This is a genomic window from Bacteroides sp. 1_1_14 (genome assembly GCF_000162515.1).
Taxonomy (GTDB): Bacteria; Bacteroidota; Bacteroidia; order Bacteroidales; family Bacteroidaceae; genus Bacteroides; species Bacteroides thetaiotaomicron.
This window is the reverse complement of record NZ_GG774714.1, coordinates 1-57,671: the sequence shown is the minus strand read 5'-3', so window position 1 is coordinate 57,671 and position 57,671 is coordinate 1. Positions and strand designations below refer to the sequence as shown.

43 protein-coding genes, 1 tRNA gene and 2 pseudogenes (1 of these 46 running past the window's edge) are annotated in these 57,671 nt (G+C 44.3%); 13 read left to right on the top strand and 33 right to left on the bottom strand.

What is annotated here, in order from left to right; all coding sequences use genetic code 11:
- From HMPREF9007_RS01555 to HMPREF9007_RS0125475, 5 genes are all read left to right on the top strand, one after another.
- On the top strand, positions 1-276 hold the 3' end of the coding sequence (locus HMPREF9007_RS01555; protein WP_008763687.1) for a FimB/Mfa2 family fimbrial subunit. The gene continues 702 nt to the left of window position 1, outside the view; 276 of the gene's 978 nt are visible here — the last part of the coding sequence; the start codon falls outside the window, past its left edge; it ends in the stop codon at positions 274-276.
- Between the two features lie 693 nt (positions 277-969).
- Positions 970-1,041, top strand: a tRNA-Glu gene (locus tag HMPREF9007_RS01560).
- Between the two features lie 42 nt (positions 1,042-1,083).
- Entirely contained in the window at positions 1,084-1,338 is a 255-nt protein-coding gene (gene rpsT / locus HMPREF9007_RS01565; RefSeq protein WP_008763686.1) for a 30S ribosomal protein S20, read from the top strand.
- Between the two features lie 199 nt (positions 1,339-1,537).
- Positions 1,538-3,499 carry a DNA topoisomerase (ATP-hydrolyzing) subunit B gene (gene gyrB, locus HMPREF9007_RS01570; protein ID WP_008763685.1) on the top strand — a complete coding sequence of 654 codons (1,962 nt, stop codon included), beginning with the start codon at positions 1,538-1,540 and terminating at the stop codon, positions 3,497-3,499.
- Between the two features lie 169 nt (positions 3,500-3,668).
- Positions 3,669-3,869 carry a hypothetical protein gene (locus tag HMPREF9007_RS0125475; protein WP_032850788.1) on the top strand — a complete coding sequence of 67 codons (201 nt, stop codon included), beginning with the start codon at positions 3,669-3,671 and terminating at the stop codon, positions 3,867-3,869.
- A gap of 8 nt (positions 3,870-3,877) precedes the next feature.
- Here the strand turns inward: HMPREF9007_RS0125475 and HMPREF9007_RS01575 are convergent, their stop codons facing one another.
- A complete protein-coding gene (locus tag HMPREF9007_RS01575; RefSeq protein WP_008763683.1) occupies positions 3,878-4,459 on the bottom strand; it encodes a DUF3109 family protein in 582 nt (193 codons plus the stop codon).
- A 63-nt stretch (positions 4,460-4,522) separates the two neighbouring features.
- The gene (gene gpmI, locus HMPREF9007_RS01580; protein WP_008763682.1) at positions 4,523-6,037 is read right to left on the bottom strand and encodes a 2,3-bisphosphoglycerate-independent phosphoglycerate mutase; all 1,515 of its coding nucleotides are present in this window, start codon (positions 6,035-6,037) and stop codon (positions 4,523-4,525) included.
- Positions 6,038-6,211: 174 nt separating this feature from the next.
- Here gpmI and HMPREF9007_RS01585 point away from each other — a divergent pair, with 174 nt between their 5' ends.
- On the top strand, positions 6,212-8,683 hold the full coding sequence (locus HMPREF9007_RS01585) for a TlpA disulfide reductase family protein (RefSeq protein ID WP_032850786.1): 2,472 nt from the start codon (positions 6,212-6,214) through the stop codon (positions 8,681-8,683).
- An 848-nt stretch (positions 8,684-9,531) separates the two neighbouring features.
- Complete coding sequence (locus tag HMPREF9007_RS01590; protein WP_008763680.1) at positions 9,532-10,461, top strand: magnesium transporter CorA family protein; 930 nt, start codon at positions 9,532-9,534, stop codon at positions 10,459-10,461.
- Between the two features lie 175 nt (positions 10,462-10,636).
- Here the strand turns inward: HMPREF9007_RS01590 and HMPREF9007_RS01595 are convergent, their stop codons facing one another.
- The 4 genes from HMPREF9007_RS01595 to HMPREF9007_RS01610 form a co-directional block, all read right to left on the bottom strand.
- Positions 10,637-12,178 (bottom strand): DUF5723 family protein, encoded by a 1,542-nt coding sequence (locus tag HMPREF9007_RS01595; protein ID WP_008763679.1) that lies wholly within the window; start codon positions 12,176-12,178, stop codon positions 10,637-10,639.
- A 172-nt stretch (positions 12,179-12,350) separates the two neighbouring features.
- Entirely contained in the window at positions 12,351-12,953 is a 603-nt protein-coding gene (locus HMPREF9007_RS01600; RefSeq protein WP_008763678.1) for a ribonuclease HII, read from the bottom strand.
- Between the two features lie 465 nt (positions 12,954-13,418).
- Complete coding sequence (locus HMPREF9007_RS01605) at positions 13,419-15,623, bottom strand: sodium-translocating pyrophosphatase (RefSeq protein ID WP_008763676.1); 2,205 nt, start codon at positions 15,621-15,623, stop codon at positions 13,419-13,421.
- A 374-nt stretch (positions 15,624-15,997) separates the two neighbouring features.
- Positions 15,998-18,844, bottom strand: coding sequence for a two-component regulator propeller domain-containing protein (locus HMPREF9007_RS01610; protein ID WP_032850784.1), 2,847 nt, complete (start codon positions 18,842-18,844; stop codon positions 15,998-16,000).
- 243 nt (positions 18,845-19,087) lie between these two features.
- On the opposite strand from HMPREF9007_RS01610, the gene HMPREF9007_RS01615 reads away from it, so the two are divergent.
- A complete protein-coding gene (locus HMPREF9007_RS01615; protein ID WP_008763674.1) occupies positions 19,088-21,505 on the top strand; it encodes a TonB-dependent receptor in 2,418 nt (805 codons plus the stop codon).
- A gap of 89 nt (positions 21,506-21,594) precedes the next feature.
- The gene (locus HMPREF9007_RS01620) at positions 21,595-23,784 is read left to right on the top strand and encodes an alpha-galactosidase (protein WP_008763673.1); all 2,190 of its coding nucleotides are present in this window, start codon (positions 21,595-21,597) and stop codon (positions 23,782-23,784) included.
- A gap of 171 nt (positions 23,785-23,955) precedes the next feature.
- Here HMPREF9007_RS01620 and HMPREF9007_RS01625 read toward each other — a convergent pair whose 3' ends face one another.
- From HMPREF9007_RS01625 to HMPREF9007_RS01670, 10 genes are all read right to left on the bottom strand, one after another.
- Positions 23,956-24,279 carry a heavy metal-binding domain-containing protein gene (locus HMPREF9007_RS01625; protein ID WP_008763672.1) on the bottom strand — a complete coding sequence of 108 codons (324 nt, stop codon included), beginning with the start codon at positions 24,277-24,279 and terminating at the stop codon, positions 23,956-23,958.
- Between the two features lie 305 nt (positions 24,280-24,584).
- On the bottom strand, positions 24,585-25,796 hold the full coding sequence (locus tag HMPREF9007_RS01630) for a cysteine desulfurase (protein ID WP_008763671.1): 1,212 nt from the start codon (positions 25,794-25,796) through the stop codon (positions 24,585-24,587).
- Between the two features lie 12 nt (positions 25,797-25,808).
- Entirely contained in the window at positions 25,809-27,152 is a 1,344-nt protein-coding gene (gene sufD, locus HMPREF9007_RS01635; protein ID WP_008763670.1) for a Fe-S cluster assembly protein SufD, read from the bottom strand.
- A gap of 2 nt (positions 27,153-27,154) precedes the next feature.
- The gene (gene sufC, locus HMPREF9007_RS01640) at positions 27,155-27,907 is read right to left on the bottom strand and encodes a Fe-S cluster assembly ATPase SufC (RefSeq protein WP_008763669.1); all 753 of its coding nucleotides are present in this window, start codon (positions 27,905-27,907) and stop codon (positions 27,155-27,157) included.
- A 15-nt stretch (positions 27,908-27,922) separates the two neighbouring features.
- Positions 27,923-29,377, bottom strand: a complete 1,455-nt coding sequence (sufB, locus tag HMPREF9007_RS01645) for a Fe-S cluster assembly protein SufB (RefSeq protein WP_008763668.1) — start codon at positions 29,375-29,377, stop codon at positions 27,923-27,925.
- Entirely contained in the window at positions 29,355-29,885 is a 531-nt protein-coding gene (locus HMPREF9007_RS01650) for a CvpA family protein (RefSeq protein WP_008763667.1), read from the bottom strand. Before HMPREF9007_RS01650 ends, sufB begins: the two co-directional genes overlap by 23 nt.
- Before the next feature lie 79 nt (positions 29,886-29,964).
- Entirely contained in the window at positions 29,965-33,093 is a 3,129-nt protein-coding gene (infB, locus tag HMPREF9007_RS01655) for a translation initiation factor IF-2 (protein ID WP_032850782.1), read from the bottom strand.
- Positions 33,094-33,145: 52 nt separating this feature from the next.
- Positions 33,146-34,465 (bottom strand): transcription termination factor NusA, encoded by a 1,320-nt coding sequence (gene nusA / locus HMPREF9007_RS01660; RefSeq protein ID WP_008763665.1) that lies wholly within the window; start codon positions 34,463-34,465, stop codon positions 33,146-33,148.
- A 2-nt stretch (positions 34,466-34,467) separates the two neighbouring features.
- Positions 34,468-34,935, bottom strand: a complete 468-nt coding sequence (gene rimP, locus HMPREF9007_RS01665) for a ribosome assembly cofactor RimP (protein ID WP_008763664.1) — start codon at positions 34,933-34,935, stop codon at positions 34,468-34,470.
- A 154-nt stretch (positions 34,936-35,089) separates the two neighbouring features.
- Positions 35,090-36,331 (bottom strand): toll/interleukin-1 receptor domain-containing protein, encoded by a 1,242-nt coding sequence (locus tag HMPREF9007_RS01670; RefSeq protein WP_008767603.1) that lies wholly within the window; start codon positions 36,329-36,331, stop codon positions 35,090-35,092.
- A gap of 156 nt (positions 36,332-36,487) precedes the next feature.
- On the opposite strand from HMPREF9007_RS01670, the gene HMPREF9007_RS01675 reads away from it, so the two are divergent.
- Positions 36,488-36,883, top strand: a complete 396-nt coding sequence (locus tag HMPREF9007_RS01675; RefSeq protein ID WP_008763662.1) for a hypothetical protein — start codon at positions 36,488-36,490, stop codon at positions 36,881-36,883.
- A 39-nt stretch (positions 36,884-36,922) separates the two neighbouring features.
- Here the strand turns inward: HMPREF9007_RS01675 and HMPREF9007_RS01680 are convergent, their stop codons facing one another.
- Positions 36,923-37,621, bottom strand: a complete 699-nt coding sequence (locus HMPREF9007_RS01680; RefSeq protein WP_008763661.1) for a SprT family zinc-dependent metalloprotease — start codon at positions 37,619-37,621, stop codon at positions 36,923-36,925.
- Positions 37,622-37,755: 134 nt separating this feature from the next.
- On the opposite strand from HMPREF9007_RS01680, the gene HMPREF9007_RS01685 reads away from it, so the two are divergent.
- Positions 37,756-38,541, top strand: coding sequence for a head GIN domain-containing protein (locus HMPREF9007_RS01685; protein WP_008763660.1), 786 nt, complete (start codon positions 37,756-37,758; stop codon positions 38,539-38,541).
- 175 nt (positions 38,542-38,716) lie between these two features.
- Here the strand turns inward: HMPREF9007_RS01685 and HMPREF9007_RS01690 are convergent, their stop codons facing one another.
- The 6 genes and pseudogenes from HMPREF9007_RS01690 to HMPREF9007_RS01715 form a co-directional block, all read right to left on the bottom strand.
- The gene (locus HMPREF9007_RS01690; RefSeq protein WP_008763659.1) at positions 38,717-39,193 is read right to left on the bottom strand and encodes a hypothetical protein; all 477 of its coding nucleotides are present in this window, start codon (positions 39,191-39,193) and stop codon (positions 38,717-38,719) included.
- Positions 39,183-39,692, bottom strand: coding sequence for an RNA polymerase sigma factor (locus HMPREF9007_RS01695; RefSeq protein ID WP_008763658.1), 510 nt, complete (start codon positions 39,690-39,692; stop codon positions 39,183-39,185). Before HMPREF9007_RS01695 ends, HMPREF9007_RS01690 begins: the two co-directional genes overlap by 11 nt.
- A 61-nt stretch (positions 39,693-39,753) precedes the next feature.
- A complete protein-coding gene (gene argB / locus HMPREF9007_RS01700) occupies positions 39,754-40,527 on the bottom strand; it encodes an acetylglutamate kinase (protein WP_008763657.1) in 774 nt (257 codons plus the stop codon).
- A gap of 59 nt (positions 40,528-40,586) precedes the next feature.
- Positions 40,587-42,480: pseudogene (gene speA / locus HMPREF9007_RS01705) on the bottom strand (biosynthetic arginine decarboxylase).
- Between the two features lie 117 nt (positions 42,481-42,597).
- Positions 42,598-43,125 (bottom strand): shikimate kinase, encoded by a 528-nt coding sequence (locus tag HMPREF9007_RS01710; protein WP_008763656.1) that lies wholly within the window; start codon positions 43,123-43,125, stop codon positions 42,598-42,600.
- A 60-nt stretch (positions 43,126-43,185) separates the two neighbouring features.
- Entirely contained in the window at positions 43,186-43,788 is a 603-nt protein-coding gene (locus HMPREF9007_RS01715; protein ID WP_008763655.1) for a nitroreductase family protein, read from the bottom strand.
- Positions 43,789-43,926: 138 nt separating this feature from the next.
- On the opposite strand from HMPREF9007_RS01715, the gene HMPREF9007_RS01720 reads away from it, so the two are divergent.
- The gene (locus HMPREF9007_RS01720; protein ID WP_008763654.1) at positions 43,927-44,562 is read left to right on the top strand and encodes a ribonuclease H family protein; all 636 of its coding nucleotides are present in this window, start codon (positions 43,927-43,929) and stop codon (positions 44,560-44,562) included.
- Positions 44,563-44,574: 12 nt separating this feature from the next.
- Here HMPREF9007_RS01720 and HMPREF9007_RS01725 read toward each other — a convergent pair whose 3' ends face one another.
- The 7 genes from HMPREF9007_RS01725 to HMPREF9007_RS01750 form a co-directional block, all read right to left on the bottom strand.
- A complete protein-coding gene (locus HMPREF9007_RS01725) occupies positions 44,575-45,006 on the bottom strand; it encodes a GtrA family protein (RefSeq protein WP_008763653.1) in 432 nt (143 codons plus the stop codon).
- A 49-nt stretch (positions 45,007-45,055) separates the two neighbouring features.
- Positions 45,056-46,216, bottom strand: coding sequence for a glycosyltransferase family 87 protein (locus tag HMPREF9007_RS01730; protein WP_008763652.1), 1,161 nt, complete (start codon positions 46,214-46,216; stop codon positions 45,056-45,058).
- On the bottom strand, positions 46,201-46,617 hold the full coding sequence (locus HMPREF9007_RS27905) for a hypothetical protein (protein ID WP_277754721.1): 417 nt from the start codon (positions 46,615-46,617) through the stop codon (positions 46,201-46,203). Before HMPREF9007_RS27905 ends, HMPREF9007_RS01730 begins: the two co-directional genes overlap by 16 nt.
- Positions 46,601-48,103 carry a glycosyltransferase 87 family protein gene (locus HMPREF9007_RS01735; protein WP_277754720.1) on the bottom strand — a complete coding sequence of 501 codons (1,503 nt, stop codon included), beginning with the start codon at positions 48,101-48,103 and terminating at the stop codon, positions 46,601-46,603. The genes HMPREF9007_RS27905 and HMPREF9007_RS01735 overlap by 17 nt, the downstream gene beginning before the upstream one ends.
- Positions 48,100-48,888 carry a polysaccharide deacetylase family protein gene (locus HMPREF9007_RS01740; RefSeq protein ID WP_008763651.1) on the bottom strand — a complete coding sequence of 263 codons (789 nt, stop codon included), beginning with the start codon at positions 48,886-48,888 and terminating at the stop codon, positions 48,100-48,102. The genes HMPREF9007_RS01735 and HMPREF9007_RS01740 overlap by 4 nt, the downstream gene beginning before the upstream one ends.
- 60 nt (positions 48,889-48,948) lie before the next feature.
- Positions 48,949-50,784: an ABC transporter ATP-binding protein gene (locus tag HMPREF9007_RS01745; protein WP_008763650.1), complete on the bottom strand. Its 1,836-nt coding sequence runs from the start codon at positions 50,782-50,784 to the stop codon at positions 48,949-48,951.
- A 135-nt stretch (positions 50,785-50,919) separates the two neighbouring features.
- Positions 50,920-53,010, bottom strand: a complete 2,091-nt coding sequence (locus tag HMPREF9007_RS01750; protein WP_032850780.1) for a BT4734/BF3469 family protein — start codon at positions 53,008-53,010, stop codon at positions 50,920-50,922.
- 640 nt (positions 53,011-53,650) lie between these two features.
- On the opposite strand from HMPREF9007_RS01750, the gene HMPREF9007_RS01755 reads away from it, so the two are divergent.
- Positions 53,651-54,262, top strand: a complete 612-nt coding sequence (locus HMPREF9007_RS01755) for an HU family DNA-binding protein (protein ID WP_008763648.1) — start codon at positions 53,651-53,653, stop codon at positions 54,260-54,262.
- A 229-nt stretch (positions 54,263-54,491) separates the two neighbouring features.
- Here HMPREF9007_RS01755 and HMPREF9007_RS01760 read toward each other — a convergent pair whose 3' ends face one another.
- From HMPREF9007_RS01760 to HMPREF9007_RS01770, 3 genes and pseudogenes are all read right to left on the bottom strand, one after another.
- Entirely contained in the window at positions 54,492-56,684 is a 2,193-nt protein-coding gene (locus HMPREF9007_RS01760; protein ID WP_032850779.1) for a DUF5722 domain-containing protein, read from the bottom strand.
- Between the two features lie 31 nt (positions 56,685-56,715).
- A pseudogene (locus tag HMPREF9007_RS01765) lies at positions 56,716-57,270 on the bottom strand (DUF5722 domain-containing protein); the annotation flags it as partial.
- Between the two features lie 89 nt (positions 57,271-57,359).
- On the bottom strand, positions 57,360-57,671 hold a 312-nt coding region (locus tag HMPREF9007_RS01770; protein WP_032850778.1), incomplete at its 5' end, for a transposase.

Here is a 57,671-nt window from a genome sequence, read left to right as displayed (position 1 = left end):
CGCATCATGAAAGGAGATCAGACCACATTGACCATAAAGCATGTACCCAGCGGACAGGAAATTCTGCGTCTTCCGCTCACCCAGTATCTACTGTTATCCAAAATCCACAGTCATACCGGCGATGAGATGGGCGATCAGGAATATCTTGACAGGCAGGATTCATACACCCTTTTATTCTTCATACAGTCATCGGATATGGGGATTCCGAAGATATGCCCGAGAATAATGGTAAACGGATGGACCGTAAGGCTGAATGACTCAGAACTGGAGTTTTAGGAACACATGACTGATTGTATGCGTACGGAATTTAGGTGAGATGTTCTACAGAAAAGGCTACTGTGAAGTATCCGAGTGGTATTTTATACCCTTTATTCGCATGTTTAGTTTCCCACAACATGCTAAATTTCCTTATAAAACGGCACTTCATTGAAGGACTGTTTTATTAATTGTTTGTTTTGTTTGTGTTGGTGCACCCGTTCAAGCGAGGATGGGTGCGCTTTTACTCGTTCAATAAAAGACTATCACTGTCATTTGCATACATGACAAATGATACGTTTGTTTATATCCGTATATCTATAAACGCTCTACTGTTTCTGATAGTTCACAAGCATACTCCTTTAGTCGTTAAAACAATCATCCGATTACAAGAAAAGTCGCAAATACATCGTTTTTTCAAAATCAATGTAACAATAAGAATGGAAGTCCATAAATCCTTATATATAATAAGGTATAAATATAGCACATTATTCATAGTCTTATAGACGGAGATATTTTTTTCGAAAAATCGTAATCTCATATTTTACTGAAAATCAAGCACTATCACCCCACCCCACAGAAAAAAAGAGAAAAAACTACATATTTTTTTCATGAATTGTTTGTCAGTTTCAAAAAAGTTCCTACCTTTGCATCCGCAATCGAGAAACAAACACTGATTCGAGAGAGCAAAAAGCAGAAATGCAACAACAGGATGGCCCGTTCGTCTATCGGTTAGGACGCAAGATTTTCATTCTTGAAAGGGGGGTTCGATTCCCCCACGGGCTACAAGTAAAAAGAATAAAGAACTAAAAAAATAGATTAGTCGAAATGGCAAATCACAAATCATCACTGAAGAGAATCAGACAAGAAGAGACAAGAAGACTTCATAACAGATATTATGGTAAGACCATGAGAAATGCTGTTAGAAAACTTCGTGCAACTACTGACAAAACAGAAGCTGTTGCAATGTATCCTGGCATCACTAAGATGTTGGACAAGTTAGCTAAAACAAATGTTATTCACAAAAACAAAGCTAACAATCTGAAATCTAAGCTGGCTCTTTACATCAACAAGCTCGCTTAATAATAGAAAAACAACAATTCTATATAGCATTCAGGCTGAACTTTTAAGTTCGGCCTTTTGTGTTTATAAACCACTGAATATCAGAATACTTTCCCATTCACTAATTCCGCTTTTATTCTACATTTTTCACCTTCGAAACTTCGCCAACTCGACAATTTTCACTATATTTGCTCTGTTATTATAACTTAGAAAGGCAATTATGAGCGAAGAACAAATCACTCCCAATAACGGGTCTTATTCTGCGGATAGCATCCAGGTATTGGAAGGTCTTGAAGCAGTGAGAAAACGCCCTGCGATGTACATCGGTGACATCAGTATAAAGGGACTTCACCACTTGGTATACGAAATCGTTGATAACTCCATTGACGAGGCACTGGCCGGGTATTGCGACCACATCGAAGTGACAATCAACGAAGATAATTCAATCACCGTACAGGACAACGGACGTGGTATTCCGGTCGACTATCATGAAAAAGAAAAGAAGTCGGCACTGGAAGTAGCGATGACCGTTCTGCACGCCGGAGGTAAGTTCGACAAAGGGTCGTATAAAGTTTCCGGAGGTTTGCACGGTGTAGGTATGTCTTGCGTAAATGCACTGTCAACACACATGACTACACAGGTATTCCGCAATGGTAAAATCTATCAGCAGGAATATGAAATCGGTAAGCCGCTTTATTCTGTGAAAGAAGTGGGGGTATCGGATATTACAGGAACCCGCCAACAATTTTGGCCCGATGATACAATCTTTACCGAAACGGTGTATGATTATAAAATACTGGCTTCACGTCTGCGTGAGTTGGCATACCTGAATGCAGGTCTCCGCATTTCACTGACCGACCGTCGGGTAGTGAATGAAGAAGACGGCAGCTTCAAGAGTGAAGTATTCTATTCCGAAGAAGGGCTGAGAGAGTTTGTACGCTTCATCGAGTCTTCACGTGAACACTTGATCAACGACGTTATCTATCTGAACTCTGAGAAGCAGGGAATACCTATTGAAATAGCCATCATGTACAATACAGGATTCTCCGAAAATGTACATTCCTATGTCAATAATATCAATACAATCGAAGGAGGTACGCATCTTGCCGGTTTCCGCCGTGCACTGACCCGTACGCTGAAGAAGTACGCCGAAGACAGCAAGATGCTGGAAAAGGTGAAAGTTGAAATCTCGGGAGACGACTTCCGCGAAGGTCTGACTGCCGTTATTTCCGTTAAAGTAGCCGAACCACAGTTCGAAGGACAGACCAAAACGAAGTTGGGTAACAACGAAGTAATGGGTGCCGTAGACCAGGCTGTCGGTGAAGTACTGGCCTACTATCTGGAAGAACATCCAAAGGAGGCAAAAACAATTGTAGACAAGGTGATTCTGGCTGCCACAGCACGCCACGCAGCAAGAAAAGCCCGTGAAATGGTACAACGCAAATCTCCGATGTCCGGAGGCGGTCTGCCGGGTAAACTGGCCGACTGTTCGGATAAAGACCCCTCAAAATGCGAATTGTTCCTCGTCGAGGGAGACTCGGCAGGTGGTACTGCCAAGCAAGGACGTAACCGTATGTTCCAGGCCATCCTTCCGCTACGCGGTAAGATTCTGAACGTCGAAAAAGCGATGTATCACAAAGCACTGGAAAGCGATGAAATCCGCAATATATATACGGCACTGGGTGTCACTATCGGAACAGAAGACGACAGCAAAGAGGCTAACATCGAAAAGCTGCGCTATCACAAGATTATCATCATGACCGATGCCGACGTCGATGGTTCTCACATCGACACACTGATCATGACATTCTTCTTCCGTTATATGCCGCAGATTATTCAGAACGGTTATCTGTACATCGCTACTCCCCCGCTCTACCTCTGCAAAAAGGGTAAAGTAGAAGAGTATTGCTGGACAGACGCGCAACGCCAGAAGTTTATCGATACCTATGGCGGTGGTCTGGAAAATGCGGTTCATACACAGCGTTACAAAGGTTTGGGTGAAATGAACGCCCAGCAGTTGTGGGAAACAACTATGGATCCCGACAACCGTATGCTGAAGCAAGTAAACATCGATAATGCCGCTGAAGCCGATTACATCTTCTCCATGCTAATGGGTGAAGACGTAGGTCCGCGCCGCGAGTTTATCGAAGAGAATGCAACATATGCGAATATCGATACATAATTTTAATATTACGTTTTTATAAACCAACCTCACATCTTACAACGAAGAAGCGTCGGCAAGCGAAGGAAAATCCTCCGTGCCGGCGCTTTTCTATGTCTTAATAAAACCTAACAGTTAAATCTTTTTCCGGTCAAAATCACTATCTTGCCGAAAATGAAGGAGGACACTTATGAAAACGACTACCCCAAATCCTGTATTTGCCAAGATCAGACTCTATCTCAGAATTCTGGCATCCTGTGTAATTGTCACTTGCCTGTTCCTGATTATTATCCATCCGGAGGCATGGATTACTCCGGCTTGCATTATCGTAGCTATGATCTGCCTGTTATTTCTTCTGATACGATCCAAACGCAAAGAGTCGAGGAAATGAAAGAAATATCAGATCATATCATGCGCCTTTAATTCCTTCACTGCGACTTCCAGTTCCTGATACCACTTCTCGCCGAATTTACGGATCAGAGGTTCTTTCAAGAATTGGTAGACAGCCACGTTTTCTTTTTTCCCCAGCAACACAGCCGCTTTACACACATCCCAACGATGATAGTTCACCGCCTTATAAGGTCCGTAATCTCCAATCCGGATGGGATAGAGATGGCATGATACCGGTTTGTAAAAGTCCGTCTTGCCATCCCGATAAGCCTTTTCAATGGCACAGTAACAACATCCTTTCTCGTCATAACAAGTAAAGACGCAATCCTTATTATTAACAATAGAAGTCACCAGATCACCTTCCTGATCCGTATATACCACTCCTTGCTTCTCAATGACAGCACGTGCTTCCGGCGATAGCTCTTCCCATATTATCGGCAGAACCTCTTCCAGCTTTTCCACTTCATCCAATTCCACAGGCGCCCCTGCATCCCCTTCAATGCAACATTCGCCCTTGCAGGCGTCCAGATTGCAAAGGAACTTTTCCCGAAGGACATCGAAGCTCACTACTACATCTTCTATCTGAATCATAAAACTTATGTGAGACCAAAAGGGCGGAGTATACCCCCGCCCCTTTGGTTATAGCATTCTAAATTACTTAATCAAAATCTGACCGTTCATATCAGCCGGAGCTTCCAGCCCCATGATTTTCAGGATAGTCGGAGCCACATCAGCCAGGCGACCGTCTTCTACTTTCGCAGCTTTGTTTCCGGTTACGTACACACAAGGAACCGGGTTCAGAGAGTGAGCCGTATTCGGAGTGCCGTCTTCGTTCAAGGCATGATCAGCGTTACCGTGGTCGGCGATGATGATAGCTTCGTAACCTTGTGCTTTAGCAGCTTCGATCACGTCTTTCACGCAAGCGTCTACAGCCACAACAGCCTTCTCGATTGCTTCGTAGATACCGGTATGACCAACCATGTCACCGTTAGCGAAGTTCACCACGATGAAATCATATTTATTTTCGTTGATAGCGTCTACCAGTTTATCCTTCACTTCGTAAGCGCTCATTTCCGGTTTCAAGTCGTAAGTGGCTACTTTCGGAGATGGAACAAGGATACGGTCTTCGTTGTCGAACGGAGTTTCACGACCACCGTTGAAGAAGAAAGTAACGTGAGCATATTTCTCTGTTTCAGCGATATGGAGCTGGTTAAGTCCTTTGGAAGCGATGTATTCGCCCAGTGTGTTGGCAACGTTTTCCTTGTCGAACAGGATATGAACACCTTTGAAGGATGCATCATACGGAGTCATGCAGTAATATTGCAGTCCCGGAATCGTATGCATACCTGCTTCCGGCATATCTTGCTGAGTCAGTACGACAGTCAGTTCTTTAGCACGGTCGTTACGGTAGTTGAAGAAGATAACGACATCACCTTCTTTGATGGTTCCGTCGCAGCTGGCGTTTACAATCGGCTTGATGAATTCGTCCGTTACACCTTCATCGTAAGATTCCTGCATAGCCTGAACCATATCGGTAGCTTTCTTACCCTGGCCGTTTACCAGCAGGTCATAGGCTTCCTTCACACGTTCCCAACGTTTGTCACGGTCCATAGCATAATAACGTCCGATGATAGAAGCGATCTTGCCTGCCGATTTCTCGCAGTGTGCAGAAAGTTCTTCGATAAATCCCTTGCCACTCTTCGGGTCAGTGTCACGACCGTCCATGAAGCAGTGGATGAATGTATTGTCGATGCCGTATTCTTTGGAGATGTCGCAAAGTTTGAAAAGATGAACCATTGAGCTGTGTACGCCACCGTTGGAAGTCAGTCCCATGAAATGAACGCTCTTTCCGTTTTCTTTCGCGTAAGAGAAAGCAGAAACGATTTCGGGGTTCTGCAGGATGCTGTTGTCAGCACATGCGCGGTTGATTTTCACCAAATCCTGATAAACCACACGTCCGGCACCAATGTTGAGGTGACCTACTTCCGAGTTACCCATCTGTCCGTCGGGCAAACCTACGTTCTCACCACTTGCCTGAAGTTGGGAATGAGGATAATTGTTCATCAGATAATCCCAGTAAGGAGTGGGAGTGTTGAAGATTACGTCGTCTTTCTTTTGGTCGCCTAGTCCCCAACCATCGAGGATCATTAAAAGGGCTTTCTTACTCATAATATTTCAATATTTAAATTATCACTCTGATTTTCGGGTGCAAAGGTACAAAAAAGATGATTACGTAAACGTTTAATCTATGTTAAGTTAAAGGGGAAAAAGAGAGGGAGCGATGGATATTTTTCTTTCTTTGTATAGGGAACTACTAAACGCATTTATTCAAAATTTAATATTATGAAAACGATTCTACTCTGCATGATGCTCATGCTGTCGGGTATGCTCACAGCACAAACCATCGACAATCCGCCATTCAAAGCCCGTTCGGGAAGTATTGGTAACATCACCCGTATAGAACGCACGCCCGATGGCACGCGTGTTTATATTCACGCCATCTTCCGTCCGCACTGGTGGATAAAGGAAGAAGGAGACAGTTATCTGGAAGATGCAGCCACCGGCAAGAAATATCAGTTCAAGAGTGCGGAAGGCATTGAGCTCAATAAGGAAGTGTATATGCCCGATTCGGGCGAGATGGACTATGTGCTCGTTTTCGAAGCCCTGCCGGAAGAGACGCAGGTCATCCATCTCCTTAGTCCGAGCGATACGGAAGGAAATACGTATGACATATCTTTAGTACCGTCCTCCGACAAAAACGTTTCGCCGTTGACGGCAATCAAGGGAAACTGGTTCAAGGCAGACGACTTGAACGCCTGGGAATACGGCATCTACGATTCTGTCACGATTATGGACAACCGGATATTTACCAACGAAAACATCCGCAAGAAAGGGAAGCGGGTGGAAATCACCGTCAAGGACAAGCAGAATGGAAACATACGTACCCTGCTGGTGACTCCGCAGAAAGACGGAAGCTGCCAGATACAAGTGAACGGAGAAAAGAATCAGCTGTATACCCGGCAAAGGGAAGCTACCAAGACAATCGCTGCCGACACAGGCTTTCAGCAGTTCTTCCACACAGACACCACCTGTCTGCAAGGGTATATCGACGGCTATGACCGCCGGCTGGGATTTGACACCGGACTCATCTATCTATCCAACCATATTACCCGCCAGGACTACCCGACTGTGATTCAGATAGACGAAGACGGCAGCTTCCTGTGCAAGTTTGTCATCAAGCATCCTGTGGAACAGTCCGTTACGCTTGACAATAACTGGATTCCATTCTATATCGAGCCCGGACAGACGCTTACCATGTATATCGACTGGGAAGCATTGCTGGCACGCAGCCGTGCACGCGACTATTATTTCCCGATCAAGAATACAGCCTACATGGGTCCGTCGGCTTCCATCTCCTATCTGCTGAAGGAATTCAAGGCGCTGATCCCCTACCGTTACGATGATTTATCCAACGCGCGCAACAAACTGACTCCCAGCCAATATCAGGAGCACATGAAGCCGATTGTCGCCCGATGGGAGCATACAGCCGATTCACTTATTCAGATTTGCCACCCATCGGCAAAGGCTGCCCGTCTGATCAAGAATAAGGCAGACCTGCAGGCAGGAGGCTTATTCTTCGACTTTCTGATGAGCAGAGATTATTATGCGAAGCAGGATACAGCCAACCAAGCCTTGAAAGTGAAAGAAGAAGATTCTTATTACGACTTCTTGAAGAAGATGCCGCTGAATGATGAAACAGTGCTCGCCGATGCCAATGCCAGCTCTTTTATCAACCGGTTTGAATATATGGACGCCTTCAGAACAGCCTATAATTATTATGCACCGGAGCCAAAGGATACCATCTCTTACACGTATCCGGAAGAATCGCTTCTCGCTTTCCTTAAAGAGAAAGGAGTAAAACTGAATACAGAACAGGAGGCAATCAGACTGAAACAGGAGAAACTGGCAGGAACAACCGTCAGAATCCCCTTAAAAGAACTTCAAGAAGAGAATGACAAGGTGAAAGGCTTATACGGAAAAGAAGAAAAACTGGTCCTGGAGTACATCGACAAGCAGTATAAAAACAAGCAGTCAGAGCAAGACATGGACAGAAACTTTATCTCGATGGAACAAAAAACCAGTCATAAGAAAGACAGCATTCTTGCCCGGCTATATGATGTGCCCGATCCTTTGCTTTGGCAAATAGCCAAAGTCCGCAACCTGGGTTTCAGCCTGCAGAATATCAAGACACGTTCCATTGCCCGTGAGTATGTGGACAGTATCAAGCAAAAGCTCACTCACCCACAATTGGCAGAAGAGGCCGAATATCTGTTCGCCAAAACGCATCCGAAGGAAAAAGTCAATTCCTATCAACTTCCGGAAGGCAAAGCCACCAACGTTTTCCGCAACATTATTAAGAATCATCCGGGAAAAGTCCTGTTCGTCGACTTCTGGGCAACGACCTGCGGACCTTGTCGCGCAGGAATAGAAGCGACGGCAGACCTGCGCAAAAAATACAAAGATCATCCGGAGTTCGAGTTCATCTATATCACCGGACAGAAAGACTCACCAGCCGGTGCATATAAGCAATACGTGGAAAAGAATCTGAAAGGAGAAGCCAGCTATTATGTCACCGACTCAGAGTTCAATTATCTGCGCCAACTTTTCCGCTTCAACGGCATTCCGCACTATGAACTTGTGCTAAAAGACGGCAGTATCTCCAAGGAAGAACTGGGGACGCATAGAATCAGAAAGTATTTGGAGGAGCACTTCCCCGTTTCCGGGTCTGCCGGACAGGGAGAAAATGCTCAGTAATCCCGGCTGAACCTAAGTGGAACACATTGATAGCGAAGCATCTCTTCTTCAGTTTATACTAAGAGGAGATGCTTCGACAAGTTCAGCATGACAAATACTCTCTAGAAATAAATGCTTTTCTATTGTCACTTATCACCTTTCGAAGATAACAAACTGATAATAAACACACTTCAGGTGATAATAGCTGGTGACAATAGGGTGATAATAAGGTGATAATAGCCGTAAATCATGCTTTTTATTGTCACTTTACCCCTATTTCACGACTTATTACCTGTCACTTCCTCCCCATCTTATTACCTATTACTTATTACCTGTTACGCCTCATTCGAGCCTTGTCCTTATACAACAAATACCATAAGCTACCAATGCTTTTAGCTCATCATGCCTTTATACTTCCATTAAGCTACCGACATCTTTACCTGTTCACGGCCGTGACAAGACCTGATCACATCCGTGAGCAGCGTTTACCACAACCGTGAGCAACTCTTACCACGGCCGTGAACAACTAACAATGTCGGCACCTTATCCCAACTTTCCTTATAAGGAAAGTCTACTATGTAAGGAGCTAACGGGAACTTTAGCACTATCTTACAAGTGATTTTACCATAGCCAACCAATGAACTCCCCGCATGCTGAAAGACCATAAACAACAAGAAAATCTAAAAAAAGCGATGCAAAAGACGGAACCTCGGTTAATTTTCCGTACTTTTGTATCGCTTTTAAATTAAATCATAGAAAAATGGACGATTCAAACCCGCGAACGTGCACTTATAGTATTAATTAAAGCGATCAGAGTCATTGAAAACTGATGCCTCTGCTCGTGTAAACAAACGAAAGGAGGCAATAAGATGAGAACATATCTTTATTGTGAAGCTGGCTTTGTGGAAAAACCGCAATGGCTTCCTAACTGCTGGGTAAACGTAGTATGCCCGGACAACGATGACTTTGAGTTTCTGACTAAAACCCTGAATGTACCCGAATCATTTCTGAACGATATAGCCGATACAGACGAACGTCCGCGCACCGACACGGAAGGCAACTGGCTATTGACGATTCTGCGCATCCCGATGCAAAACGGTCAGAACGAAAGTCTTCCCTTCGGCACCGTACCCATCGGCATCATCACCAACAATGAAATCATTGTATCAGTCTGCTACCACAACACAGACCTGCTGCCGGACTTCATCGAACACACCCGCCGAAAAGGAATCGAAGTCCGCAACAAACTCGATCTGATTCTCCGGCTGATTTATTCGTCTGCCGTATGGTTTCTGAAATATCTGAAACAGATAAATCTGGATATCAGCGCCGCCGAAAAGGAACTGGAACGCAGTATCCGCAACGAAGACCTGCTCCGTCTGATGAGACTGCAGAAAACACTCGTTTACTTCAACACCTCCATCCGAGGAAATGAAGTAATGATCGGAAAGCTGCAAAGTATCTTTCAGGACACCGACTTTCTGGACAAGGAACTGGTAGAAGACGTGATTATCGAGTTGAAACAGGCATTTAATACCGTAAACATCTACAGCGATATCCTCACCGGAACGATGGACGCCTTTGCCTCCATCATCTCCAACAACGTGAATGCCATCATGAAACGCATGACCAGCCTTTCCATTACACTGATGATCCCGACATTGATAGCCAGTTTCTACGGAATGAATGTGGATATCCATCTGGAAGAGATGCCGTATGCCTTTGCACTGATTATCCTGTGCTCCGTCGTGCTGTCGACATTAGCGTTTATCGTATTCCGGAAAATCAAGTGGTTCTAATTCAAGCGACTGCAATTCAAGCAGTTCTAAATCTCCCTTTACTTCAGAGACATAAAAAAGCAGCCTGTCATTCTTTAGACCTGAATTCAAGGTCGGCGATGACAGGCTGCACACAATACGTTTTTTGTTCGATAGAGAATATTAAAAAGAGAATGTTTAAGAGAGAGAAATTATTTTATCCTTCTTTACTGGATTTCTTTCCGCCCAATGGCACAGAAATACCAACAAATCCACTTACAGAATTGGTGTTCTTACCTAAGAACATATAGTCAGTTCCGAGGAACACCGGACCCAACTTCAAGCCCAGACCGAATGACTTACCGGCAGACTGAATAGCCGAGTAGCTGAGCGCAACGTTAAGCCAGCTTTTCGGACGATAGTTTGCGGAGAATGTTACTTCTGTCAGCGTTTTCGGTTGTACGAAGCGAGTCGTAGACAATACACCTACTCCGAGCTTGTTCTCAAAGAAGCCGTATTCTGCTCCTACCACAACTGTAGATGCCAGACTAGACTTGCGGGATTTATGTACGTCCTCTGTCTGAAGTTGCAACATTTCATAGTCGAGTACATCACCACCATTTACACGGTTCATGTATCCGTCAGCATCAGCCTGCAACCGAGTAATATTGTTCTGAATCGCAGTAATAGAATTAGGAATATCGTTCGCATCAATACCATTGACATAGCTAGTTCCTTTCATATTGATTGATTCCGGATTGGCAGAAGCTATCTTAGTAGCGCCTTTCGTCCATGAAATAAATCCCAGGTCGAGAACAGAAGCGGACACTGTCAAGTTATCCATAATTTTATAAGAAGCACCCAAATCAATGCCGAAACCGTAACCTGCAATACCCAGTTTTCCACTGTCAAAGTCAAAGTCACTGATATAATCCTGTCCATCTTCTTGTACCAATTCCAATCCTTTGAAAGAACTTTCCAGATGAGCGTCAACATTCAGATTGGCATGGTAACTTTCAATTTCAGATTTCAGTCTTGTGATACCAGCAGCATCCAATCCGGACAGATAATTTTGATCCTGTAACTGGTTAATGCGGGCATCACTCGGAAGATTGGCGTTCATCATTACATTGTTAATCTTCAGATTCATATTGCCGATACCCAGCAATACTTTCACCTTACCACCGACTGTCAAACGGTTATTGATCTGACGCGCATACCCCAAACCAACTTCACCATAAGCGTTTATATCCAGTTTCTGACCGCTGATATCGTAATTACTGTTTCTCCAGTTATCTTCAAGCGCATCCATCTCATTCAGGAAAGTAAACATGGAACGGGTAAGGCTTGCACCTATATCCGCACGAACACCTACATTGAATGACCAGAAGTTCTTTCCTTTATACCATCCGGCAGAAAGAATCTCCGTGCTTACGTTTACATTTAAGTTGTTTTTATCTTTCAGACGGCCCAGGAAATCGGGATTAGAGTAGAAATTGTCGCTATCGTCAATAATGTCGATAATATCTTGATAACCCAATGAAGTGGACCCGACAGTAGCATTGACCGATCCCAATACCGGAATATTAAAATACCCCTGAGTCGGAATCAGAGCCGGATTCAATTGTTGCCGATAATGAGTACCTTCCATGAAATAAGAAGTACGTAAAAACTGCGCATTGGCGGGTAAAACAAAACCCATCATAAGAAGTAAAGCCCCCATGAACTTCTTAGATGCATAAAGTCTGCTTGTTGTCATGATTTTATCTTTTTTTAATTCTTGTTATCGAATGCAAATATATAGCATTTAAGTAACAAATAAAAGCACAAGTCAACACTTTTTTAGCATAAACCGAACATTTTCATGGCTATTTGGAGAAAAATCGTGCTTATTCTGCAAAAATATGTAGAAAGTGAAACAAATGGAAATATCAGAAATTTAGGTTCAACTGCCCGTCACCAAGCAGATTGAAGGTCATTCGGTGGTAAGGGGTCGTTCCATGTTCGGCGATGGCGGCACGATGTTTTTTAGTCGGATAACCTTTATTCTTATTCCAGTCATAAAACGGATATTCTTCGTGAAGACGATTCATATAATCATCTCTGTAGGTTTTAGCTAGTATAGAAGCGGCGGCTATCGAGAGGTATTTTCCGTCTCCTTTTATCACGGTAGTATGAGGAATGTCAGGATATTTATTGAAACGGTTTCCGTCGATCAGCAAATGCTGAGGACGGACAGAGAGCTGATCGACAGCCCGGTGCATCGCCAGAAAGGAAGCACGGAGAATGTTTATCTCGTCTATCTCTTCGGGCGACACCACTCCTACCGCCCATGCCAGCGCTTCTTTCTCTATCACTTCACGCAGTGCGTAGCGTTGCTTCTCGGTTAGTTGCTTCGAATCATTCAGCAACTCATTCTTGAAATCTTTAGGAAGAATGACGGCAGCAGCATACACTGATCCTGCCAGGCAACCGCGGCCGGCCTCATCGCAGCCGGCTTCTATCAGGTCTTTATTTAAATAAGGTAGTAGCATACTTATTCTTTTTTTCTTATCTGCCACAAAGATAAAGGAAATAAAAAAGGAGACCTCATTCAAAGTCCCCTTTTTCCGTCATTCATTCACACAAACAAGCAATTGTTCCCCCAATATATTCTATCGGTTCACAGCCTTGACGACCGGAACCATCACCCTACCATTCGTTTTACAGATTTTGTTCGTTGATAGCATCAGCCTTTCCCCTTAGCCATTATGATAGATTTCTTCCATTTCCCCTTTATAACTTATAATATATCGTCTTGCAAAAGTATCGAAATAATAAGAGACAAGAAAATGGCTTTGAGCGAGTATTTGCATGAAATGCCCCGAAACAGGATCATCTGCCGGAAAAAAGTGATTAAGTGCGCAAAAAAGGTGTTTACCCGGTTCTATATAATCAGAAGGCGATAACCGGACTTATCTCCGGCTATCGCCCTCTTCAATAAACAAACCTTCTTTTAGTTAAAACAAACTCCAGGCGACGGTAAGCCCTGCCATCACAATGGCTACCATGCTCATAAGCTTGATTAAAATATTCAGACTCGGGCCGGAAGTATCCTTAAACGGGTCGCCCACAGTATCGCCTACTACGGTTGCCTTATGCACTTCACCGCCTTTGCCTCCAAAGTTCCCCTCTTCTACATATTTCTTCGCATTATCCCACGCACCGCCTGCATTGGCCATAAAGATAGCCAGCACAAAACCTGTGCTCAAACCGCCGATCAGCAATCCCAGTACTCCGGTCACTCCGAAGATTAATCCGGTAGCGATAGGCGCAAGGATAGCAATCAGCGACGGAATCACCATTTCGCGCTGCGCACCCTTGGTCGAGATAGCCACACAACGTTCATAATCCGGCTCGGCTTCTCCTGTCAGGATGCCTTTAATCTCACGGAACTGGCGGCGCACCTCATCCACCATGTGTCCGGCTGCGCGGCCGACCGCATTCATTGTCAATCCACAGAACAGGAACGCCATCATCGAACCGAGGAACATACCGGAAAGAACTTTCGGATTCATCAGCGTCACGTCGTAATAGTTCATGAAATCGACAAAGGTAGCATTGGCGGTAGAGACGACATCGCCGTTCGGCATACTCAGGTCTATTGTCCCCAAACGGGTCAGACCGATACGGATTTCTTCGATATAGGATGCCAGCAAAGCCAGTCCGGTCAATGCAGCGGAACCGATAGCAAAACCTTTTCCGGTTGCCGCGGTTGTATTTCCCAAAGAGTCGAGCGCATCGGTACGCTTGCGGACTTCGGCACCCAGACCGGCCATTTCGGCATTACCGCCTGCATTATCAGCAATCGGGCCGTAAGCGTCCGTAGCCAGTGTGATTCCTAATGTGGACAGCATACCGACAGCAGCAATACCGATACCGTAGAGTCCCATACCCACGTTGGAAAAATCGAAACCGGAAGCAAGCAGGAAGGAGGCAATGATGCCCACCACCACTGCAATCACGGGAATAGCCGTAGAAAGCATACCCAGACCGATACCAGAGATAATGACGGTGGCAGGTCCGGTCTTTCCGCTTTCACTCAGTTTCTGAGTGGGGCGATATGACTGAGAAGTATAATATTCGGTAGAACGTCCGATCACAATGCCGACCAACAGCCCGACTACGACAGCGCATGAAATCCAAATCCAGTTGTCCAACTGCAAGAGCCACAGGATTAAGAAGGTAGCAGCCACAATCAGCACAGAACTCAGGTTTGTTCCGAATGCCAGCGAGCCGAGCAAATCTTTCATCGTCGCATTTTCTTTGGTGCGCACGGAGAAGATGCCGATAATGGAAAGCAGAATACCTACCGCAGCAATCAGCATCGGGGCAATAACCGCTTTGAACTGCATGACCGTATCTGCCGAATGTATAAAGGCGGCAGCACCCAATGCGGCAGTCGCCAGGATAGAACCGCAATAAGATTCGTACAAGTCGGCTCCCATACCTGCCACGTCGCCTACGTTATCGCCTACATTATCGGCAATGGTGGCAGGGTTTCGCGGATCGTCTTCGGGGATTCCGGCTTCTACCTTACCCACAAGGTCGGCGCCTACGTCGGCAGCTTTTGTATATATACCGCCACCTACACGGGCAAAGAGCGCCTGTGTGGAAGCTCCCATACCGAACGTCAACATCGTGGTAGTGATTACGCAAAGTTTATGAGTCGGTGTCAGTGCGTCGGCGGGAATCACCGCATTCAGCAACAGATACCAGAAAGATATATCGAGCAGCCCCAGTCCGACTACTACGAGTCCCATTACCGCACCACTGCGGAAAGCGATTCTCAGTCCGGAGTTCAATGAATTGCGTGCCGCATTCGCCGTACGTGCCGAAGCATAGGTTGCCGTCTTCATACCCAGGAAACCGGAAAGACCGGAGAAGAAACCACCCGTCAGGAAAGCTATGGGAACCCACGCATTCTGAACATGAAAGCCATAAGCCATAATTGAAAACAAAATAACCAGCCCAAGGAAAACACAACCTACAATCTTGTACTGTTGTTTCAGATAAGACATAGCTCCCTTGCGTACCGCAGCGGCTATTTTTATCATTTGGGGAGTACCTTCACTCTCTTTCATCATCTGCTTATGGAAGTAATAAGCAAAACAGAGGGCTAACACTGAAGCGACCGGAACCAGCCAGAAAAGAATGCTATCCATAGAATTAATTATTAAAGGGTTTTATGGAGGCTAAAAGTATGGAAATCAAACGAAAAAAGCAAGTAAAAAAGGAAAAAAATCCGACTTGCCGATTGATGCGGTATCTCTCAATGAAGCGAAGGGAAGACAAGTAGAAAAGTCCTTTGAGAATCCTACAGAAGAGCATCAAGCCAACAGCACGTTAGTTAATTTTTAGCCTTATTACGTTAATAGTTAACAAACCCGTTATTTCTATTAAACCATGTTATAAAGCGCCTCACTTTGCCCCGAAAATTTGGAGATAGCCTAAAAGTCCCTATCTTTGTAGTGTGTTTTTCATAGTATTAGATTTAAGGTTAACAAAAGATTGGCTGTCTGGGATAGATAGCCTTTTTTTATGCCTTTTTCTGCATAAACTCCGTAGGAGTCACCCCAAACTGTTTCTGGAATATCTTGGCAAAGTATGAAGGAGACTGGAAACCTACCCGGTCACATATCTCATTGATGCGTAATTCTCCTTCCTGCAAGAGTTCTGCCGCACGCTTTAAGCGGATGACCCGAATAAAATCAAGCGGAGAAAGGTCTGTCAATGCCTTTATTTTCCGATGAAGGCTGGACCGGGACATATTCATGGCGGCAGCCAGTGCTTCCACATTATAGTTCGCATCCGTAAGATTCTCACGTACCCTGGTGATGAGTTGCGACATCAGTTGTTCATCGGCACGTGTCATGGCATCTCCCTGCGGGGTGCAGGCGCCATAAGTAATCTGATTAATGAATCTCTCGTGCGTACGATGCGCTTCACGCTCACGGGCTAACTCTGCGAGTAGTTGCTGTTCACGTATCTTCTGCACTTCCCGTCGCCGATAAGTGCGGAGAGTCAGCACGAAGCTGCCGGACAGGAGAATGATATATATCAGATATGCCCATACCGTACGCCACCAGGGAGGAAGGATTTGTACGGACAGAGTCGCTTCCTCTTGATTCCAGACGCCATCGTTATTACTCCCGCGCACACGGAATATATAATCTCCCGGAGGAAGCTGGGCATAGGAAGCGGTATGTGCATCGGAGGTATAGTTCCAGTCATCGTCAATGCCTTCCATCTTGTAGGCATAGCGGTTGGCTCCCGGTGAAGTATAGCTCAATGCGACAAAGTCAAAGCTGACGTTAGAACGGTAGGGCAATCGCATTCCTTCGGGCTTCAAAGGTATTTCCCTCCCTTGCACCTTGATACGGGTGATATACACGGGCGGTACAAACGTATTTCGATGTATCTGATCCGGATTAAAAGAGACTAATCCGTTGATGGTTCCCATCCAGATCGTGCCGTTGCCGGCAGCCAATGCCGATTTGTAGTTGAACTGATTGTCAGGAAGACCGTCGTTTCGGGTAAAGACGTGCAGGCTGTCCGTCTCCGGATACAGACAGACCAGTCCACGGTCGGTACCGAACCAGATACGGTGCTGCCGATCTTCTACCGCCTTGTAGGTTACATTGTCAGGGAGGCCGTCCGCCTTCGTATAGGTACGGAAAGTTCCTGTTTGGGGGTTAAAGCATGAAAGTCCGCCACGGTCGGTGGAGAACCAGAGAAGACCTTTGCTGTCTTCCGAAATTCCGGTCACTTCGTTGGTGCCGATGGAAGTGCTGTCTCCTTCTATATGCAGATAGTTCACCGTTTCGTCCGTTTGCGGTTGATAGCGGAAGACTCCGTTGCCCATAGTCGCCACCCATATATTCCCTTCTTTGTCTTCAAGAATATCGCGCATAAAGGCATAGCCGAACTGTTTCATTTCTTCAAATGTCCGTCCCCCGTCGGCAGAACGGAAGATATTCCAGCCATCTCCCAGCCAGATTGTTCCCTGACGGTCACGATGCAAGGCGTAGACGGTTCCTTCGCTGATACCCATTTGTTCCGGACGCATTGCCTGTACACGTCCTTTGAAAGCAATGCTGCCGGAAAGGGCGGATGCGGCCGGTGTAATCAAGTCGATTCCTCCTTTAAAGTAGCCTGCACCGATCAAATCGTCAGAGGTGAATAAACTTAAAACATTCTGCCGGTCTGCGGATTCGGGAATAGTGGTGAACAGCCTTGTCTCCGGATTCCAATAACAGACACCGCCATCCTGCGTACTAACCCAAATCGTTCCATCTTTCCCTTCGCCCAGTTCACTGATACGCCTACCGCTGACTGAGCCGGGCTTGCCATCCGGCAGGTAAATAGAAAAGTCAAGTGTACGGACAGGCAGATAGCTTGCTCCTCCGAACTGTGTACAAATCCATGTCCCGCCTTCACGGTCACGATAGATTTTATCTACGATTGCATCACTGAGTCCATAAGCTCCTCCCGCATCTGCCGGAATATGCCGGACGGTATTCTCCCGTTCGTTGATGACGTAAACTCCATCTTGCGTACCGACCCAAAGATCATCGTCCAGACAAACGACATAGCGAATTATCTTACGGTGTACCGCCGGTGCAGGGAAGATACTGACTTCGCCTGTCTTCTTATCAAATCGTTTCAGTTCCTCCTCGTGTACTCCGACAATCAGTTCATCTCCATAATCACAGAGTGTGAAAATGAAATCATCCTTCAATGCCTCCTTTACACAAGCTTCGAAAGTATCTTGTGCGGGACAATAACGGAAAATACCTGCTCCGTTGGTTCCCACCCATAGCGTTCCCTCCTTGTCGATGCAGATCGACTGCGGGAAATTCTTGCTCTTATCGCTACCGGGAAGAAGTATGTAGCGGAATAACTTCTTCGTGGGAACGTGATAACGGTATACTCCCAGATTGGGTACGTTCACCCATATATTGCCGGAAGGATCGGACAGAATATCTTCCACCCATTGCCCGCTGATTTGTTCGCCCTTGTCAGTCTTTGCATCAAAAAAGGAGAACTTTCCGGTCGATAAGTCCTGAATATAGACTCCGTTGTCCGTTCCCACCCAAAGTTGGCGCCGGTCGTCTTCATATAGTGCGGAGATCACCTGATTGCCACGCCCCGAAACCTCATCGAAGCAAGGATATACCTGCATCGAAACGCCGTCATAACGGTTCAGCCCATTGCGTGTGCCCAGCCAGATAAATCCGTAACTATCCTGAATGATTGATTTGACATGACTATTGGAAAGCCCGTTCACACCATTGATATGTATAAAGTTGTATTGTTCCGTCGCAAAGGAGGACGGAAAAAAGAAACAGACTGACAGAAGGAAAAATAGGAGTCCTTTTTTCATATATGGATATTAGATGCCTACAAATATAGTTTTTTTCGTGTAAAAAGCAGATGATGAATGAAACATTTGTTTCAACCTATACTACAAATGTAGCGATTCCAACGTGCTGTCCGGCATTTGCAACATCTCTTGCACATCTTGACAAACGGGTATATAGCCACCTGTACCGCTACCGCCTACCTTTGCTTCCGTCAATACGACACACCCCATGTGAACGAATAAAATCTTTAAATTAATACCGACATGAAAAGAATAACCTTTAGTTGCCTTGCCGCAGTCATCCTGCTACAACTGATTCCCGCTAACGGAAACGCACGGGACATTCGGAATCAGAAAGAAAAGAACAATCGCACAGAGATAAAGCAGGATACTATCTCTGCCGTACACTCCGCCATCCGCCCGGGAAAAGACATTCCCGGGACAGCATCTTCCAGCCCGAAAAAAGAAGGAGAAGAAGGTGAACGCAACGTGATGCTGAACGCATCGGATGCCAACAAGCCACGTGAAATCCAAATCGGACTGCCCAGTGAAGACGTTAATGTATACGAGAACGGATTGCCTGCCGTATATTCATCTGCCGTACATAAACTAGCCGCCCACTGGCGAAGTGATTCCAGTCTGGGAGAAGTCGGTCTGCTGTCTCCTTCGGAATCGGCTATCACCACAGGAAACATTGCCTACTCCGTCAACGCTTTCAGCAAACTGGGACAGAAAGACTTCCAAGGAATACTCAACTATCGTGCCAATCATTTCGGTATGCAGAACTTCGATCTGAATGTATCGGGAGGTATCAGCAACCAGTGGCTGTATACTGCCGGCATTTATCAGAACTTCGATCCGGGAAGTTTCGATCTGAAATTCACGAACTATGCCGACCGGACGGAAATCTATCATGCCGGTCTGACGCGCCTCTTCAACGACGGACGCGGAAAAATATCTCTGCTCTACAAACATTCGCGGAGCAGGAATCCCGGCAACTTTGCCAATGCGGCTCCTTTCATCTACGTAGGCGACGGATCGGTCAAGGAAGTGGAAGGATTCAAGCTGGGTACCAACTCGTATGTTCCGCAAAGCGGTTCTTTCCCATACATGGACGTTATGGACGGAAAGATGAAAACATGGAATCTGAATGACGGCAACGAGAACCGTGCCAATGAAGTGGCCCTGATTGCCGACTATCGTTTCAAGAATGATCTTCTCTGGAAGTTCAACCTGAAATATATGGATGCTCCCCGTGCCAACTATGTGGACTTCGGAGGCAGCACCATCAGTGAAGCAACGGCTGCCGATGGTTATACGCTCGCCAATGGTGACGTGTATGAAGGTTTGGCAGAAGGCCGCCGCACCTGGCTGCATGTAGGAAAAGTAAAGAATTTCCTCGTTACCTCCGAACTAAGCAAACGCTTCGGCACCCACGACCTTCGACTGGGAGTTAATGAGTGGTATTATCATCTGGACTATCATTCTTCTTCCCTGCAATGGATGGCAAGTGTACAGGAATACCCGCAACTGCTCCATTCCACTGCCGTTGACCCGCTGGACCCGACACTCAGCAGCCAGCGTGCGCAGACTTACGGCTATAACGAACTCAGCCCCGAATACACCAAAGGATACGAAAACAAACTCGCCCTTTACTTTACGGACAACTGGCAGGTAACTCCCCGATTCAACGTCTACTATGGCGGTCGTCTTGAATACTACCGGATGAGTGCCGACCAAATCTCCGCATCACGCTTCTCCGGATTTCATATCGGCGACTTCAACACTTATAGTAAAGACGAAGAAACCGGAAACATTATTGCCACACCACACAGCATCCAGCCTGCCAAAGTGGTAAAAAACAAACTAAACTACGCCGCTACCCTCCGCATGACCTATAATATGACGAAGCAATTCGGCCTGACAGCCGACGGAACAGTAGCCACCCGTTTCCCACGCATCAACGAATATGCCGGAACAGGTCCCACCGAAGAACAATACAAACGCGTCACCATACCGTTGATCCGGGGCGGACTGTTCTACAAGAACAACTGGCTCAACCTCACTTCCATGGTCACCTACATCTCCAAATCGAATAATATCGACCAGCAGAATCTGACCAAACCGGGAACCAAAGAAGGGAAAACCGTACTGCTGATCTACAACATCAAAACACTGGGATGGACCACTTCTGCCGAAATCGACCCCTTCAAAGGTTTCCACCTGCACGCACTGTTCACTTATCAGAAACCTGTATACAAGAACTACAATGCCAGCGTGACCTTCGACGACGGTGCCCAAATGTCCGTCAATGCCAACGGAATGATAGTTAAAGAAATTCCACAGGTACTCGTCGAACTGGACCCCAGTTATAATATCACGAAAGATTTACGTCTCTGGCTCAGTTTCCGCTATTTCGGAAAGACGTATGCCAACCTTCAGGAAGCTCTTTACTTCAACGGCCGCTGGGAAACGTTCGGAGGTATCAACTGGAACGTAAACAAGCATCTGTCACTGGGGGCAACGGTGATCAACTTCCTGAACCAGAAAGGAGCCAGCGGCACCATCAACGGTTCGGAACTGATCACCAAAGAAGAAGCGGGCAACTATGCAGGACGCTATATGAGCGGAAACTACCTGCGCCCGTTTACTGTCGAATTTAGTGCCGGCATCAAATTCTGAGATTATTGTACATAACTAAATATGATTATCTTTGTGGCTCTTTATGTCCGCAAACTAACTAATACCAATAAACAATCCATTTTACAACCATGAAAAGACTTTTTGTATTACTAACGGCTTTATTCGCTCTGACGCAAATGAACGCCCAAGAGAAAAAGAACATCCGTATCTCTACGGACAACACCGACTTAATCCTTCAGGTAGCCCCCAACGGACGTCTCTATCAGACTTATCTGGGCGATAAACTACTGAACGAACAGGACATCAACCACTTCTCTTATGCCGTAAAAGGTGGCAGTGACGGCAGCGTATCTACCCGCGGCTGGGAAGTTTATCCGGGCTCCGGAGCCGAAGACTACTTTGAACCTGCTGTGGCCATCACCCACCATGACGGTAATCCGAGTTCCATCTTCCGCTATGTATCTTCCGAGCAGAAAGCGGTGGCAGGCGGGACGGAAACTGTCATCCATCTGAAAGATGACCAGTATCCGGTTGAAGTGACTTTATTTTATATCGCTTACCCGAAAGAAAACGTCATCAAGACATGGAGCGAAATAAAGCATAATGAAAAGAAGCCCGTCACCCTGTGGCGTTATGCTTCCACCATGCTTTACTTCTCCGACCACAGTTACTACCTGACCGAGTTCAGCAGCGACTGGGCAAAGGAGGCACAGATGAGTTCTCAACAACTACAATTCGGAAAGAAAGTGATCGACACGAAACTGGGCAGCCGCGCCGCCATGCACACTCATCCGTTCTTCGAACTGGGACTGGAACAACCGGCACAGGAAGCGCAAGGCCGTGTAATGTTGGGTACAATCGGATGGACCGGAAACTTCCAATTCACATTCGAAGTAGACAATGTCGGCAATCTGCGTGTGATTCCCGCCATCAATCCGTATGCCTCCAACTACGAACTGAAGCCCAACGAAGTATTCACAACTCCGGAATTTATATTCACCCTGAGCAACAATGGTACAGGCGAAGCCAGCCGAAACCTGCACGCCTGGGCACGCAACTACCAACTGAAAGATGGACAAGGCGACCGCCTTACCCTACTGAACAACTGGGAAAACACTTACTTCAAATTTAACGAAGAACTGCTTGCCGAACTAATGAAGGAAGCCAAACACCTCGGTGTGGATATGTTTCTGCTGGATGACGGCTGGTTCGGCAACAAGTATCCACGCAACGACGACCACGCCGGACTGGGCGACTGGGATGCCATGAAATCCAAACTGCCCGGCGGTATCCCTGCCCTTGTCAAATCAGCCAAAGAAGCCGGAGTCAAGTTTGGTATCTGGATTGAACCTGAAATGGTGAATCCGAAAAGTGAATTGTTCGAAACGCATCCGGACTGGGCTATCACCCTGCCGAACCGTGAGACATATTACTACCGCAACCAGTTGGTTCTTGACCTCAGCAACCCGAAAGTACAAGACTTCGTATTCGGCGTAGTAGACAAGATTCTGACTGAGAATCCGGAAGTGGCATTCTTCAAATGGGACTGTAACTCTCCTATCACCAACGTCTATTCTCCGTATCTGAAGAACAAGCAAGGACAACTTTACATCGATCATGTACGCGGAATTTACAAAGTGCTGGAACGTGTAAAAGCGAAATACCCGAACGTCCCCATGATGCTTTGCTCCGGCGGCGGCGCACGCTGCGACTACGAAGCACTGAAATACTATACTGAATTTTGGTGCAGCGACAATACCGACCCGATAGAACGCCTGTTCATCCAATGGGGATTCTCGCAAATCTTCCCGGCAAAGGCAATGTGCGCACACGTGACCAGCTGGAACAAAAAGACAAGCGTAAAATTCCGTACCGATGTGGCAAGTATGTGCAAACTGGGCTTTGACCTCGGTCTGAAAGAACTGAGCGCCGACGAACTGGCATACTGTCAGGAAGCAGTTGCCAACTGGACACGTCTGAAAAAAGTAATCCTGGACGGCGATCAATACAGACTTGTCTCTCCGTATGACGGAAATCATATGTCGATAATGTATGCTTCGCCCGATAAGAATAAGGCTGTGCTTTATACTTATGATATACACCCACGTTTCGGAGAAAAACTGCTGCCTGTAAAATTGCAGGGATTGGATGCCAAGAAAATGTATAAGGTAAAAGAAATCAACTTGATGCCGAACAGTAAATCCGATCTGGCTGCCAACGAGAAAACTTACTCAGGTGATTATCTGATGAAGGTAGGTATGAATGCTTTCACGACTAATCAGGCTTTTAGCCGGGTGATTGAGCTGACAGCAGAATAACATCCTATTGCCTTACTCATGCCAAGCCTTTGGCACGCTTGTGCCAAGGGCTTAGCATAGCAGTGCCAACGCGGTGGCACAACTGTGCCAAAGGCATGGCACAAGCATTAAGAACAAAAGGGGAAACACCGTTCGTGGTGAATCCCCTTTCTCATACAATAAAACAATCAACTAATCTTCAATCGTTACAGCAGTTCCGTTGGCAGTTACCATCAGCATACTACCGCTGCCTCCTACTGTTTCATAATCCAGATCGACACCGATCACTGCATTGGCTCCTAACTGTGCCGCCTGTGCCTGCATCTCCTGCAAAGCTGTATCTTTTGCCATACGGAGTACTTCTTCATATGCACCGGAACGACCTCCTACAATATCCCGAATGCTTGCAAACAAGTCACGGAATACATTAGCACCAATGATCGTCTCTCCGGAAACAATTCCGTAGTACTTTACTATTCGTTTTCCCTCAATGATGGGAGTTGTAGTCACTAACATGATCTTTTTCTTCTTTTTTAGTTGTTTACTATCCTATTAGACGCAGGATCCCCCCAAAAGGTTGCAATGTCACCCTAAAAAAATTGCAGCTATACCGCAAGAATATGCGATATAGCTGCCAATTAGAGTTAAAGAGAGAGAGAATTTATAGAAAGCGCGGTCTCACGACCAACTTAATATACCTAAAATGATTTTTATTCTTTCTTATTAGACGCAGGAAACTTCAAATCACTGCACTTCAAAGAGACTTTTTTAGTTAAAGAATAAAAAAATCGCTATTCTTGCAGGAATAGCGATTAATATCTTTAGAACATCTGGCTGACGCGTTCGATCCCAGCCACTAATGCGTCCACTTCCGATCGTGTATTGTACATGGCAAATGATGCACGTACCGTACCTTCGATTCCGAGCCGTTGCATCAACGGTTGCGCACAATGGTGCCCCGTGCGGACAGCGATACCTAAACGGTCTAACAATGTTCCCAAATCGAAATGATGAATATCTCCCACCAGAAATGAAATCACCGCTCCCCGATCTGCCGCCTCACCGAAAATACGCATATTGGGTATTTCCTTCAATCGCTTCAGCGCATACGTTGTCAGCTCGTGTTCATGAGCAGCGATTTGGTCGAGTCCGATGCCATTAACATAGTCAAGGGCTTTTGCCAGTCCGGTAGTACCGATGTAGTCCGGCGTACCGGCTTCAAACTTGAAAGGCAGTTCGTTGAAGGTAGTCTTTTCAAAAGAGACGTGCTGAATCATTTCTCCTCCTCCTTGATAAGGGGGCATACGGTCCAGCCATTTTTCCTTTCCATAAAGCACACCGACGCCTGTCGGCCCATAAACCTTATGTGCGGAGAACACCAGGAAATCGGCATCCAAGTCTTGCACATCCACCTTCATGTGAGGGATAGACTGTGCAGCATCCACTAGAAAAGGTACTCCATGCGCATGAGCCGTCGCAATCATTTCCTTGACGGGATTTACGGTTCCCAATACGTTCGACACCTGAACTACACTGACTATCTTTGTACGCTCGGTGAATAACTTTTCATATTCATCCAGCAACAGTTCGCCCTTGTCATTCATCGGAATGACCTTGATGGCAATTCCTTTGCGGGCAGCCAGAAGTTGCCAGGGAACGATATTACTGTGATGCTCCATCACCGAAAGGATCACTTCATCGCCTTCCTGCATAAACTCATCTCCAAAACTGGAAACAAGCAAATTGATACTTTCCGTCGTACCCCGTGTAAAAACGACCTCATTCGTACTGCCGGCATTGATAAACTGCCGTACCGTTTCACGGGAAGCCTCATGCAGTTCCGTTGCCTGCTGGGAAAGGTAATGTACTCCACGATGCACATTCGCATTCACAGAGTAATACTCATCTACCAGCGCATCCACCACCAAACGAGGTTTCTGAGTGGTCGCACCGTTATCGAAATAAACCAATGGTTTACCATACACCGTACGGCTCAATATCGGAAAGTCTTCACGTATCTTTTGAATATCCATTTTACTTATTCATCATTTACATATTGCACATCCCTGGCACTTGTTCAGTTCGCCACGGAAGCGTTTTTCTACCAACAGGTGCAGACGGTCTTTCAATGCATCCAGACGAATCGTATCGATGACTTCATTGACGAATGCAAACATCAGAAGCAAGCGTGCTTCTTTCTCCGCTATTCCGCGTGCACGCATATAGAACAAAGCATTCTCGTCCAACTGCCCCACAGTTGCCCCGTGAGAGCATTTCACATCGTCCGCATAGATTTCAAGCTGCGGCTGCGTGTACATACGCGCATCGCGTGTGGCACAGAGGTTGCGGTTGGTCTGTTGAGAATTTGTATGCTGGGCATCAGGACGTACCAATACCAGTCCGGCAAAAGCACCGGTCGACTGGTCATCAAGCACGTACTTGAATAATTCATTACTGGTACAATTCGGTACTGCATGATCAATGGAGGTGTTATTGTCCACATGCTGGTTTTTATCAGCGATTGCCATACCGCAAAGATTAATCTCAGCCCCTTCGCCGGCTAGCAGAACTTCCGTTGTATTACGGGTAGTTCCATTGTGCAGCGTCATGCCATTCAGCAAAACATTGCTGTTTGCTTCCTGCTTCACGTACAGGTTACTGATACGAACCGTACTTGTATGTGTTTCTTCAAGCTCATACATATCGAATACCGCATTCTCTCCGGCAAATACTTCGATCACCTGCGTTGCAAGGAAGTTCACATTATCCATCGCATGATCACAGATCAACAGGCGTGCCTGCGCTCCATCTTCCAGGATGATCAGCACACGACGATTCACCATGAAGTTAACATCTGCACGAAGGATATTCACCAGCTGGATGGGCTTCTCTACGATTACGTTCTTCGGAACATAGAAGATGACTCCATCCTGCGCGAAAGCTGTATTAAAAGCTGTTATGCCATCCTTGGAGGTATCAGCCAGCTTGCCGTAGAACTTTTTTACCAGTTCGGGATGTTCCGCAGCAACTTCTTTGAGGCTGCCGAAGATGACTCCTTCCGGCAAATGAGTTTTAGGAAGCGCTTTATTATAAAATGCGTCGTTTACCACAAAATACAAGGCTGTGCTCATATTCGGGACATCACACTTAAACACTTCGTACGGATTGACCGGAATCTGAAGGCGGTTAAGGTTCAGACCGTAATCGGGCTCGAAATACTTGCTTATATCCGTGTATTTATACTTCTCCATCTTACGGGTCGGGAATCCGAGACGCTCAAAATCGGCAAAAGCAGCCGCACGGGGTGCATTCAGCACTTCCGCACTATGCTTGCAGATCATGGCTTCCGTCTGAGAGAAGAGATCTATGTATTGTTGTTCTACATTCATCGTTATTCTCCTACTTCTTTCTTAATCCAATCGTATCCCTTTTCTTCCAGTTCCAAGGCTAGTTCCGGTCCGGCGGTTTTCACAATACGACCTTTATAGAGTACGTGCACTATATCCGGTTTGATATAATCGAGCAGACGCTGATAGTGAGTGATGACGATCGTACTTGTTTCGGGAGTCTTGAGCTTATTCACGCCTTCCGCTACAATACGAAGGGCATCAATATCCAAACCGGAATCTGTCTCGTCAAGAATGCTCAGACGCGGTTCCAGCATTGCCATCTGGAAGATCTCGTTACGCTTCTTCTCACCACCGGAGAAACCTTCATTCACCGAACGGTTAGCAAGTTTATTGTCCAGTTCGACTACGGCACGCTTCTCACGCATCAGTTTCAGAAATTCGCTGGCAGTCAACGCAGGCAGACCTTTATACTTGCGTTGTTCATTGACAGCCGCCCGCATGAAGTTCACCATGCTTACTCCGGGGATTTCTACCGGATACTGGAAACTAAGGAAAATACCTTCATGACTACGGTCTTCCGGACTCAACTCCAGCAGATTCTTGCCATAGAAAGTGACCGAACCTTTTGTCACCTCAAAAGCAGGATTTCCCACCAAAACAGAAGAAAGCGTACTCTTTCCGGAACCGTTCGGCCCCATTATCGCATGTACTTCGCCCGGTTTCACCGTCAGGTTAATACCTTTCAATATCTCTTTGCCATTAATGCTGGCATGCAAGTCTTTTATCTCTAACATAAGCTTATTTATTTTTTATCCCACGCTTCCTTCCAACGAAATAGTAAGCAACTTCTGTGCTTCCACCGCAAACTCCATCGGAAGTTTATTTAATACTTCTTTCGCATATCCGTTAACAATCAGCCCGATAGCATCCTCTGTCGGGATTCCCCGCTGATTACAATAGAATATCTGATCTTCGCTGATCTTGCTGGTAGTCGCCTCATGCTCCACCACAGCCGTCTCATTGTGGATATCCATATACGGGAAAGTATGCGCACCACATTTATCGCCCAGCAGCAAAGAGTCACATTGGCTGTAATTGCGTGCATTATCGGCTTTTTCAGCTACACGTACCAGTCCGCGATAAGAGTTCTCGCTATGTCCGGCAGAGATACCTTTGCTGACAATCGTGCTGCGGGTATTCTTTCCCAGATGAATCATTTTTGTTCCGGTATCTGCCTGCTGATAGTTATTTGTCACAGCTACAGAATAAAACTCAGCCGTCGAATTATCGCCTGTCAATATGCAGGAAGGGTACTTCCACGTGATTGCCGAACCGGTTTCCACCTGTGTCCAGGACAGTTTGCTGTCCACCCCTTTACAGTTGCCGCGTTTCGTCACAAAGTTGTATACTCCACCTTTACCCGCAGCATCGCCCGGATACCAGTTCTGAACCGTACTGTATTTTACTTCCGCACGATCATGTACCACAATCTCCACGATAGCCGCATGCAACTGATTTTCATCACGCATCGGTGCGGTACATCCCTCCAGATAAGATACATACGAATCGTCGTCCGCCACAATCAGCGTACGTTCAAACTGTCCCGTATTACGGGCATTGATACGGAAATAGGTAGAAAGCTCCATCGGACAGCGTACTCCCTTCGGTATATAAACGAAAGAACCGTCAGAGAACACGGCCGAGTTCAAAGCAGCAAAGAAGTTATCCCGATAGCCTACTACCGAGCCCATATACTTCTTCACAAGGTCCGGGTGTTCCCGTACCGCTTCACTAAAGGAGCAGAATATAATGCCTTTCTCCATCAGCGTCTCTTTGAAAGTAGTCTTTACAGATACTGAGTCCATCACTGCATCCACAGCCATTCCGCTCAATGCCATCTGTTCCTCCAAAGGAATACCCAGTTTATTGAATGTCTTTATCAGTTCCGGATCTACTTCATCCATACTCTTCGGTCCTTCTTTCTTCTTCGTCGGATCGGCATAGTACGAAATTGCCTGATAATCGATCTCCGGAATACGGAGATGTGCCCAAGTCGGCATTTCCAGCGTCAGCCAATGGCGATACGCTTTCAGTCGGAACTCCAGCAGCCATTCGGGTTCATCTTTTTTCGATGAAATCAGACGGACTACATCTTCGTTGAGTCCACGCTCAATAACATCGGTGTGTACCTCCGTGGTGAAGCCATATTTGTACTTCTCCTGCGTCAGTTCCTTTACATATTTATTGGGTTCTTCTTGTTGCATCTTTATTATCTAATATATATTGTTGCGTTATATTCTTAGCAGCAGGGAAAAAGATTCCCGCAAACGTTTCCATAGGATAATATAACAATGATTCGCTCTTTTTTGTTGCACTAATTAACTTATTATCGCTATCGATAAACTCTATCACACAGATTACAAGGCTCGTTAACAACAGAAATTTGAGTGCTCCCAATCCACTTCCCAGCCAACGATTCAGCCACCCCAGTGAGATGGCTTCCATCGCTTTCGTCAGCAAGGACGCCACTAACGTGAATATCAGCGGAACAGCGATCCAGATGACAATAAAAGCCAATACCTGTGCAACCGTCATCGAGTCCGTCACAGCCGGACAAAGCTTCTCCGCCAACGTTGCATACAAAGCCTTTGCTGCCAGCAAACCGACGACCAATCCCAGAATAGAAGCCAACTGACGGATAAAGCCTTTCATAAAGCCCACCACCACACCGGCACCTATTATAATAAGGATGATTATATCAATCGTTGTCATTATCTCTTTTTAAAAGAAAAAGGAGGCACGGAGTTGTAAATCCACTCTGTGCCTCCGTATATTCCCGATTCAGTACAATTTATAACGTCTGTTTCACTTCTATTTCTTCGAATGTCTCGATCATATCGCCTACCTTCATATCGTTGCAGTTCACCAAACTGATACCGCACTCGAAGTTTGTACCTACTTCCTTCACGTCATCCTTGAAGCGTTTCAGTGCATTGATGTTTCCGGTGAAGATAACGATACCATCGCGGATCAGACGAGCCTTGTCGCTTCGTTTCACTTTTCCGGTCTTTACTACCGCACCGGCCACAAGTCCCACTTTCGTGATATTGAACACTTCGCGAATTTCGATCGTAGCTGTAATCTGTTCTTTCAGTTCCGGAGCCAACATACCTTCCATAGCGGCCTTCACCTCTTCGATTGCATCGTAGATGACGGAATACTTACGGATATCGACACCTTCCTGTTCCGCCATCTTAGCGGCAGCACCCGAAGGACGTACCTGGAATCCGACGATAATCGCATCCGAAGCAGCAGCCAATGATACATCCGATTCGGAGATAGCACCCACGCCTTTATGGATCACATTTACCTGGATCTGTTCAGTAGACAACTTGATCAACGAGTCGCTCAATGCTTCTACAGAACCGTCCACGTCACCCTTGACGATGATGTTCAATTCCTGGAAGTTACCCAAAGCAATACGACGGCCAAGTTCGTCCAAGGTCAGGATCTTCTGTGTACGCAAGCCTTGTTCACGAGCCAGCTGTTCACGTTTGTTCGTGATCTCACGGGCTTCCTGATCGCTTTCAACTACATGGAATGTATCACCTGCAGCAGGAGCACCGTTCAGTCCCAGAATCAATGCCGGTTCGGCCGGTCCCGCTTCTTTCACGCGCTGATTACGTTCGTTGAACATGGCTTTCACACGTCCGTAGCTGGTTCCTGCCAATACGATATCTCCTACTTTCAAAGTACCATTCGATACCAGCACGGTAGCTACATAACCACGTCCCTTATCCAATGAAGATTCAATGATGGATCCTGTTGCATTGCGGTTCGGATTTGCCTTCAAATCAAGCATTTCAGCTTCCAGCAATACTTTTTCCATCAAATCTTCCACACCCATACCTTTCTTGGCAGAGATATCTTGTGACTGATATTTACCACCCCATTCTTCCACGAGATAGTTCATTGCAGCCAGTTCTTCTTTAATCTTGTCCGGATTAGCAGTCGGCTTATCTACCTTATTGATTGCAAATACAATAGGTACACCTGCTGCCATCGCATGATTGATCGCTTCCTTCGTCTGCGGCATCACGTTATCATCGGCTGCCACAATAATGATCGCAATATCCGTTACTTTCGCACCACGGGCACGCATAGCAGTAAACGCCTCGTGTCCTGGAGTATCCAGGAACGTAATACGGCGTCCGTCTTCCAACTGTACGTTGTAAGCACCGATGTGCTGTGTAATACCTCCGGCTTCACCGGCAATTACATTCGCCTTACGGATGTAGTCAAGCAAGGATGTCTTACCGTGGTCAACGTGTCCCATCACCGTTACGATCGGAGCACGTGGCTGCAAATCTTCCGGAGCATCTTCTTCTTCCACGATAGCCTGTGCCACTTCCGCACTTACATATTCGGTCTTGAAACCAAACTCTTCGGCTACCAGATTGATTGTTTCCGCATCCAGACGCTGGTTGATGGAAACCATCATACCGATACTCATACAAGTTGCAATAACCTGATTGACTGATACGTCCATCATTGTAGCCAACTCGTTAGCCGTTACGAACTCAGTCAGCTTCAGTACCTTGCTTTCTGCCATTTCCTGATCTTCCAGTTCCTGCATACGGTTGGAAGCCATTTCACGTTTTTCCTTGCGGTACTTAGAAGTCTTGTTCTTACCCTTGGTTGTCAGACGTGCCAAAGTTTCTTTTACCTGCTTTGCTACATCTTCTTCGCTAACCTCCTGCTTGATAACCGGCTTCTTGAAGCGATCCTTATTATTATTCTTCTTGTTATTATTATTGCCCTGTCCCTGGCCTTGATCCTGAGGACGGGGATGGTTACCACCACCTTTACCGGTCTGAGTATTGGGTCTCGGAGCAGCAAAGTTGGAAGTTGCCACATTGTTGACATCCACCTTTTCTTTGTTGATACGATTCCGTTTCTTTCTGGCAGCATCGGCATTATTATCTTTTACGCCCGGTTTTGCCTGTTTACTGTCCTCTTTACGGATTTCCTTGATGATAGCTTCCTTCATCAGTTTCTTCTGATCCTGACGAACTTTTTCTTTTTCTTCGCGTTCACGGCGTTTTTCTTCCTTCGATTTCTTCTTAGGACGGGTAGACTGGTTCAATGCAGCCAGGTCAATCTGACCGATGACATTGATCTTCGCTCCCAGTTCCGGTTGACGGATTTTAAACACCTCATTTTCTTTCGACGCATTTTCTTCAGTCGGAGTTGTCACTGTTGCAGTTACTTCTGCCGTTCTTTCTACTTTACGTTCTTCTGCCTTCACAGGTGCAGTTTCTACCACCTTCGGCTCTTCTTTCTTTACTTCTTCCACTACTACTTTCTCAACTTCTACCGGTTTTGTCTCCACTGCAGGTTTCGGCGCTACTACTGGCTGTTCTACCGGAGCAGATGCCGGTGCAGGTTTCGGTGCAATTACTTCCACCTTTTCCACTTTCGGCTCTTCCTTTTTCACTTCGGGTTCAACCACTGGTTTCTCAACGACTGTTTTTTCAGCAACGGGTTGCTTTACCACAGGTTGTTCTACTACAGGTTCTACTTTCTTTTCCGGCGCTTTTTCTACTTTATCTGTTCTCCGACCGCTGAATTTATCCAAATCTATTTTTCCGACAGGTTTAAACTTAGGACGTGCATCCTCCGGTACGACTGTCTTAATCACATCTTCCGACTTCGGTTTCTCCTGCTGCTTCTCGAAGCCCTCGATAGATACCGATGCCTTATTACGTTCCTTATTCTGACGTTCCTGGATGAAACGCTCCGATTCAAGTCTAAGGTTCTTGTCTGTACTAAACTCTTTAACGAGCACAGCGTACTGCTCCTCACTAATTTTGGTATTAGGATTAGCCTCAACGGTATACCCTTTCTTTTGCAGGAACTCAACTACCGTCGCGATTCCTACATTCAAATCTCTTGTAACTTTGTTTAACCTTATCGTCATATTTAAAATTTAATGAATAAATGGAGCGAAGAAAATTCAATCGTAATGCATATTACTCTTGTGTTGGTTCAGCTTCAGGTTCCGCCTCTGTCTCAGGCTCCATCTCTGCTGCCGGTTCTTCTTCAAACTCCGATTTCAAAATACGTATTACCTCGTCCACTGTCTCTTCTTCCAGGTCCGTCTTTTCAATCAACATCTCGCGAGGCGCATTCAACACAGCCTTCGCTGTATCGATACCGATAGCCTTGATTGCATCAATCACCCATCCGTCGATTTCATCTCTGAACTCGTCGAGATAGATATCCTCGTCAGCCACATTCTCATCCAATTCACGGAACACGTCGATAGTGTACTCAGTCAACATACTGGCCAGCTTGATATTCAAACCGCCTTTACCAATAGCAAGCGATACCTCTTCCGGTTTAAGGAATACCTCAGCCTTTTTCTCTTCCTCATTCAGACGGATAGAAGAAATCTTAGCCGGGCTCAAAGCACGCTGGATAAACAATGAAATGTTCGATGTATAATTAATCACGTCGATATTTTCATTGCGTAATTCACGAACAATCCCATGAATACGGCTTCCTTTTACACCTACGCAGGCGCCTACGGGATCAATTCTGTCATCATAAGATTCCACTGCGATCTTGGCACGTTCGCCAGGGATACGGGCAATCTTTTTAATGGTAATCAAACCATCATTGATTTCAGGTACTTCCATTTCGAACAGACGTTGCAGGAAAACGGGAGAAGTACGTGACAAAATAATCTTCGGATTATTGTTCTTGTTGTCTACGCGGGCAACCACTGCACGGGCTGTTTCACCTTTACGATAAAAGTCGCTCGGGATCTGTTCAGTCTTAGGCAACAGCAGTTCGTTTCCTTCATCGTCCAGAAGCAACATTTCCTTTTTCCAGATCTGGTATACTTCCGCGTTGATGATTGTACCTACTTTATCAATATATTTATTATAAATACTGTCTTTTTCAAGTTCCAGAATCTTTGAAGCCAGTGTCTGGCGAAGATTCAGGATAGCACGACGTCCGAACTTGGCAAAGATCACCTCATCAGTCACTTCTTCGCCTTCTTCGTATGAAGCATCGATTTTCTGTGCTTCTGTCAGCGAAATCTGCATATTGGGGTTTGTCAAATCTTCATCGGCCACAACTTCACGGTTACGCCATATCTCGAAGTCACCCTTATCCGGGTTCACGATCACGTCGTAATTCTCATCGGTGCCAAACATTTTCGCGATTACGCTACGGAACGACTCTTCAAGTACGCTAACCATCGTCGTTCTATCGATATTCTTCAGTTCCTTAAATTCCGAAAATGTATCAATCAAGCTGATTGTTTCTTCTTTTTTGGCCATAACTATTTAAAGCTAATTAAGTATTTAGTATATTTTATTTGCTCATAAGTGAAGGTTTCGTCCTCTTCGATCAGCTTCGGACGCTTGGAACCTTCGAGTTTTACCTTCTTCTCTACGCCTACCGTAAACTTCTCTTCATCGGCATCTTTCAGGATACCTGCCAGTTTACGTCCGTCTCTGGTCACTACTTCCACTTCTTGTCCGATGTGGATGTAATACTGTTGCAGCACTTTAAAGGGTTGTCCGATACCGGCAGAACCCACTTCCAGTTCATAATCTTCCTCTTCACGGTTCAGTTTCGACTCGATAAAACGGCTAAGCTCTACGCAGTCTTCAATCCAAACTCCTTCTGCGTGGTCTATTTCGACCACGATCTTGTCATCCGGGCTCACGGTCACCTCTACCAAAAAGTAGTCTTTTCCTTCCAGCCACTCTTCAACAATCTGACAAACAGTTTTCTTTTCTATCATTTATTAACTATATAAGAACAAAAAAAGGAGCTTAATCGCCCCTCCACCTTTCATCCATTTCGGTTGCAAAGATATAAATAATCTATTCGACTACAAAACATTAAAGAAAAAAAGTATGAATTAACAGTCGTATATCAGGCACAAACACCAATATCTAATCATCAACCCAGGAATTCAGATAGTTTTGAGAATCCTTACAGCCTTGAGCTGCGGCTTTTTGGAACCACTTTTTAGCCTTGGCTTTATCTACTGCCACTCCCTGACCGTAAAACAACATGGTAGCAACCGTAAACTGAGCGGATTCCACCCCTCTCTCTGCCGCACGACAAAAATATGGGAACGATTTCGCAATGTCTTTTCTCACTCCATGTCCGTTATAATAAATTGAGCCCAAATTATTCAGCGCCAACGGATAGTCACTCTTTACCGCCTCTTCATAATATTCACGCGCGACATCGTAATCTATTTCCACCCCTTTGCCAAAATGGTACATCATTCCTAAATTATAAGCAGCGGCAGCTTCTCCCATACTTGCAGCTTTCAGGAAACACTCCTGGGCATCTTCAAATTTTCCTTCATCCAGGAAGATAATTCCCAAATCATTGATCTGCCCGGAAGTTATATTTTTAGCTTTCATCAGATATTGCTTTTCAGCCGTAGCCATATCCACAGAAATAATAACTGTCGAAGAATTGGAAAAAGATCCGCTATATTCACATTTCACTTTTTTCCCGTACTCACAGCTATAAACTTCCAGCTGATAGAAATCCTCACTGACAGAATAGTTACCAGTTTCATAAGCATCCAGTTTTCCTTTTCTCTCACCATTCAGGAATATTTCGGCAGCATGATCAGAAGTTACTTTCACTCTCCGCTTAACGAACAGCTGATTGAGCAGTTTTCCGAATAACCCCTGCGCACCGGCATTACTACCGTCTGCAGAAGCGACATTCGAAGCCGGTTGAAAGCCGGGAGGTGAAATTGTATCCACAGCCGGATGTTGCAACAGATCAAGTATGACCGCAGCCAGCTCACTAAACTTCTCTTCCGGATTAGGATAAGCATTCAGCCAGTGTTTATCATTCAGCATCAGTTTCATAGACCCTTTCAGATCAGTAGGATCTATGCGGAAAGGTATAATAGGCTTATTGCTGCTAAAGCCAATATTCAGTTCACTACGCACCCAGCGGGATATTTGAGACGTTTCAGAAAAGACAATCAGGAACACTTTACAGGTCACAATAGCTTCTTCAATAATATCACCATACTCCGCTCCGGGTCTTATGTCACGCGGAGCCATCCAACACTTGATCCTGTTACTTTCTAATGCATGACATATTGCCTGTGCCGTCTGTATATTGGCACTTGAATAGCTAATAAACACTTCATGATCCATAATCTTTATTGTATATATTCAACTTAGGTTTACACACTCCACGACACCGATACAATCCTGAATTCAGACGGATGTTGGTTGCTAAGATAATGAAATTCTTAGTAATACAAAAAATAATTGTATCTTTACACCGCAATAATTAAAAATACAACGGCTATGGCACATCATCTCAACACCAACAAACAGTTTATGGTCGGCAATGGCATTCTGGCTTTTGCCGTCATTTTTGTCGTAGTTATTTTCATTTATATGAGCTTACGCCTGCAACGGGAAAACCAGGCAGAACGACATTATATTGAAACTTATACGATCAGCCTGGTAAAAGGATTTGCCGGAGATTCCATTTCGCTGTTCGTCAATGACAGCCTTATCGCCAATCAAGTCATGCAGGAAGAAGCCTTTACGGTAGAGGTCGGTCGGTTTGCAGAACAAAGCGCACTGATGATTGTAGACAATAAAACGGAAATAGCATCCGTTTTCGATCTCAGCGAGAAGGGAGGAACTTATCAGTTTGAAAAAGAAACGGACGGAATCAAACAGCTTGCTAAATAAGAGTCTGCTTAATATCAGGAGTTCCTTATCCCAAGCATCTTATATCTCTGTGCGATACTTCTTCAAATCTTTACGCAAAGCAAGGGCCTTGCCATCTGTGAACCGGTTCAGCAAGTCCCAGAAACGCTCACCGTGATTCATCTCACGAGTATGGCACAACTCGTGCAGAAGCACATAGTCGATCAGGTGGGAGGGCAACAGGACAAGATAATAGGACAGATTTATATTTTTTCTCGCCGAGCAACTCCCCCAGCGTCCCTGGCTGGAGTTTATCTTCACGCTGGCATAAGACAATCCACATTGCGCCGAAAGATGCTCCAAACGAGGAGGAAGAATACTTTTCGCATTCCGCCTCAAAGATTCTTCAATCACTTTACGCAACCAGTTCTGTAAATTTTCATCAGTAAAATCCGCTTGAGGCGGACAAACGATCTGCATGACACCCAATCGCGAATTAGCCAAAAACTGCTCCTTTTCACCTAAGATGAGAGATAGTTTGAAATGCTCGGCATCAATCTTATAGTCCAAGTCAATCAACGGACGGGCAACCTTCTGACGGGAAAGCAGCAACTTACTACGAAGATTCTCAATAGCACGCTTCACCTCTTTCGTCGTGGTGCCGGGAGGTACAGAAACGTAGACCGCATCGCTTTTGGTACGAAACACCAAACTGCGGGCACGTGGATTGACACGTACTATCAAACTTCCCAATTCATCATCTTCTATCACTGTATCCATTTTCTCCTCCTTAACCGATGCTGCAAAAATAATAAAAAAGAAGCCGGTGGCGAAAAAAGTGATATTCAATGCAACTTTATAGTAACTCGCAACGTCTAATCCATATAAACTCATATTAAAATCAACTATCAATTATGAAAAGAAACACATTGACTGCATGGCTGCTCGGAATAATTCTGATATTCTCCGCCACCTCCTGTTTTAATGACCCTATTGTGAAAGGCAGTAAAAACTACATCACCCAAAAAGAGAATCTGGAACATTTCAATGACATCAGCATGTCCGGAAGTGCCAACATCATCTACCAGCAAGACTCCTCCTCCCGCATCGAGATTTACGGTTCGGACAATATCGTAGAACTCCTGGAAACAAAAGTAAACGGAAAAACATTGAATATAAAATTTAAAAAGAATGTCAATATCATCGACAAGGGCAAACTAGAGATCAAAGTTTTCTCACCGGACCTGAACGGACTGACACTCAACGGATCGGGTGGCATTCTCTTTGCGAATGGCATTCACACCGAGGGAGATCTTAAAGTAACGATTAACGGTTCGGGCAATTTAGGAGGAAGCACATTCGATACCGGACATCTGGCCATCTCAATTCATGGTTCGGGCGATGTCAGGCTCAAACAAATCGACAGCAAGACCTGCTCTGCAAGCATTTCCGGATCGGGCAACATCACCCTTGACGGCATGACAGACGCAGCAAAGTACAACATATCAGGATCCGGCAACATCAAAGCTGTCGCTCTGGAAGCTACGGACGTATATGCAGGCATCTCAGGTTCGGGTAACATCAGCTGCTTCGTCAACGGCAAACTAGGCGGGCACGTCAGCGGAAGCGGCAACGTCGCTTACAAAGGAAATCCTCAGGCTATTGATTTCCCTCACAAGAAGCTCCGCAAACTAGACTAAATCCATAAACATCCCAAAAACATAAAAGGGCTACTGCATCTCGCGGTAGCCCATTTATTTAGTTAGTTTCATTATAAAAAATTTGAGAGAATTGAAAACTTCACAGTTTCGCTTTCGATGTTGTTTTAATTAAAGCACACTAACTATATTATATGTTTAAAGCAAATGAAAATGTCTATTCTTTCATAACCTGCACCTTGTTGATCTTCGCAAGGCTGTCAGCCAATGCCTGATCTGCTTTCAGCTCATTTGACAGAGCTACCGACGGTGCGGTCACCTGTTTGCCAATGGTATCCGTTGCCAATACTCTTCCGTCATCTCCGGAAAAAGAATGTTGCGCTACATTTCCTAATGAAAGGATGATTGCAATCACAGCAGCGGCCTTGAACAGGGGGATGAATCTTCCTGTCAGTGTCAGACGCTTTGCCTTCACTACCGGAGTTTCCACCTGTGCCAGAATACGTGCGTCAAAGTCTTCGCCCAGTCCTACCTCCTGCTGAACCTGCTGATAAACAAACAAGTTTTTATAGCGGAGCAAATGAGCGGGTACTTCCTCCTTTGAGAAGAAGTCGCGCAACACAGATTCCTCCTCCACGGAAGTTTCGCATTGCCAATATCGCTCCAGGAGCTGTTCTATATCCTTATAATCCATATTCGTCAATTTCTAAATACCTTTGTTTTACCTTTTGTCTGGCTCTGAAAAGGTTCACTTTCACTTGTTCCTCTGTCAGATTCAGAAGGGTTGCAATTTTCTTATAGCTTTCACCTTCAATGTCCCTCAGTTGCATGATAAGCCGCTGTTTTTCGGGAAGTTCGTTCACCAGTCTATTGATAATGTTCATTTTCTCATCATGAACCAACTGGTCATACGGACTGTTTGCATCAGGTTCTTCCTCCATTTCGGGGGTGATTTCCACATTCTGAGCTTCTTTCTTCTGGCTCCGGTCTATAGCCAGATTCTTTGCCACTATCAGGCAATAGGCTTCAACCGATTCAAATTGCGACCACTCATCACGCTTGTTCCACACTCTTATCATGGTGTCCTGAACGACATCCTCGGCTTCTGCCCTATCCAGGGTTATTCTGAGCGCCAGTCGAAAGAGTTTATCCTTCAACGGCAAAATATCGTTTCGGAAGCTGATCTCTTGCATCTCTATAATAATGACGGGCTGGGATACGAAAAGTTACAGACGCCCATTACTTTTTTTTGAATTATTTTTTTATCCGCGTTCCTTCGTTGTCTTTAATCGCTGATGCTAAGGTAATTACAACTTCTGTAACTCCTGCATTAATTGCTTCAAAAGAATTCTCCAACTTAGGAATCATGCCACCTTGAATAACGCCGTCGGCAACGTATTGTTCGAATTCGGTACGGGTAATCTCAGGGATCACGCTATCGTCATCATTCTCGTCACGCAGCACACCTTTCTTTTCAAAGCAGTACACCAGCGTCACGTCAAACAGCGCCGACAAAGCCTTTGCCGTCTCTCCGGCAATGGTATCCGCATTTGTATTCAGCATATTACCTTGACCATCGTGTGTCAACGGTGCCATCACGGGCACCACTCCTTTATGAATCAGATCAGCCAGCAAAGAAGCATCTACCTTCTCCACATCGCCCACGAAACCATAATCAACCTCTTTCACCGGACGCTTTACCGATCGGATCACATTCATATCCGCCCCGGTCAGTCCAAGAGCGTTCACTCCACGGGCCTGCAACCCGGCAACAATATTCTTGTTTACCAGACCACCATACACCATCGTTACCACTTTCAACGTTTCCGCATCGGTAATACGACGACCATTTACCATTTTGCTTTCAATACCTAGTTGTGCGGCAATCTTTGTTGCCGAGCGACCGCCGCCGTGAACCAGCACTTTATGTCCGCTGATGGCGGCAAAGTCATTCAACAACTGAAGAAGGGTGGCTTCCTCTTCTACGATTTTTCCACCCACCTTAATTACAGTTAGTTTTTCCCTCATTTTTTATTCAATTCTAATAAGTTTGCCGAATGGAGAACTCGGCTCCGGCACCTTGCCGGTTATTCTAAGTAAGTATAGCCGTAAAGTCCCGAACGATAGTTGGACAGAAACTCTTTACCCTCTTCCAACGATATCTTTCCTTCTTTTACAGACTTGGTCACCCATGTTTCAAGGGTACGTACCAGTTTTTTTAGGATTATATTGTACGTAATCCAACACTTCCGCTACTGTCTCACCATCAATAATCTGTTCGATATTATATCCCTTTTCATTCACAGAAACGTGAACAGCATTCGTATCTCCAAACAGATTATGCATATCTCCCAGAATCTCCTGATAAGCTCCGACCAGGAAAACAGCCAGATAGTAAGGTTCTGTTTTCTTCAGACTATGCACAGGCAGATAATGAGCTACATTCCGGGTAGAAATGAAATTTGCAATCTTTCCGTCCGAATCACAGGTGATATCCTGCAGGGTAGCCGAACGCTCCGGCTTCTCATCCAACCGCTGAATAGGCATAATCGGAAATATCTGATCAATCGCCCAAGAGTCGGGCAAGGACTGGAACAATGAGAAATTACAAAAATATTTATCCGCCAGCAACTTGGACAATCCCCGGAATTCATCCGGCGCATGTTTCAAGCCTCCGGCGATCTGATTAATTTCCCGCGTAATGGACCAATACAAACGCTCGATCTGAGCACGGGTCTTCAAATCCACAATACCATGACTGAACAAGTCGAGCGCTTCTTCCCGAATCTGTTGTGCATCATGCCATGCTTCCAGCATCTTATTCTGGTTCAACGAATCCCAGATACTGTACAGTTCCTGCACAAGCTCATGTGCATCCGGAGCGATTTCCTCTTCATCATCCCATTCCGGAAGAGTAGCTGTTTCGAGCACCTCGAAGATCAAGACAGAGTGATGAGCCGTCAATGCCCGTCCGCTCTCGGTAATAATGTTCGGATGCGGGATGCCGTTTTTATCGCTGACATCTACCAATGTAGAAATGGAGTCATTCACATATTCCTGAATGGAATAGTTTACACTACCTTCACTATTGGAAGAACGGGTTCCGTCATAATCAACGCCCAGTCCGCCGCCGATGTCCACAAACTCCACATTGAATCCCATAGAGTGAAGCTGCACGTAAAATTGAGAAGCTTCGCGCAAAGCCGTCTTAATGCGACGAATCTTCGTCACCTGGCTGCCAATATGGAAATGAATCAGTTTCAGGCAATCTTTCAAGCCCTTGCTTTCCATAAAGTCAAGCGCTTCGAGCAGTTCGCTGGAAGTCAGACCGAACTTGCTGGCATCACCGCCCGATTCTTCCCATTTTCCACTGCCGGAAGAAGCCAGTTTAATACGAATACCGATATTGGGCTGCACATTCAACTGCTTCGCCATTTTGGCTATCAGTTTCAGTTCGTTCATCTTCTCTACTACGAGGAAGATACGTTTGCCCATCTTTTGGGCAAGGAGTGCCAGTTCGATATAACTTTCGTCTTTATAGCCGTTACAAACAATCAATGAGTCAGAATCCGTATTGACGGCAATCACCGCATGAAGTTCCGGTTTGGAACCGGCTTCCAGTCCGAGATTGAATTTCTTTCCGTGGCTGATAATCTCTTCTACCACAGGACGCATCTGGTTGACCTTAATGGGATAGATGATAAAATTCTCGGCTTTATACCCGTACTCTTCGGCAGCCTGCTTAAAACAGGAAGACATCTTTTCAATACGGTTGTCCAGAATATCCGGGAAACGCAACAGCATGGGAGATGCCACATCCCGCAATTGTAACTCGTCAACCAGTTCCTTCAGGTCGACAGTCACTCCATCTCTCCGCGGTGTAACAACAACATGACCTGCGTCATTAATACTAAAGTACGAAGTACCCCAACCCGTAATGTTGTAGAGTTCTTCAGAATCTTCAATACGCCACTTTCTCATTTTCTGTTATTCAGTGTTTTTAGTAAATAATTGGATGGCAAAAATACAGATTTATCTACAGGCTGCCAATTAATTGGATATTATTTCTTTCAATTGGTCTATATAACCGGTCTTAATTTATATTTCCAGCAGTTCCTGCAGGCGTTGCACAGACGATTCAATCTGCCAGCGGTCTTCCAGTTCGTCCGCATTAAAGATATATTGCGCCTGCGTATAAAAAGGTGCACGCTTTTCAAGCGCCTGAATGATGAAATCCATTAATTCATCATCTTCCTTTCCCTGAAGAATGGGACGTTGCTGCTTGGCAATACGCAAGCGTCTGAACAGCACATCGGGATGTACATTCAAGAAAACGGTTTTCCCCGTCCGGTTCATAAACTCCATATTATCATAAAAGCAGGGTGCTCCCCCGCCTGTAGAAATAACGACGTTCTCAAACTCAGCTACCTCATGAAGCATATTTCTTTCCAACTCACGAAATCCGGCTTCACCCCGTTCCGTGAATAGTTCTCCGACAGTTTTATGAAAACGTTCTTCGATATACCAGTCCAGATCAATGAACGGGATATTCAGTTTGCGGGCAAAAGCCTTGCCCAAAGTAGTTTTTCCGGCACCCATATAGCCGGTAAGGAAGATACGAACCATAAATGATTAATTTTGCTCACAAAATTAATCATTTAATGAATAATGAAGAATGATTCTCTATTATTTAAAAACTTTTATCCGTTCTTCCAGTGGCTGGAACTCTTTTTCTCCCGGCTGATTGACGGGCACTCCAAACGGCATTTCCGCAATCAGATGCCAATGTGCAGGCAAATTCCATGCCCGACGCACCTCATCATCAATCAACGGATTATAATGTTGCAAGGAAGCACCGAAGCCCACATCTTCAAGCATGACCCAAACAGCCAGCTGATGCATCGCTGAGGTTTGTAATGACCATCCGGGGAAATTCTCCTGATAAGACGGGAAAGCTTCCTGAAGCCCCTTCACCACCTTCTGATCTTCAAAGAACAGCACCGTACCATATCCACAGGCAAAGGAATTGTCAATCTTTTCTTCGGTTTTCGCAAACGCTTCTCCCGGCACAATCTTCCTCAGCGCATCTTTTACAATGTTCCATAACTTTTTATGAGATTTGCCCAAAAGAAGCACCACACGGGTAGATTGAGAATTGAATGCCGACGGCACGTGTCTCACTGCCAGATTGATAATGCATTCTATCTCCTGATCCGGAATAGGTGACTGGTCGGTAATCGAATAATAAGTCCGACGATTCTTCAAAGCTTCACTAAAAGTTCTTTCCATAATAGCTCCTTTCTTAATTTTATTTTCTTAAACTCCTTATAAATTAGAACAAGCTTCTCTGCCAACTTGTTCGATTCCGGAATATATTTGTACCTTCGCACCGTCAATGCTGTTGACATAATCATTCATTATCAGAAAATGGCTAAAGAAAAGTTCTACGTAGTATGGGAAGGAGTGACGCCGGGAGTATATGCTTCCTGGACGGATTGCCAGCTCCAGATCAAGGGGTATGAAGGTGCAAAGTACAAATCGTTCGACACCCGCGAAGAGGCGGAACGTGCACTGGCCTCGTCACCTTACGCCTACATCGGCAAGAATGCGAAGAAAAAAACGGAAGCTGCCCGAACCGGTTCCGATACACTGCCTGCTTCCGTCATTGACAATAGTCTGGCAGTCGATGCTGCGTGCAGTGGCAATCCCGGTCCGATGGAGTATCGGGGAGTACACGTGGCAAGCCGCCAGGAAATTTTTCATTTCGGCCCGATGAAAGGTACAAACAATATCGGAGAGTTTCTGGCCATCGTGCACGGACTGGCGTTGCTGAAACAGAAAGGATTTGATATGCCCATTTATAGCGACAGCGTGAATGCCATCAGCTGGGTGCGACAGAAAAAATGCAAAACCAAACTTCCGCGGAATGAAGAGACTGAAGAACTCTTCACAGTGATAGAACGGGCAGAGAAGTGGCTCAGGGAGAACACTTACACCACCCGTATTCTTAAATGGGAAACCAAAGTGTGGGGAGAGATTCCGGCAGACTTCGGCAGAAAATAATAGCCGGGAAGTCTATTCTGCGACTTGATCAGCAGCCTGTTCCTTCTTATGTTTAAACACAAAGCGGAGCATCAGAAAATTAGCGGGAACAGCCACAGCGAGCACACACAAGGGAGCTATCTCCTGATCTACATTCAAATAGAGGAACAAATTGAACAATCCCATATGTATCAGATAGTTCACCAAATGGCTGCCTCCAAATCCCAAAGCCCTTTTCAAAGAAGGGTTGCTACGGAACGTGAAATAAGAAGTCAGAAAGAAATTACAGATAAAACTCGTCACATAGCCTATCGTGTAGGCAATATTCAAGTTGGTCATTTCGTATTCCTGCAACAGATAATAAACCCCATAATGTATTCCGGCAGCCAACGTTCCCACCGTACAATAACGAATAAACTGGTAGCGTTTACTCTTCGATTGAAATACTGATTTTACAATTTCCATTAGTAAGTAGTTTTAGTTTTATAGTTCAGTTCAGATGTTTCATTTTCATTCAGTCAGATGGACGCGCAAAGTCCTGAGTCAGTTGTTCCCACACTATTTTCAGCCATATCAAGGTACAAGGCAGAGCCTTCAGAGCATAAGGTTTCACATATTCCGCTCTTATAAATCTTGGAAAAAGATCGGTAGTAGACAAAGAAGTCAGTAGAATACAGAATATAAGCAATGACAGATTCAATATCGGTGTGGCAGCTTTTGTCGGTGTCTTTACATACCAGACTCCAACAGCAACCATAGCAGTCAGATAGCCATAAGTTTCCGTTCCGGTACTGAACAGTACCATAAACAAAAGCGCAGAAGACAAAAATAAGAATCTGAAAGATTCATATTGATATTGCCGGACGCGTAAATAAGGAAGGGCAAACAAAATCATTCCGGGCACGATTATCCATAAATCGCTGAATGAAGCTCCCGTTATCCGATGTAACATACCCAGCAAAGATATGTTTTGATTGACGCTAAACTGATTCAGCCCATTCTTATAGACAAGCACATCGAACCATTCCTTATACGAATGAACGACATATTCCGGAGAAGCATAGAGCATCGGAAGGAGAAAAACGATCACTGCCCAAAAGACTAATCCGCCGGTGAGTTTCATTTTATGTTTCGAGAATAAAAAGAAAGCCAGTCCGACTATCCCATAAAGTTTGGTCATAGTTCCTAATACAATCATCAAAGCAGCCCAAAAATCCTTTTCTTTCTCGATCAGCACATACGAGAATATAATCATAGCCGTAATACCTATGCTATATTGCTGAGACAAAACAGCTGTAAAAACGTCATTTACAGAAACTAATATAACAACAGCAAATTGCCACTTTTTCAAATCTAACTTGCTGATAGCATAATAAAGGAAACCACAATTCACCAGACACCAAAAGACCATCCCCAAGGGTCTGGGAAGAACTGCAAAAGGAGAAATCAATGCAGTGAAAGAAATACCATACAGAAAAAAATCTTTCTGTTCCTGAAGATATTCTACATATAAAGGAGAAGAAGATATCGCATGCCAAAAAGACTGGCTAAATATAACATAATTGCTATATACCCCCTTCATCATCAATGATAAACTGCAAGCTAATCCTACTCCCATCCACAAGATGAATAGAAAGACGGGATTCTGCACATATCCTTTCAACCTCTCCAACATATCATCAATAAGTTTTTTAGTTCATTTACAAATACCCCCTTTTTCATATCAGGCAACATCACTTCGCCTCTTAAGTCTACAGGAACCTCTTTGATGAAGGTGGTATCATCAAGAGAAACCTTATATATAAACTCCGTATCAAATAAGAACTGTTTAATACGAGTGGACGCAAGAAAAGCTTTTCCCTTACAGTTAAACCCCTTTAATCCCCCCTGCGTATCTGTGTGGGTCAGCCCTAACAGCATAAAGTTCAAGAAACGTGAAGCATGACTCGCCAACTTTCTGCGGGTAGAAAGTTGTGAATAATACGTATGATTACGATTTGCTACAACTACATCATACCCTTCCTCAAGATATTTAATCACTTGACAAACAGACTCAATCTTATATGGAAAAATCATAATCTGTATAAAGAGCCAGCTCTGAATCAGAATGTGCTATACCATCACGAACAGCAGCTCCTTTCCCTTGATTTATCTTATTGTCTACAATGATAGTGTTGGGTAAGTTATTTGTCAAACGAAGTACAGCTTCTTCCGTAAATCCGCGTTTGGAACCATCATTTACTACGATAAAGCGAATATTGTACCCGTTCAGCATCCCTTCCAACTCTTTATGTTTTTCAATCAGTTGCTGCTCCCATCCTTCATGAGGATTATAACAGGGCAATATGACATCAATCCGTTCATCATCTTTTTTATGTAGAAAAGGAGTTGGGGTTCTTGATGTATAGTCCTGAGTTAATTGTTCCCAGATGACTTTAAACCAAATAATAGCACATGGGAGAGCTTTAAGTGCAAATGAAGTTATGTATTCAGTCCTGAAATGTTTTGAAAAAAGAATACTGCTTGAAGACGCTGCCGTCAACGCAAAACAGAATAGCAATAAGCATGTATTCAGCACAAACGTTTTTTTATACGTTGGCGTACTTACATACCATATACCCACACCAATTAGAGCTCCCACATATCCACATTCTTCCGTTCCCGTACTAAACAAGACCATAAATAACAGAACTGATGCCAAAAACGAAAGCCGAAAATTTCTATTCTCGTATTGTCCAATACGAAAATAAGGTAATAAGAATAAAACAATTCCAGGAATTATCAGCCACATATCACTATATTCAACAGCATGAGTAATCTTTCGAACCATTCCTAATAAAGAGATATTCTGATAAAAGCTCAACTCATTAACATCATTCTTAACTACAAGAATACTAATCCATTCTTTATAAGAATCAAATACATATTGTGGAGAAGTATAAAACATTGGAACTACAAATAGAACTAATCCCCAAAACAGAATTCCCCACAGAAAATATAATTTTCTTTTAGAGAAAAGGAAAAAAGCCAACCCCACAACCCCATAAATTTTGGTTAATGTGCCTAAAACAATCATCAATGCAGCCCAAAAATCTTTTTTTCTCTCGACAAGAATAAAAGTAAAAAGAATGAAAGCGGCTACTGCTGCATTATACTGCTGAGTCACAACAGATAAATATAAGCCATTATATGACAACCAAATGATAATGGCAGTTTTCCATTTTTCAAATTCTAACTTCTTTATAGCAAAGTACAATAAAAGAGCATTACACAAACTCCACAAAGCAGAACCCACCATTGTTGGCATGATTGAAAAAGGAGCAATCAATAAAGTAAAAGGAATGCCATATAGAAATAAATCAAAATATTCTTTAGGATATTCTACATATAAAGGCGTTTGCTCCAAAGCATGAAAAAATGAACGGGAAAATATCAAGTAGTTATTTGCAAGTCCTTCTGTCCAGCTTACCCAAAATCCCCTGATAGCCACCCCAAACCACAAAATTGCTAATACAATAGGATTTTGCACTAACCTTAGTATAAATCTTATTATATTTTTCATCTTATTATATCCTTGTTTAGTTTTATATAATCTATAAAACGACCAAAACTAACATTCTTTTTCCTAAAATATCGAATGAAAGCATCCAGCCTTTTTTCCATTCCTTCTCCTGCATGATTCCTTATAATAAATGGCAGTTTCCATTCCGGATGTTCATTTAACGGATAAAATTCCCACGGATGAAAGTATGTCACAAAATATCCATCATGCCGATGAGTGTATTTACACAACCAACGATAAAGTGAAGCGGGCAAATTATGACATGAAAGCCAAAATAAAGGGAAACGCAGCAAAGGAGTAACTGATGCCGGCATTTGAATCACACGGTCTTTTATAAAAGGAGTACGGGGAGTAGAAAGCCGCATATATCTTCCCGGGATAAATGTCGGATTCAAGGAAGAATTATATATATACCCCGCCTCATATACAGCTTTTTCCGACACAGGCATCATGCGTGCCTGCCGATAGCCATAAACTTTGGCTCCGGTGATTTCCTCCAACTGATCCTTCGACCTTTTCAGATCTTCTACTTCAAAGGTCCAATGATAGAAGCCATGAGAAGCAATCTCGTGACCTCCCTCCTGAATGCGCTTTATTATATCAGGAGCATGAAGAGCAAAATTTGCCGTACAGAAAAAGGTCGCTTTTACCTGATTCCGTTCCAAGCAATCCAAAATTCGGGTAGTCCCCTCTACAGAAACTTTAATTTGCTCTTCCATTGATATGTCCACCTGATGTTCTTTGGGCACATCAAATTCCTCAATGTCAAAACTTAATAAAATCATTCCAATATTAGTCTAGTTTACGTTTGTTGCTGTGAGTTGCTGCAAATATGCAGCCACAGCCTATAATGCTTGCATATCGTTTAGTCTTTTATAATAACCATCTAATTCCAATAATTCTTCATGACGTCCACGCTCTACGATTTCCCCTTCATAGAGCACACAAATCTCATCCGCATTTTTGATAGTAGAAAGACGGTGAGCAATTGCAATCGTGGTACGCGTCTTCATCAATCTCTCCAATGCTTCCTGTACCAAACGTTCCGATTCAGTATCCAGTGCTGAAGTAGCCTCATCCAGAATCAGGATGGGAGGATTCTTCAGAATAGCACGGGCGATGCTGACACGCTGTCTCTGTCCACCGGAAAGTTTGCCGCCACGGTCACCGATATTTGTATTATATCCTTCCGGCTTTTCCATAATAAAATCATGGGCATTGGCAATCTTAGCGGCCTCTATGACTTGTTCCATAGTTGCATTTTCTACGCCAAAAGCAATATTATTGAAAAATGTATCATTAAAAAGAATGGCTTCTTGATTTACATTGCCAATCAAACTGCGCAAATCGGCAATACGTACATCTTTAATACTTGTACCATCGATGGTGATATCTCCTCCTTGCACATCATGATAACGTGGCAATAAATCTACGAGCGTTGATTTTCCTGAGCCTGACTGTCCTACCAAAGCAACTGTCTTTCCCTTTGGCACTGTTAAGTTCACATGTTTCAACACTTCTCTTTTACCATCATAGCTAAAGCTTATATCTTTAAACTCAATCCGATCATTCATTCCAGTCAATGGTTTCGGATTAGGAATTTCTTTAATATTATTTTCAGCCTTCAATATTTTGTCCACGCGTTCCATAGAAGCAAGCCCCTTAGGGATATTATAACCAGCCTTGGCAAAGTCTTTCAACGGATTTATCACGCTATAAAGAATAACCATATAAAATATAAACGTCGGTGCAGTCAATGACGAATTATGCCCTAAAATCAAAGCACCACCAAACCATAATACAGATACAATCAGAATTGTTCCCAAGAACTCACTCATCGGATGAGCCAAAGCTTGTCGCATAGCCACTTTGTTGACTGCATCACGAAGCTCATTACTGCACCTCGTAAAACGATTTATCATTCTGTCCTCTGCAATAAACGCTTTGATAATACGCAAACCACCCAATGTTTCTTCCAACTGAGACATTGTATCACTCCACTTACCTTGTGCCTCCAGTGATTGACGCTTTAGTTTTCTTCCGACCTTACCCATCAGCCAGCCCATAGCCGGCAATACCAAAACGGTGAAAAGAGTTAACTTCCAGCTGGTAGCAATCAATGTTATAAAATACAATATAATCATGATAGGGCTCTTTATCAACATGTCCAATGAACTGGTAATAGAGTTTTCCACCTCTCCCACATCACCACTCATACGAGCTATAATATCTCCTTTTCTCTCCTCTGAGAAAAAGCCCATCGGCAAACGCATTACCTTCGCATATACCATGATACGGATATCCCTGACAACTCCTGTACGCAATGGAATCATCACAGCTGAAGATGCAAAATAACAGGACGTTTTAAATAAAGTCATCAAAGCCAGAAACAGTCCCAGAAAAATCAAAGCAGTAGTAGGACCATTATCCTGAATCATTTGGGAAACATAATAATAGAAATTATTTATCGCAACATCTTTAAAACCGGCAGTTCCCCATTCCATATACTCATATACCTTATTATTCTCTCCTGTTTTAAACAAAATATCCAGAATCGGAATTAACAAAGTAAATGAAAACACATTGAATACAGCTGACAAGATATTCAGCAAAATAGCCCATCCGATATACTTCTTATATGGCGACACAAAACGTCGCATCAGTTGCAAAAATTCCTTCATTATTTGAAATAAAATAAGTTAAGGCTGCAAAGATACAATAAAACTGTCTAACAGTTGAAGGTTTCTTTCAATAATTAATACGAATTATATAATAGCCACCTTCTTGACCATTTATTCGTCTATTTCACTCCAACACTACTCATTATCAAAAGATATGGGCACCACATGATAATAAACCCCATGAGATCTCCGGTACGATTTCACTCCCAACTTTTGCAGAATACGCCCCAAATAAGATACTTGCCGAGGTGAAAACTTCATCTTACTAGCCTTCTGTATTCGTTGTAGCAAATCCGCAGCAAGCAACCATTCTCCTGCCTCTTCGTCGGCCGCCGCCCGATAATATACCTGAAACAATTGCTCGATCGCAGGAGACTGCTCAAACTCCTGATTAGACTCCGTCATAATAGCTTCCTCTTCTTCATCAAACCAATACCGTTCATTTTTATAAAGCGCCGTCATTGCTTGTGCATAAAGCTGCTCATAATCAATGGGACGCACCACATCAATCACTCCCGTCACTTCGACGCCGATAAAACGGCGACTACCGGAAGTGTCTGTCAGTAAGTCTTTATGATTACTCGTCCCGATAAAAGAAGCATACCGGCGGAGTGATTCCACAGCTGACGCATTCGGGCGACGGGTATTAACAACCGGTTTTTGCAAAATATGTTTAAGGAATGACTGCTGATTGACACCTATCTGATCAAACTCATCCATATTGATAAGAAGAAAACGATTCAGATACAACTCGGCGTCCCTTTTACGGCTAAAGTCAATGCTGTCCGTATAATACGCCTGCAAACACGGAGGCAGAATCAGACGGCAAAAGGTAGACTTACGATAAGCCTGCGGACCGATTAGAATAGGTGAAGTACTGTTCGCATGATTTTTGTCAACTCCACGCCAGTGCGCCACTGTACTGAGAAACCAACGACGAAAGAGTTGTCCCCAATGAGGATTATCACAAGGAACTCTTTCAGCCAGGTCACGGATGTGGTCTTTACCGTCCCAATGGGGAAGATCATAAAGAAATTCCTCGACAGGGTGATAAACGGGAACATGATCGGAATTCAGATATCGGACCACATCCTTATCCCAAAGTTTGATGCCCTCATACATCGCATTCATCGTAATACTTGCCATCACCCGTTTGTCTATGGGGCGAAAATAAAAGTTGAAGCTGTTCCGCTCACGATACTCCACGCTCGAAGTCAGTATATTAAAACGAAACTCATAGCGGCGTTTCATAAACTCATCTGTCTGCATGACAAACAATTGCTCCGGCAGCAAACTACTTTTATCGGCAAAACCCTCGCACGTACCATACACGTTCTTCACCGTCTCGCGAATCAGGAATTCATCTTTCGGTAAACGATAATGAGCACGTGCCCATCGCACGGTGTCTTCCTGTGGAATACCGGCACGAAAACACTGCTCAACCAGACAAACAAGCAATGAGTGTATATCATCGCCTGGGCGGTATCCTTTTTGCTCGGCCAATGCCCGGGCAAATGCTGCTTCAAAAAGAACAGAAAGTGCTTCGTAACTATCATATCCGGGAACAAGCCGCTGTAAAGGAGAAGCCTGCGCCTGTACCTGCTCTCGATAGGTGGTTTCCCCCGGCAAAGATGCTGGCTGTTTCAGATAAACAGGCATGGCTTCGGGATTAAAATACAGCTCTGGATCGAAAGTCAGCCGGCAATACTGTTCCAGCGAAGGCTCTCTTAATTCGATATCAAACGGGAGTTGGGGCTGGTAATATTTCACAGCCAGACGATAAGCATGCGCATGAAAGACTTCCGCCTGTTCGCGATTATCAGGCAGACGATTGTCGGGATACGTAAAACGAACCCATATCTTTACAGACTTTCCTGAAGAACCGATAAAAGCAAGATACGTCTGAGGCAGTTCCTTCACACACTCCTTCACCTCATCAGCTTCCATACGTCCGGACAACCCGTTGACCTGAAGCATAACGATTCCATTATATTCGGCCATCGCCATCACCCCGTTTTTTCTGACAAAAGCTGCCGCCGGAAGTATCTTCGGGACCCTCTCTATATAATCATTTTTATCACCGGGAAGTATATAAGGCAGGACTTCTCTCATATTAGAGACCAGTTGTGCTTTAGTTTCCTTTTTCATCTGCTCTACGAGCTGTTCAATCTTCAACGTACGCATCGTATTTACTTTGCCATCGTCTCTCACTTGTGTTATTCTCATTTTTTCTTTCGCTGTTTGTCCTGCTTGCGTGTGTAGGGCAATATATATTTTGCACAAAAGTACTGTAAACATTCTATGTAAACAAGTTTCTGATCATAAGTTTCATTCCCATCTCCTCTCCTTCTACTAGAAAAGAAAAAATAGATTTTAGTCTCACGGTCTCACTACTTTTACATAATCACCAAATAATTAAGATATTATAGGATGAGAGATACTTTTTACAGAGGTATCTCTCATCATTTCCCCACTGAAATTACTCTCTTCTAACCTGTCTCTCACCTTTTTTGATTATCTCTCATTCTGCTTTCCAACTTCCATTATTTAATTTCAGACCTATACATTTCTCCTTTTAGAAGTACTTTAAGGCGCATATATTTTACCATTCATTATCATGCAAACAATCCTATAATTGCTTGTTTTACAACTATTATTGTTGTATCTTTGAAAGACGTTATTCATCATACTACCCGGGTGAACCGACCTGTTCACCCAGGTACACAGATACATTCTCGAAGGTGCAATGATCGGTTCACCCAGGTAGAACGATGAAGATGTCAGTAAGATGACACGCAGATAAAGGCTTTAAATGCAGAAGAGATAAGTAACACCATATATAAACAACAGATAAACAACAATTAAGATGGCAGTACAATTCGAATTTTATAAGAATCCCGTTCAGGGAGAAGAAGAGGGGGAAACAAGTTATCATCCCAGAGTCGTGAATTTTCAACACGTGACTACCCAAAGACTGGCAGCCGAAATTCACTCGGCAACTACCTTTGGCAAGGCCGAAGTGGAAGCAATGTTAATGGAACTCAGTCGGTGCATGGGCAACCACTTACGCGAAGGGCAAAGAGTACATCTTGACGGGGTCGGTTATTTTCAGATCACATTACAAGCAACAGAGCCGATACATTCCATGGCCGCACACGCTGACAAAGTGAAGTTTAAATCGGTCAGTTTCTTGGCGGACAGAGATTTAAAAGGTGAGCTTATAGGTATGCATGCACAACGCTCAAAGTATAAACCCCACTCAGCTACCCTCTCCCAGAAAGAAATAGACAAAAAATTAACTGGGTACTTCGCTACGCATACGGTTTTGACCCGCTCTGATATGCAGTCACTTTGCCAATTCACACACAGTATGGCGGCACGCCATATTCGCAGGTTGAAAGAAGAAGGTTCTTTGCAGAATATCGGAATTCGTACGCAACCGATTTATGTGCCGTGTCCAGGACATTATGGGAAATAGTTGTAAAATAGAATGAGAGATAGACTAAAATAGAGTAATTCCAGTGAGAAAAGAATGAGAGATACCTCTGTAAAAAGTATCTCTCATTCTATAATATCTTAGTTATTCGGCGATTATGCAAAAGTAGTGAGACCGTGAGACTAAAAAAAATCTTTTATAGCAGACTTAGATATAATCACAACACCCAAAGAGGAAGCACAAATGAGCTTCCTCTTTTACCTAATATCGCTTATGGAATATCTTGAATAATTCCTTCCCAACTATCAATCCCTATTCGAGATAAATACTGTTCAAAATAATCATCTTCTTCATCTGTATCCGCTTTTTGATAGGTTGTCCATACAGGCTTGGCTTCACCATTATGAGGCGCTTCGGTATACTTACGCAAACCCAAACAGGCACCATCTCCCAAATGATCAAACCAGCTATGCCATTGTATTCCATCAATGCCGTCCAGATTATTAATCTTCTTCCAGCCATAAGCAAAGCCGGCAGCCTGATCCTGCAAATCATTATCACTATAACTTGGAGAACATGTTCCTGCCTCAGAAAGCCAGACAGAACGTTTCACTGTTCCTTTATATTTATTGGAGGAAAGACTTACCCACTTATCCAAAACTTCCAAATTTTTCAAGGTCACATATTCCGTATCCATAGAGTAAGTTGCCTGTTCATCATCCCAAGTGCACGGGTTACCTAACTGAGCCGGGTAACTATGACACGCCAATGACCAGAAGAAATCACCTTCGCTTTCACTGAACTGATTCATAAAATCGAGCATATCTCTTACTTTATACCAACCGCCACCGGCAGCGATATTCCATCCATGCGAGAAAGAGATAAAGACTTCTGAGTACTGGTCATATTGATGCGCAATATTATAGCACATACGCATCGAACGGAGATAAGTATCCATAAACGTAGCAATCGGTTTGTCACCCATATTGGTCCAATGACTTCCTCCATCCACTTCGTTATGTATAATCCAGTGCGCTATGCGCATATTAGGAGCACTATATCTTTTTGCCAGGAAGTCAAGTGCTGCAGCGTAACAATTTGTAGACTCTATTGTGGTCATATTGGGCATTGTATAAGGAGCTATACCATTAAAATCCGGATGTTTCAAAAGAGTACCGGCATCCCCAGTAGGAGGAACCAACAAAATACCTGCTACTGAGATTCCACGTTTACTCGTTTGCTCCAACACAGCATCAAATGAACTCTTCATATATCCCTCATTAAAATAATATGTCCTGCCACCGTAAGTATGCGGAATATCTCCTTCCTGTTGAGAAAGATGCATGAAATGAGAAATAGGAATGTTGATGGTGGCACTGGCAATACCCAAATCATCCAAATCAGATGCAAGGAATCCATGGTTTATCAATCCTCCCAACCCCTTCTTAGATTTTAAAGGAATAGCCTCAACACTTTGTTTTACGTGTATTTTATCCACGTTCGCATAGCGGGCATGAGAAACAATCTCATCCTTGGAAGCTCCTTCTTTGTATATAGCCCACTTAGACAATAAACGATCATACTCATAGTCACCTATAGTAACATATCTATCCAACTGAACGTTAAAAGAGCCGTTTGATAAAGGTGTTTTATTTTCCACCTTTTCTACTTTGAACATATCCACAAATGGAGGAATCTCTCCCAAGAAGAAAGTACCTTCTCCCGTATAGTTACCTTGAATACTGATCGTACTCTCTCCTACCACCACATCAGTTACATGGCAATCATATTCTTTATTCAGATAATCTTTAATTCCTTGTTCGTACTTCTCTTTATTAAGCGCTTCATTATTCTCATCCTCTTCCGCCTGTTTTTCCTCATCATTCATTGTACGTAGGCGTATATTACGCATTTGTATGATATTATTAGGCTGGTCTCCAAAATCCAGACGCAGATAATCTTTCACTTTTCCCCAATCAAACTCCTGTCTATATTTCTTTAGACGAACGCTGAATGAAGCCCATTCCGTAGAAGCAGGAACGGTTCCCGCACTCATGCTATGAGTAGCATCAATCCCATTTTTTGCATCAGCAAAAAAGAGTTCTAGGTTACTCATCCCCATTTCCGTCTGATATTCAAATTCAAGAACATTACATTCTTCGGGAACATCTTCTTTAAACAAACCGGCAGTCGCCCAAGGATCACCATTAGTAGTTTCTATCGTATAACTACTGTCTTCATTCTGAGTTAACGTTACTCCCGACTTATAGGGCCCATCCAATAACATATAAACAGGCGGGATAACAATTTCCTCAGGAGGAATAACTTCTCCTCCATCGTCTTCAATAAAATCATCATTACAGGAAGACAAGTTCATCACAAAAAATGCCATTAAAAACAACATGCCACATCGCCCTAACAGGCGTTCAGGCCTTCTCGTAAAGAAAGCTTTCAAATTTTCCATAATTTCAGTTTTTAGTTAATAATGTCGTTGATTAAAAATTCTCAATAATATTCCAATCAGGAATTCCAATTAAAGGTAAGAATTGTTCGAAGTATTCATCTTCTTCATTTGTGCCTGCTTTTCGATAAACTTCCCACACAGGTTTGGCTTCCCCTCTGTAAGATTCATCCAAGTATTTACGCAATCCGAAGCAAGCTCCGTCTCCCGGATGATCAAACCAATTATGCCATTGTAGCCCATCAATCCCTTCCAATGCATTGATTTTCTTCCAGGCGAAAGCCAAACTAGCCGCTTGCTTCTGAAAATCTTCATCCGAATAAGTAGGAGAATTTACTCCAGCCTCAGAAAGCCAGACAGAGCGCTTAATAGTCCCTTTATATTTATTTTCTTTGGTAAGCGCCCACTTACTCAGAACTTCCAGATTCTTAAACGTAATAAATTGGGTATCCATGGAAAACGTTGCGTTCGGATCAATCCAAACACATGGATTCGTCAAATCCTGAGAATAGCTATGATAAGCTAATCCCCATTGAAAGTCCCCTTCTACCCGACTATAAACATTCAACAAATCAATGATTTCTTTGGTTAATACTCAATTTAGAGCGTACCCTTTTTATAAGGCATCAGAATGGATGCCTCACAAAAAAATTGCTATTAAATTCGATTGTTTTTTAACTATTGGCATACTGCCAAGTCTATATTTTGTGGTGTCAGACTCAAAAAATCTCTGCAACCGTTAAAAATTCCGGTAAAAAATTTACCAAGATAATCCCATGCGGACCTGCCTTGCAGCTTCACCGTGCTGATTATGCTATGGTATACAGCGGCAATCTCCGCTCCCTCGTCACTTCCGAAGTGCAGGGAGTTCTTCCGTTTGGTGGTAAAGGGACGCACCGCCCGTTCCGCCAGATTGTTCGAGATCGGATAACGGCCGTCCTTATATAGTGAAGGCCTCATTCCAAACTTGTGAGATAATTCAGGGCCTCC

Bases quoted from the DNA above. Each gene is read 5' to 3' on its own strand.
- argB (WP_008763657.1), bottom strand. From the start codon at position 40,527: ATGAGGGAAAAACTAACTGTAATTAAGGTGGGTGGAAAAATCGTAGAA.
- HMPREF9007_RS01745 (WP_008763650.1), bottom strand. From the start codon at position 50,784: ATGAAGGAATTTTTGCAACTGATGCGACGTTTTGTGTCGCCATATAAG.
- HMPREF9007_RS01610 (WP_032850784.1), bottom strand. From the start codon at position 18,844: ATGAAAAAAGGACTCCTATTTTTCCTTCTGTCAGTCTGTTTCTTTTTT.
- HMPREF9007_RS01695 (WP_008763658.1), bottom strand. From the start codon at position 39,692: ATGCAAGAGATCAGCTTCCGAAACGATATTTTGCCGTTGAAGGATAAA.
- rimP (WP_008763664.1), bottom strand. From the start codon at position 34,935: ATGATAGAAAAGAAAACTGTTTGTCAGATTGTTGAAGAGTGGCTGGAA.
- HMPREF9007_RS01730 (WP_008763652.1), bottom strand. From the start codon at position 46,216: ATGTTGGAGAGGTTGAAAGGATATGTGCAGAATCCCGTCTTTCTATTC.
- sufD (WP_008763670.1), bottom strand. From the start codon at position 27,152: ATGAATGTAGAACAACAATACATAGATCTCTTCTCTCAGACGGAAGCC.
- HMPREF9007_RS01690 (WP_008763659.1), bottom strand. From the start codon at position 39,193: ATGGATTATAAGGATATAGAACAGCTCCTGGAGCGATATTGGCAATGC.
- HMPREF9007_RS01585 (WP_032850786.1), top strand. From the start codon at position 6,212: ATGAAAACGATTCTACTCTGCATGATGCTCATGCTGTCGGGTATGCTC.
- rpsT (WP_008763686.1), top strand. From the start codon at position 1,084: ATGGCAAATCACAAATCATCACTGAAGAGAATCAGACAAGAAGAGACA.
- HMPREF9007_RS01750 (WP_032850780.1), bottom strand. From the start codon at position 53,010: ATGAGAATAACACAAGTGAGAGACGATGGCAAAGTAAATACGATGCGT.
- HMPREF9007_RS01625 (WP_008763672.1), bottom strand. From the start codon at position 24,279: ATGTTAGTGACTACAACTCCCATCATTGAGGGAAAACGAATAGTAAAG.
- HMPREF9007_RS01680 (WP_008763661.1), bottom strand. From the start codon at position 37,621: ATGGATACAGTGATAGAAGATGATGAATTGGGAAGTTTGATAGTACGT.
- sufC (WP_008763669.1), bottom strand. From the start codon at position 27,907: ATGTTAGAGATAAAAGACTTGCATGCCAGCATTAATGGCAAAGAGATA.
- gpmI (WP_008763682.1), bottom strand. From the start codon at position 6,037: ATGAGTAAGAAAGCCCTTTTAATGATCCTCGATGGTTGGGGACTAGGC.
- HMPREF9007_RS01590 (WP_008763680.1), top strand. From the start codon at position 9,532: ATGAGAACATATCTTTATTGTGAAGCTGGCTTTGTGGAAAAACCGCAA.
- HMPREF9007_RS01650 (WP_008763667.1), bottom strand. From the start codon at position 29,885: ATGACAACGATTGATATAATCATCCTTATTATAATAGGTGCCGGTGTG.
- HMPREF9007_RS01715 (WP_008763655.1), bottom strand. From the start codon at position 43,788: ATGGAAAGAACTTTTAGTGAAGCTTTGAAGAATCGTCGGACTTATTAT.
- HMPREF9007_RS27905 (WP_277754721.1), bottom strand. From the start codon at position 46,617: ATGATTTTTCCATATAAGATTGAGTCTGTTTGTCAAGTGATTAAATAT.
- HMPREF9007_RS01720 (WP_008763654.1), top strand. From the start codon at position 43,927: ATGGCTAAAGAAAAGTTCTACGTAGTATGGGAAGGAGTGACGCCGGGA.
- HMPREF9007_RS01600 (WP_008763678.1), bottom strand. From the start codon at position 12,953: ATGCTACTACCTTATTTAAATAAAGACCTGATAGAAGCCGGCTGCGAT.
- HMPREF9007_RS01615 (WP_008763674.1), top strand. From the start codon at position 19,088: ATGAAAAGAATAACCTTTAGTTGCCTTGCCGCAGTCATCCTGCTACAA.
- HMPREF9007_RS0125475 (WP_032850788.1), top strand. From the start codon at position 3,669: ATGAAAACGACTACCCCAAATCCTGTATTTGCCAAGATCAGACTCTAT.
- HMPREF9007_RS01755 (WP_008763648.1), top strand. From the start codon at position 53,651: ATGGCAGTACAATTCGAATTTTATAAGAATCCCGTTCAGGGAGAAGAA.
- gyrB (WP_008763685.1), top strand. From the start codon at position 1,538: ATGAGCGAAGAACAAATCACTCCCAATAACGGGTCTTATTCTGCGGAT.
- HMPREF9007_RS01710 (WP_008763656.1), bottom strand. From the start codon at position 43,125: ATGGTTCGTATCTTCCTTACCGGCTATATGGGTGCCGGAAAAACTACT.
- HMPREF9007_RS01595 (WP_008763679.1), bottom strand. From the start codon at position 12,178: ATGACAACAAGCAGACTTTATGCATCTAAGAAGTTCATGGGGGCTTTA.
- HMPREF9007_RS01630 (WP_008763671.1), bottom strand. From the start codon at position 25,796: ATGGATATTCAAAAGATACGTGAAGACTTTCCGATATTGAGCCGTACG.
- HMPREF9007_RS01575 (WP_008763683.1), bottom strand. From the start codon at position 4,459: ATGATTCAGATAGAAGATGTAGTAGTGAGCTTCGATGTCCTTCGGGAA.
- HMPREF9007_RS01605 (WP_008763676.1), bottom strand. From the start codon at position 15,623: ATGGATAGCATTCTTTTCTGGCTGGTTCCGGTCGCTTCAGTGTTAGCC.
- infB (WP_032850782.1), bottom strand. From the start codon at position 33,093: ATGACGATAAGGTTAAACAAAGTTACAAGAGATTTGAATGTAGGAATC.
- HMPREF9007_RS01740 (WP_008763651.1), bottom strand. From the start codon at position 48,888: ATGATTTTATTAAGTTTTGACATTGAGGAATTTGATGTGCCCAAAGAA.
- HMPREF9007_RS01685 (WP_008763660.1), top strand. From the start codon at position 37,756: ATGAAAAGAAACACATTGACTGCATGGCTGCTCGGAATAATTCTGATA.
- HMPREF9007_RS01725 (WP_008763653.1), bottom strand. From the start codon at position 45,006: ATGGAAATTGTAAAATCAGTATTTCAATCGAAGAGTAAACGCTACCAG.
- sufB (WP_008763668.1), bottom strand. From the start codon at position 29,377: ATGCAACAAGAAGAACCCAATAAATATGTAAAGGAACTGACGCAGGAG.
- HMPREF9007_RS01620 (WP_008763673.1), top strand. From the start codon at position 21,595: ATGAAAAGACTTTTTGTATTACTAACGGCTTTATTCGCTCTGACGCAA.
- nusA (WP_008763665.1), bottom strand. From the start codon at position 34,465: ATGGCCAAAAAAGAAGAAACAATCAGCTTGATTGATACATTTTCGGAA.
- HMPREF9007_RS01735 (WP_277754720.1), bottom strand. From the start codon at position 48,103: ATGAAAAATATAATAAGATTTATACTAAGGTTAGTGCAAAATCCTATT.
- HMPREF9007_RS01670 (WP_008767603.1), bottom strand. From the start codon at position 36,331: ATGGATCATGAAGTGTTTATTAGCTATTCAAGTGCCAATATACAGACG.
- HMPREF9007_RS01675 (WP_008763662.1), top strand. From the start codon at position 36,488: ATGGCACATCATCTCAACACCAACAAACAGTTTATGGTCGGCAATGGC.
- HMPREF9007_RS01760 (WP_032850779.1), bottom strand. From the start codon at position 56,684: ATGGAAAATTTGAAAGCTTTCTTTACGAGAAGGCCTGAACGCCTGTTA.